The sequence below is a fragment of the Hydrogenophaga sp. T66 genome, assembly GCF_057219855.1.
Genome location: NZ_JBXVVX010000004.1, coordinates 1 through 54,527, shown reverse-complemented (window position 1 = coordinate 54,527; position 54,527 = coordinate 1). Strand labels below are relative to the sequence as shown.

General features: G+C 72.1%; 53 protein-coding genes and 3 tRNA genes (1 of these 56 running past the window's edge). 28 read left to right on the top strand and 28 right to left on the bottom strand.

Annotated elements, in window-relative coordinates:
- Positions 1–816, top strand: the 3' portion of a protein-coding gene (locus AC2D80_RS13985; RefSeq protein ID WP_484633645.1) for a c-type cytochrome. 465 nt of this gene lie to the left of the window's left edge; only the last 816 of its 1,281 coding nucleotides appear in the window; the start codon falls outside the window, past its left edge; its stop codon occupies positions 814–816.
- Here the strand turns inward: AC2D80_RS13985 and AC2D80_RS13980 are convergent.
- The 10 genes from AC2D80_RS13980 to AC2D80_RS13935 all read right to left on the bottom strand — a co-directional run bounded on the left by AC2D80_RS13980 (position 785) and on the right by AC2D80_RS13935 (position 11,632).
- Entirely contained in the window at positions 785–1,864 is a 1,080-nt protein-coding gene (locus tag AC2D80_RS13980) for an acyltransferase family protein (RefSeq protein ID WP_484633644.1), read from the bottom strand. The two genes, AC2D80_RS13985 and AC2D80_RS13980, sit on opposite strands and share 32 nt — an antisense overlap.
- 117 nt (positions 1,865–1,981) lie before the next feature.
- Positions 1,982–3,568 (bottom strand): gamma-glutamyltransferase family protein, encoded by a 1,587-nt coding sequence (locus AC2D80_RS13975; RefSeq protein ID WP_484633643.1) that lies wholly within the window; start codon positions 3,566–3,568, stop codon positions 1,982–1,984.
- A 40-nt stretch (positions 3,569–3,608) separates the two neighbouring features.
- Positions 3,609–4,442: a sulfite exporter TauE/SafE family protein gene (locus AC2D80_RS13970; protein WP_484633642.1), complete on the bottom strand. Its 834-nt coding sequence runs from the start codon at positions 4,440–4,442 to the stop codon at positions 3,609–3,611.
- Positions 4,443–4,446: 4 nt separating this feature from the next.
- On the bottom strand, positions 4,447–5,772 hold the full coding sequence (locus AC2D80_RS13965; protein WP_484633641.1) for a TRAP transporter large permease: 1,326 nt from the start codon (positions 5,770–5,772) through the stop codon (positions 4,447–4,449).
- Positions 5,765–6,292 (bottom strand): TRAP transporter small permease subunit, encoded by a 528-nt coding sequence (locus tag AC2D80_RS13960; protein WP_484633640.1) that lies wholly within the window; start codon positions 6,290–6,292, stop codon positions 5,765–5,767. Before AC2D80_RS13960 ends, AC2D80_RS13965 begins: the two co-directional genes overlap by 8 nt.
- Positions 6,293–6,305: 13 nt before the next feature.
- Positions 6,306–7,385 carry a TRAP transporter substrate-binding protein gene (locus AC2D80_RS13955; protein WP_484633639.1) on the bottom strand — a complete coding sequence of 360 codons (1,080 nt, stop codon included), beginning with the start codon at positions 7,383–7,385 and terminating at the stop codon, positions 6,306–6,308.
- Positions 7,386–7,752: 367 nt separating this feature from the next.
- Positions 7,753–8,253: an Lrp/AsnC family transcriptional regulator gene (locus AC2D80_RS13950; protein ID WP_484633638.1), complete on the bottom strand. Its 501-nt coding sequence runs from the start codon at positions 8,251–8,253 to the stop codon at positions 7,753–7,755.
- Between the two features lie 34 nt (positions 8,254–8,287).
- Positions 8,288–8,602: a hypothetical protein gene (locus AC2D80_RS13945; protein ID WP_484633637.1), complete on the bottom strand. Its 315-nt coding sequence runs from the start codon at positions 8,600–8,602 to the stop codon at positions 8,288–8,290.
- Between the two features lie 77 nt (positions 8,603–8,679).
- A complete protein-coding gene (locus tag AC2D80_RS13940) occupies positions 8,680–10,896 on the bottom strand; it encodes a malate synthase G (protein ID WP_484633636.1) in 2,217 nt (738 codons plus the stop codon).
- A gap of 40 nt (positions 10,897–10,936) precedes the next feature.
- On the bottom strand, positions 10,937–11,632 hold the full coding sequence (locus AC2D80_RS13935; RefSeq protein ID WP_484633635.1) for a haloacid dehalogenase type II: 696 nt from the start codon (positions 11,630–11,632) through the stop codon (positions 10,937–10,939).
- A gap of 105 nt (positions 11,633–11,737) precedes the next feature.
- Between AC2D80_RS13935 and AC2D80_RS13930 the strand changes: the two genes are divergently transcribed.
- On the top strand, positions 11,738–12,997 hold the full coding sequence (locus AC2D80_RS13930) for a CaiB/BaiF CoA transferase family protein (RefSeq protein WP_484633634.1): 1,260 nt from the start codon (positions 11,738–11,740) through the stop codon (positions 12,995–12,997).
- A gap of 13 nt (positions 12,998–13,010) precedes the next feature.
- Positions 13,011–13,937, top strand: coding sequence for a LysR family transcriptional regulator (locus AC2D80_RS13925; RefSeq protein ID WP_484633633.1), 927 nt, complete (start codon positions 13,011–13,013; stop codon positions 13,935–13,937).
- Between the two features lie 10 nt (positions 13,938–13,947).
- Here the strand turns inward: AC2D80_RS13925 and AC2D80_RS13920 are convergent, their stop codons facing one another.
- The 3 genes from AC2D80_RS13920 to AC2D80_RS13910 are packed head-to-tail and all read right to left on the bottom strand — an operon-like array spanning position 13,948 to position 17,087.
- Positions 13,948–14,721: a nitrilase-related carbon-nitrogen hydrolase gene (locus tag AC2D80_RS13920; protein ID WP_484633632.1), complete on the bottom strand. Its 774-nt coding sequence runs from the start codon at positions 14,719–14,721 to the stop codon at positions 13,948–13,950.
- A 28-nt stretch (positions 14,722–14,749) separates the two neighbouring features.
- The gene (locus AC2D80_RS13915; protein WP_484633631.1) at positions 14,750–16,411 is read right to left on the bottom strand and encodes a flavin monoamine oxidase family protein; all 1,662 of its coding nucleotides are present in this window, start codon (positions 16,409–16,411) and stop codon (positions 14,750–14,752) included.
- A gap of 16 nt (positions 16,412–16,427) precedes the next feature.
- A complete protein-coding gene (locus AC2D80_RS13910; protein ID WP_484633630.1) occupies positions 16,428–17,087 on the bottom strand; it encodes a LysE/ArgO family amino acid transporter in 660 nt (219 codons plus the stop codon).
- A 128-nt stretch (positions 17,088–17,215) separates the two neighbouring features.
- Here AC2D80_RS13910 and AC2D80_RS13905 point away from each other — a divergent pair, with 128 nt between their 5' ends.
- The 11 genes from AC2D80_RS13905 (at position 17,216) to AC2D80_RS13855 (ending at position 28,557) form a co-directional block, all read left to right on the top strand.
- Positions 17,216–18,136, top strand: a complete 921-nt coding sequence (locus AC2D80_RS13905; protein WP_484633629.1) for an HTH-type transcriptional regulator ArgP — start codon at positions 17,216–17,218, stop codon at positions 18,134–18,136.
- 11 nt (positions 18,137–18,147) lie between these two features.
- Entirely contained in the window at positions 18,148–19,821 is a 1,674-nt protein-coding gene (gene argS, locus AC2D80_RS13900) for an arginine--tRNA ligase (protein ID WP_484633628.1), read from the top strand.
- A gap of 14 nt (positions 19,822–19,835) precedes the next feature.
- Positions 19,836–20,495: an SPOR domain-containing protein gene (locus tag AC2D80_RS13895; RefSeq protein ID WP_484633627.1), complete on the top strand. Its 660-nt coding sequence runs from the start codon at positions 19,836–19,838 to the stop codon at positions 20,493–20,495.
- A gap of 63 nt (positions 20,496–20,558) precedes the next feature.
- On the top strand, positions 20,559–21,188 hold the full coding sequence (locus tag AC2D80_RS13890) for a thiol:disulfide interchange protein DsbA/DsbL (RefSeq protein ID WP_484633626.1): 630 nt from the start codon (positions 20,559–20,561) through the stop codon (positions 21,186–21,188).
- A gap of 103 nt (positions 21,189–21,291) precedes the next feature.
- The gene (gene lptA / locus AC2D80_RS13885; RefSeq protein WP_484633625.1) at positions 21,292–21,951 is read left to right on the top strand and encodes a lipopolysaccharide transport periplasmic protein LptA; all 660 of its coding nucleotides are present in this window, start codon (positions 21,292–21,294) and stop codon (positions 21,949–21,951) included.
- A complete protein-coding gene (gene lptB, locus AC2D80_RS13880) occupies positions 21,948–22,742 on the top strand; it encodes an LPS export ABC transporter ATP-binding protein (RefSeq protein ID WP_484633624.1) in 795 nt (264 codons plus the stop codon). Before lptA ends, lptB begins: the two co-directional genes overlap by 4 nt.
- Positions 22,743–22,845: 103 nt before the next feature.
- A complete protein-coding gene (locus tag AC2D80_RS13875; protein WP_484633623.1) occupies positions 22,846–24,411 on the top strand; it encodes an RNA polymerase factor sigma-54 in 1,566 nt (521 codons plus the stop codon).
- A gap of 47 nt (positions 24,412–24,458) precedes the next feature.
- Positions 24,459–25,757 carry a THUMP domain-containing class I SAM-dependent RNA methyltransferase gene (locus AC2D80_RS13870; RefSeq protein ID WP_484633622.1) on the top strand — a complete coding sequence of 433 codons (1,299 nt, stop codon included), beginning with the start codon at positions 24,459–24,461 and terminating at the stop codon, positions 25,755–25,757.
- Between the two features lie 7 nt (positions 25,758–25,764).
- On the top strand, positions 25,765–26,208 hold the full coding sequence (locus AC2D80_RS13865; protein ID WP_484633621.1) for a putative toxin-antitoxin system toxin component, PIN family: 444 nt from the start codon (positions 25,765–25,767) through the stop codon (positions 26,206–26,208).
- On the top strand, positions 26,169–27,212 hold the full coding sequence (locus AC2D80_RS13860; protein WP_484633620.1) for a toxin-antitoxin system YwqK family antitoxin: 1,044 nt from the start codon (positions 26,169–26,171) through the stop codon (positions 27,210–27,212). Before AC2D80_RS13865 ends, AC2D80_RS13860 begins: the two co-directional genes overlap by 40 nt.
- A gap of 109 nt (positions 27,213–27,321) precedes the next feature.
- The gene (locus tag AC2D80_RS13855; RefSeq protein ID WP_484633619.1) at positions 27,322–28,557 is read left to right on the top strand and encodes a BLUF domain-containing protein; all 1,236 of its coding nucleotides are present in this window, start codon (positions 27,322–27,324) and stop codon (positions 28,555–28,557) included.
- On the opposite strand, the gene AC2D80_RS13850 is transcribed toward AC2D80_RS13855, so the two are convergent.
- A complete protein-coding gene (locus AC2D80_RS13850) occupies positions 28,546–30,168 on the bottom strand; it encodes an FMN-binding glutamate synthase family protein (protein WP_484633618.1) in 1,623 nt (540 codons plus the stop codon). The genes AC2D80_RS13855 and AC2D80_RS13850 overlap by 12 nt on opposite strands.
- 121 nt (positions 30,169–30,289) lie before the next feature.
- On the opposite strand from AC2D80_RS13850, the gene AC2D80_RS13845 reads away from it, so the two are divergent.
- Positions 30,290–31,102 carry a UPF0149 family protein gene (locus AC2D80_RS13845; RefSeq protein ID WP_484633617.1) on the top strand — a complete coding sequence of 271 codons (813 nt, stop codon included), beginning with the start codon at positions 30,290–30,292 and terminating at the stop codon, positions 31,100–31,102.
- Positions 31,103–31,311: 209 nt separating this feature from the next.
- Here the strand turns inward: AC2D80_RS13845 and AC2D80_RS13840 are convergent, their stop codons facing one another.
- From AC2D80_RS13840 to AC2D80_RS13805, 8 genes are all read right to left on the bottom strand, one after another.
- Positions 31,312–31,974 carry a glutathione S-transferase family protein gene (locus tag AC2D80_RS13840; RefSeq protein WP_484633616.1) on the bottom strand — a complete coding sequence of 221 codons (663 nt, stop codon included), beginning with the start codon at positions 31,972–31,974 and terminating at the stop codon, positions 31,312–31,314.
- Positions 31,971–32,951: an alpha/beta fold hydrolase gene (locus tag AC2D80_RS13835; protein WP_484633615.1), complete on the bottom strand. Its 981-nt coding sequence runs from the start codon at positions 32,949–32,951 to the stop codon at positions 31,971–31,973. The genes AC2D80_RS13840 and AC2D80_RS13835 overlap by 4 nt, the downstream gene beginning before the upstream one ends.
- 86 nt (positions 32,952–33,037) lie before the next feature.
- Positions 33,038–33,607, bottom strand: coding sequence for a hypothetical protein (locus AC2D80_RS13830; RefSeq protein WP_484633614.1), 570 nt, complete (start codon positions 33,605–33,607; stop codon positions 33,038–33,040).
- A 132-nt stretch (positions 33,608–33,739) separates the two neighbouring features.
- On the bottom strand, positions 33,740–34,453 hold the full coding sequence (locus AC2D80_RS13825) for a response regulator transcription factor (RefSeq protein WP_484633613.1): 714 nt from the start codon (positions 34,451–34,453) through the stop codon (positions 33,740–33,742).
- Entirely contained in the window at positions 34,434–35,873 is a 1,440-nt protein-coding gene (locus tag AC2D80_RS13820) for a sensor histidine kinase (RefSeq protein WP_484633612.1), read from the bottom strand. The genes AC2D80_RS13825 and AC2D80_RS13820 overlap by 20 nt, the downstream gene beginning before the upstream one ends.
- 44 nt (positions 35,874–35,917) lie before the next feature.
- Complete coding sequence (locus tag AC2D80_RS13815) at positions 35,918–37,066, bottom strand: DNA alkylation repair protein (RefSeq protein ID WP_484633611.1); 1,149 nt, start codon at positions 37,064–37,066, stop codon at positions 35,918–35,920.
- Positions 37,059–37,613 (bottom strand): CinA family protein, encoded by a 555-nt coding sequence (locus tag AC2D80_RS13810; RefSeq protein WP_484633610.1) that lies wholly within the window; start codon positions 37,611–37,613, stop codon positions 37,059–37,061. The genes AC2D80_RS13815 and AC2D80_RS13810 overlap by 8 nt, the downstream gene beginning before the upstream one ends.
- An 11-nt stretch (positions 37,614–37,624) precedes the next feature.
- Positions 37,625–38,143: a phosphatidylglycerophosphatase A family protein gene (locus AC2D80_RS13805; protein WP_484633609.1), complete on the bottom strand. Its 519-nt coding sequence runs from the start codon at positions 38,141–38,143 to the stop codon at positions 37,625–37,627.
- 51 nt (positions 38,144–38,194) lie between these two features.
- Between AC2D80_RS13805 and AC2D80_RS13800 the strand changes: the two genes are divergently transcribed.
- Positions 38,195–39,754 carry a hypothetical protein gene (locus AC2D80_RS13800; protein ID WP_484633608.1) on the top strand — a complete coding sequence of 520 codons (1,560 nt, stop codon included), beginning with the start codon at positions 38,195–38,197 and terminating at the stop codon, positions 39,752–39,754.
- Positions 39,755–39,782: 28 nt separating this feature from the next.
- Here AC2D80_RS13800 and AC2D80_RS13795 read toward each other — a convergent pair whose 3' ends face one another.
- From AC2D80_RS13795 to apaG, 5 genes are all read right to left on the bottom strand, one after another.
- Entirely contained in the window at positions 39,783–40,730 is a 948-nt protein-coding gene (locus AC2D80_RS13795; RefSeq protein ID WP_484633607.1) for a S8 family serine peptidase, read from the bottom strand.
- Positions 40,731–40,757: 27 nt separating this feature from the next.
- Complete coding sequence (locus AC2D80_RS13790; RefSeq protein ID WP_484633606.1) at positions 40,758–41,390, bottom strand: hypothetical protein; 633 nt, start codon at positions 41,388–41,390, stop codon at positions 40,758–40,760.
- Between the two features lie 147 nt (positions 41,391–41,537).
- Positions 41,538–42,503, bottom strand: a complete 966-nt coding sequence (gene thiL, locus AC2D80_RS13785; protein ID WP_484633605.1) for a thiamine-phosphate kinase — start codon at positions 42,501–42,503, stop codon at positions 41,538–41,540.
- A 2-nt stretch (positions 42,504–42,505) separates the two neighbouring features.
- On the bottom strand, positions 42,506–44,500 hold the full coding sequence (locus tag AC2D80_RS13780; protein ID WP_484633604.1) for a site-specific recombinase: 1,995 nt from the start codon (positions 44,498–44,500) through the stop codon (positions 42,506–42,508).
- 51 nt (positions 44,501–44,551) lie between these two features.
- A complete protein-coding gene (gene apaG, locus AC2D80_RS13775; protein WP_484633603.1) occupies positions 44,552–44,950 on the bottom strand; it encodes a Co2+/Mg2+ efflux protein ApaG in 399 nt (132 codons plus the stop codon).
- A gap of 129 nt (positions 44,951–45,079) precedes the next feature.
- Here apaG and rpe point away from each other — a divergent pair, with 129 nt between their 5' ends.
- Together rpe and gph are read left to right on the top strand one after the other, a co-directional pair.
- A complete protein-coding gene (gene rpe, locus AC2D80_RS13770; protein ID WP_484633602.1) occupies positions 45,080–45,766 on the top strand; it encodes a ribulose-phosphate 3-epimerase in 687 nt (228 codons plus the stop codon).
- Complete coding sequence (gene gph, locus AC2D80_RS13765; RefSeq protein WP_484633601.1) at positions 45,766–46,467, top strand: phosphoglycolate phosphatase; 702 nt, start codon at positions 45,766–45,768, stop codon at positions 46,465–46,467. Before rpe ends, gph begins: the two co-directional genes overlap by 1 nt.
- Here gph and AC2D80_RS13760 read toward each other — a convergent pair.
- Entirely contained in the window at positions 46,441–47,046 is a 606-nt protein-coding gene (locus tag AC2D80_RS13760; RefSeq protein ID WP_484633600.1) for a chalcone isomerase family protein, read from the bottom strand. The two genes, gph and AC2D80_RS13760, sit on opposite strands and share 27 nt — an antisense overlap.
- 430 nt (positions 47,047–47,476) lie before the next feature.
- On the opposite strand from AC2D80_RS13760, the gene trpE reads away from it, so the two are divergent.
- From trpE to AC2D80_RS13710, 10 genes are all read left to right on the top strand, one after another.
- Positions 47,477–48,976 carry an anthranilate synthase component I gene (gene trpE / locus AC2D80_RS13755; protein ID WP_484633599.1) on the top strand — a complete coding sequence of 500 codons (1,500 nt, stop codon included), beginning with the start codon at positions 47,477–47,479 and terminating at the stop codon, positions 48,974–48,976.
- Between the two features lie 104 nt (positions 48,977–49,080).
- Entirely contained in the window at positions 49,081–49,653 is a 573-nt protein-coding gene (locus AC2D80_RS13750; protein ID WP_484633598.1) for an anthranilate synthase component II, read from the top strand.
- Between the two features lie 62 nt (positions 49,654–49,715).
- On the top strand, positions 49,716–50,780 hold the full coding sequence (ltaE, locus tag AC2D80_RS13745; protein ID WP_484633726.1) for a low-specificity L-threonine aldolase: 1,065 nt from the start codon (positions 49,716–49,718) through the stop codon (positions 50,778–50,780).
- An 8-nt stretch (positions 50,781–50,788) separates the two neighbouring features.
- Complete coding sequence (locus AC2D80_RS13740) at positions 50,789–51,436, top strand: LysE family translocator (protein ID WP_484633597.1); 648 nt, start codon at positions 50,789–50,791, stop codon at positions 51,434–51,436.
- Positions 51,437–51,453: 17 nt separating this feature from the next.
- The gene (gene trpD / locus AC2D80_RS13735) at positions 51,454–52,497 is read left to right on the top strand and encodes an anthranilate phosphoribosyltransferase (protein ID WP_484633596.1); all 1,044 of its coding nucleotides are present in this window, start codon (positions 51,454–51,456) and stop codon (positions 52,495–52,497) included.
- Positions 52,498–52,517: 20 nt separating this feature from the next.
- A complete protein-coding gene (gene trpC, locus AC2D80_RS13730) occupies positions 52,518–53,318 on the top strand; it encodes an indole-3-glycerol phosphate synthase TrpC (protein WP_484633595.1) in 801 nt (266 codons plus the stop codon).
- 3 nt (positions 53,319–53,321) lie between these two features.
- Complete coding sequence (locus AC2D80_RS13725) at positions 53,322–54,026, top strand: uracil-DNA glycosylase (RefSeq protein WP_484633594.1); 705 nt, start codon at positions 53,322–53,324, stop codon at positions 54,024–54,026.
- A gap of 92 nt (positions 54,027–54,118) precedes the next feature.
- Positions 54,119–54,204: transfer RNA gene (locus AC2D80_RS13720), tRNA-Tyr, on the top strand.
- 26 nt (positions 54,205–54,230) lie between these two features.
- Positions 54,231–54,304, top strand: a tRNA-Gly gene (locus tag AC2D80_RS13715).
- Between the two features lie 61 nt (positions 54,305–54,365).
- Positions 54,366–54,440, top strand: a tRNA-Thr gene (locus AC2D80_RS13710).
- Positions 54,441–54,527 lie beyond the last annotated feature (87 nt).

Sequence of the window (54,527 nt, the reverse complement as noted above, 5' to 3'; positions counted from 1 at the left end):
GTGACGCGGGCGCCCGCGCCCCACGCGCTGCGCTTTCCCTACAACACCCAGACCGCGCTGGCGCTGTGGCGGGCGGTGTATTTCGAGCCGGGCGAGTATGTGCCCGACCCCGCGCAGAGCCCCGCGTGGAACCGCGGCGCCTACCTGGTCACGGGTGTCGCGCACTGCGCCGCCTGCCACGCCGAGCGCAGCGCGCTGGGCGGCAGCGCCATCGACCGGTTCGACGGCGGGCTCATGCCCGACGGCCGCTGGTGGGCGCCCTCGCTGCACGACGCGGGCGAGGGCGGCGTGGCCGGCTGGTCGCCCGACGACACGGTGGCCCTGCTGCGCGACGGCCGCAACCGCCACGCCAGCGTGCTCGGCCCGATGGCCGCGGTGGTGAAAGACGGCACCCAGCACCTGCCCGAGGCCGACCTGCGCGCCATGGCCACCTACCTGCACAGCCTGCCCGCCCGGCCGGTGGACCGCCCGGCGTTCGAGCCCGCCGAAGACCGCCTGCTGACCCGCGGCGCGCGGCTGTATGAGCAGCATTGCGCGCAATGCCACGGCGACGCCGGCGAAGGCGCGGCGGGCATTTACCCGGCGCTGGCCGGCCACCGCGCGGTCACCCAGACCTCGCCGGTCAACACCATCCAGGCCATCCTCAGCGGCGGTTTCACCCCCGCCACCGCCGCCCACCCGCGGCCCTTCGGCATGCCGCCGTACCGCAGCGCGCTGACCGACGACGAGGTGGCTGCGGTCGCGAGTTTTGTGCGTCAGTCGTGGGGCAACCGCGCCGGCGCCGTCAGCGCGCTGGACGTGGCGCGGGCCCGCTGAGCCGCGGCGCGCGCATCCAGCGGTCCAGTGGCCGCTCCACGGCGCGGTAGAAGAAGGCGCCCGCCACGTTGCAGGCCAGCCAGGCCAGCAACACGCCGCCGGTCTGCACCCACGGGTCGGCCGGGGCGAAGCGCGCGAAGGCCGCGTTGACCACCAGCGCGATGGGGAAGTTCAGCAGGAACACCGCGTACGAGATGCGCGCGGCGTAGGCCACCGCTGCGTGGCGCGCCCAGGCGTGCAGCACCGGCGTGTGGACCGAGGCGGCCAGCAGCAGCGCGGTGGTCAGCGCCAGGGCGATGCGCTCGCGGAAGTCGATCGCCAGCGCGCCCACCGCGAGCAGCGCCAGCGCGACCAGCCAGCGCCGGCCGGCGGGGCCGGCGGCCGGGCGGGTGCACCACCAGGCCATCGCACCCAGGCCATAGGCGCCAAAGAAATACAGCGCCCAGACGTCCCAGTCGCTGTCGCGGTTGAAGTGCCACAGCGAGGCCACCGCGACCGCCGCGACCAGCGCCCGCGCGGACAGCCGCGCCGCGCGCGCCAGCCACAGCAGGCCCAGCAGCAGCGCGAAGAGCTGCAGGTCGATGGCCACGTACCACGCGCCCGCCGTGAGGGATTCCACGTCCAGCAGGGAGTGCAGGAGCAGGGCATGGGCCACCAGCTGCCACGCGCCGGGCGGCGGCGGGATGGAGTCGTGGTCCATCCAGCGCTCGGCCAGCGCGCTGCAGCCGATCGCCACCGCCAGCGCAGCCGCGAACGGCAACGCCAGCCGCAGGTAGCGCTGCCACAGCAACCGCGCCGGCGGCGTCGCGAGCAGCACGCCGTCTGGCGCGAGGCTGCGCGCCGCCAGGAAGCCCGCCACGACGAGAAACACCTGCACGGCCATGCGCGCGTCGGCGCTGAACCAGCGCACGAGGTCGGGCGCGAGCGCCATCGTGGCGTCGGACATGGGGCCATAGAAGGCCAGGTGGTGCAGCACGATGGCCTGGCAGGCCACGGCCTTCAGGCCGTCGATCAGGGGCAGCGGGCTGCCGGCGGTGGAGTGGGGCACGGGCGGGACGCGGCGCGGGCCGCGGATGTAGGCAAAGCCCGCGATTGTCCCGGAAGACGCGCGCCGCTGCCCCGCCCGGGTTCCACGGGCGTGGGCCGGCGGGCCCGGCGGCCCGGATCAGACCGCCGCGACCGCGCCGTCGCTGCGCGGGTCGGCCGCGCCTTCGATCACGCCGTTGGGGTGGCGCAGCAGGGCGCCGGCATGGCCCATGGTGTCGCTGTAGGCCTCGGGCAGGCGTTCCACCGCGTGGCCCGCGTCGCGCAGGGCTTGCACGAGCGCCGGGTCGAACCGGCTTTCCAGCTTGAGCGTGGTGCTCACGTCGCCCCAGGTGCGGCCAAGCAGCCAGCGCGGCGCCGTCACGGCCTGCTGCAGGGTCTGGCCGAAGCGCGCGTAGCGGGTGAACACGGCGGCCTGGGTCTGGGGCTGGCCTTCGCCACCCATGGTGCCCAGCGGCATCACGCGACCGTCGTCGAACAGCGCCAGCGAGGGGTTGAGCGTGTGGAACGGCTTCATGCCCGGCGCCAGGGTGTTCAGCGCGGCGGGGTCGAGCGAGAAGCTGGTGCCGCGGTTCTGCCAGCACACGCCGGTGTCGCCCACCACGGTGCCCGAACCGAACTCCCAGTACACGCTCTGGATGAAGCTGACCGCGCGGCCCTGAGCGTCGATCACGCCCATCCAGATCGTGTCGCCGGGTTTCGTGGGCTCGGGCCAGGGCAGGGCGCGGGCGGGGTCGATGTCGGCGGCGAGTTCATCGAGCGTGGCGGGGATGAGGAAACCGCGCGGGTCGGCCGGGGCGCGCTGCGGATCGGTCACCACGCGCTCGCGCACGCGGAAGGCGCGCTTGGTGGCTTCCACCAGGCCGTGCACATGGGCGAAGCCTTCGCCCTCGGTGACCCCGAGCCGCTCGAACAGGCCCAGGATCATCAGCGTGGACAGGCCCTGCGTGGGCGGCGGCAGGTTGTAGACGGTGCTGTCCGCCAGCCGCACCGACAGCGGCTCCACGAAGCGCGCGCGGTAGGCGGCGAGGTCGCTGGTGCGCAGCGGGCTGCCCACGCGCGCCAGGCCGGCGCCCAGGCGCTCGGCCAGCTCACCGCGGTAGAAGTCGTCCAGCCCGCGCTCGGCCAGCTGGGTGAGCGTGCGGCCCAGCGCGGGCTGGCGCAGCACCTCGCCCGGACGCGGCGGTCGGCCGTCGATGAGGTACGTGGACGCGAAGCCCGGAGCGTCCTTCAGGCCGTCGAGTTTCTGGGCGGTGAGGGCGGCCTGGCTGGTCGTGACCACGATGCCGTCGGTGGCGTGGCGGATGGCGTCGCCGAGCAGGCGGGTCAGCGGCAGGCGGCCGCCCCAGCCGGCCGAGACCTCCAGCGCGCGCTGCCAGCCGCCGATCGTGCCGGCCACGGTGAGGGCGGCGGTGGCGCCGCGGGCGGGGATGGCGGTCTGGCCGGCGTAGAAAGCGGGGGTGGCGAGCGCGGCGGCCGGGCCGCAGGCCTCGATGGCCACCGGCGGCTGGCCGGGCTCGTGGATCAGCCAGAAGCCGTCGCCGCCGATGGCGTTCATGTGCGGGTAGACGACCGCGATGGTGGAGGCGGCAGCCACCATGGCTTCCACCGCGTTGCCGCCCTCGCGCAGCACGTCGCGGGCGGCCTGGGCGGCCAGGTGGTGGGGGGCCACGGCCATGCCGCCGAGGGACTTCAGGGTGTGGATCAAGACAGGTCTCCGGAGTGGTGTGGTGTCGCCGCCGCGGGGCTCAGGCCAGCCCGGCGAACATGCGCAGCGCGGTCAGCGCGAGGAACAGGGCGAACACCTGGCGCAGGCGCCGGGCGTTGATGCGGTGCGCCAGCGCGGCGCCCCAGCCGGTGGACACCATTGTCGCGGGCACGATGAGCGCGAAGCCGAGCAGGTTGACGTAACCCACACTCAGCGGGGGGCGTTGCGGCACATCGAGCCCGTTGACCACGAAGGCCAGCGCGCCTGGCACGCTGATCACCAGCCCGAGCAGCGCGCCGGTGCCCACGGCGGTGTGCATCGGCACGCGCAGCCCGCTGAGCAGCGGCACCGAAAGCGTGCCGCCGCCGATGCCCATGAGCGTGGACAGACCGCCGATGCCGCCGCCAAGCAGCGCGGTGCCCGCCGGGCCGGGCAGGCCGTCGGCCCACGCGGTGCCGTCGCGGCGCAGCGCCATGTTCAGCGCCACCGCCATCGCCACGGTGGCGAACACCGCTGTGAGCCACGGCCCGGCCAGGAAGCGGCTGGCCACCGCGCCCACCGCCACGCCCACCACCACGCCGGGCAGCAGGCGGCGGATCAGCGCCATGTCCAGGCTGCCGCGGCGGCGGTGCGCGCGGCTGGAGATGATGGAGGTGGGCACGATGGTGGCCAGCGAGGTGCCCACCGCCACGTGCATGCGCACCGACTCGTCGATGCCCAGCAGCGTGAACAGGTGGTAGAGCACCGGCACGATCACGATGCCGCCACCGACCCCGAGCAGGCCGGCCAGCGCCCCGGCGATCAGCCCGGTGGCCGCCAGCGCCGCGGCCAGCGCCAGCAGCCAGGGCAGGCCTTGTTGGGTGAGGAGTTCCATCGCGTCACCAGCCGATCGCCTTGGGCAGCCACAGCGCGATCTGCGGGAACAGGAACACCAGCAACAAGGCGAACAGCTGCAGCGCGATGAACGGAACCACCCCTTTGTAGATGTCCTTGATGTTCACCTCGGGCGGCGCCACGCCCTTCAGGTAGAACAGCGCCCAGCCGAACGGCGGCGTCAGGAAGCTGGTCTGCAGGTTCACCGTGATCAGCATGGCCAGCCAGATCGGGTCCACGCCCAGATTCAGCAGGATCGGCAGGAACAGCGGCACCGCGATGTAGCTGATTTCGATCCACTCGATGAAGAAGCCGAGCACGAAGATCATCAACATCATGAACCAGATGGCTGTGTTCACGCCGCCGGGCAGCGCCTCGAACATCGCCGCGATCAGCTCCTCACCCTGCAGCCCGCGGAAGGACAGCGCAAACACCTGCGCCAGCATCAGGATGAACATCATCACCGCGGTGATCTTGCTGGTCTCCAGCGCCGTGTCCTTCAGCGTCTTCCAGGTGAAGCGGCCGGACAGCGCGGTGATCAGCACCGCCCCCACCGCGCCCATGCTGGCCGCCTCGGTCGGGGCGGCCACACCGCCCACGATCGAGCCCAGCACCGCCACCACCAGCAGCACCGGCGGCACCAGCACCTTGAAGAAACGCACCCACAGCTCGCGGCGCGACACCGCGTCGCGCTCGGCCGCGGGCAGCGGCGGCATCGACGCCGGCCGCAGCCAGCCCATGATGAGCAGGTACACGATGTAGATGCCCGCCAGCAGCAGGCCGGGGCCGACTGCGGCGGCGAACAGCGTGCCGACCGACTGCTGCATGATGTCCGACAGCAGGATCAGGATCAGGCTGGGCGGGATGATCTGGCCGAGCGTCCCGGAGGCGCAGATCACGCCGCAGGACACGCTCTTGTCGTAACCGCGGCGGATCAGCGTGGGCAGCGTCAGCAGGCCCAGCGTGATGATGGTGGCGCCGACGATGCCGGTGGTCGCGCCCATCAACACGCCGAACAGCACGATGCCGATCGCCATGCCGCCCTTCACGCCGCCGGCCAGGTGGCCCATCACGTCGAGCAGGTCGTCCGCCAGGCGCGACTTCTCCAGCATCACGCCCATGAACACGAACAGCGGGATCGCCATCCACTGGTAGCCGCCGACGATGCCGTACACGCGGGCCGGCAGCAGGTTGAACAGCGTGTCGCCAAAGCCGAGCCAGCCGAACACGAAACCCACGGTGGCGATGCTCACCGCCACCGGGATGCCGATCATCAGCATCACGAAGAAGCCGACCAGCATCAGCACCGCGTAGGTGGAGGGTTCAAACATGGCGGGCCTCCGCGGCGGGGGTGAGCGGGTTGGTCAGCAGGCGGATCAGGTGGGCGATCTGCTGCAGCACGAGCAAGCCGTAGCCCAGCGGGATGAGCGCCTTCACCGCCCAGCGGTAGGGGATGCCGCCGGGGTCGGGTGAGGCCTCGTTGACGCTCCACGACTGCTGCACATAGCCCAGCGAGAGCAGGATGAAGGCCACCGCCACCGCGATCAGCAGCAGGGCCGACACCACATCAACGACCCGCTTGGTGGCGGGCTGGTAGCGGGCGTAGAAGATGTCCACCCGCACGTTGTCGCCGCGCTGCAGCGCGTGGCTCATGCCCAGCAGGATCAGGGCGGCCAGCAGGTGCCACTCCAGCTCCTGCGCCCACACCGAGCCCACGCTCATGGAATAGCGCAGCAGCACGTTGGTGGCCACCAGGCCGATCATCACCAGCGCGATCCAGGCGGTCAGGTTGCCCAGCCGGTCGATGAGTCCTTCAATCAGGGCGGCGAGCCGCCGCAGCGCGTGCACCATGGCTCCCACTCCCTCAGCCGCGGACCTTGAGGTGGTAAGCCTCTTCGCTCACCTCGCTCCAGCGGTCGTACTTGGCCTTGAACGCGAAATAGGAGTCGTGCACCTTCTTGACCAGCGGGTCCTTGATCGACTCGGCCAGCACCTTGTCGGTCTCGGCCTTCAGCGCCTTGATCACGTCATCCGGCAGCGGACGGACCGTCACGCCCTGCTTCTTCAGGTCCTCCATCGCGTCGGAGTTCGCCTTCTGGCACCAGCCCTCGCTGATCACGTTGCAGGCGGCGGCCGCGTTGCTCACGATGGCCTGCAGGTCCTTGGGCAGCTTGTCCCAGGCGGCCTTGTTGATCAGCAGTTCCGACACGGTCGCCGGCTCGTGCCAGCCGGTGGTGTAGTAGAACTTGGCGGCCTTCTGCAGGCCCAGGCGGCGGTCCTGGAAGGGGCCGACGAACTCGGCCGCGTCGATCACGCCGCGCTCCAGCGCCGGGAAGATCTCACCGCCCGGCAGCACCTTCACATCCACGCCCAGGTTGGCGTACACCTTGCCGGCCAGGCCGGGGATGCGCATCTTCAGGCCCTTGAGGTCGGCCACGCTCTTGATTTCCTTCTTGAACCAGCCGGTCATCTGCACGCCGGTGTTGCCGCAGGGCATGGCCACCATGCCGAACGGGGCGTACACCTCGTTCCACAGGTCGATGCCGCCGCCGTCGTAGAACCAGCCGTTCATGCCCTGGAAATTCATCCCGAAGGGCACGGCGGTGAAGTACTGGGCGGCGAAGGTTTTGCCGGTCCAGAAATAGCTGTTGGCGTGGTTCATCTCCACGGTGCCGGCGCGCACCGCGTCAAAGCCCTCGAAGGCCGGGATCAGCTCGCCCGCGCCGAACACCTGAATGTTCAGCCGTCCGTCGCTCATCTCGCGGATGCGGCGGGCCAGGTCGGTGGCGCTGCCCGGGCCGTCCATGTAGAACGGCGCGCCCTTGGGGTAGGCGCTGGTCATCTTCCAGGTGATGCGGCTTTGCGCGCTGACCACGGCGGGGGCGGCCAGCACAGGGGCGGCCACGGCGGCGCGCGACAGGAATTGGCGACGGGCGAGGGTCATGGTGAAACTCCGGGGTGGTGGGTTGAAACGCGGACGGCTGCCATTTGTCAGGCGGCTCGCCACCGCACTTTGCAACCGCTGTGCCACCCCGCGGGGTTTCGGAAGATCATTGATTTGATTGATCTTTTTCCCGAAGACCCGGGTTTGACAGCGCGCCTGTCAGCCCGGCGAGACGCCCGATCTGGGGCGTTGGCCGCTGCGGACCACTGTCGTTTGGACAGACGGCGGCGCGCTGCGTGAACATTTGTTCAGTCGCTGGCGCCGCTTGGCCACTGTGTGCATGCGCACGATGCATCCACGCCGGTCGCGCGTGAACATTCGGTCACCGCGCACCCCGCCGGTGCGGGCGCACCAGCCTGGACGGCGCTCAGAGGCGCGCGCCGCCGCGCCGGTTCTTCACCCGCGTGAGCAGCGTCTTGCAGTCCACCGACAGGATCGCCGGCCGGTTGAAGATGTGCCGGCGCACGAAGCCCTCGAAATCCTCGGGGCTGCGGGTGAGCGCGTGCACGTGCAGGCTGCGCAGGTCGCTCATGATGTACAGGCTCACCACCTCCGGGCAGTCGGCCAGTTCCTGTGCCACCGCCTCGATGTGCGCTGGCGCGACCTGGATGTCCAGGAAGGTGGAGTTCACCTGCCCGAGCTTCTCGGGGTTGATCACCGCCGCGAACAGCTCGATCACGCCGCTGGCCTGCAGCGCCTGCACCCGTGCGCGCGCGTGGGCCCGCGAGATGCCCAGCTGCCGCGCGATGTCGGCGAACGAGGCGCGGCCGTCCTTGACGAGGATGTTGAGCAGCGCGCTGTCGAGCTTGCTCAGCGCGGCCACGCCGGGCTCGGGCGCCGGCTGCGGGGTGGGGGTGGGCTCGGTCATGCCCACCCGGCGAGCAACTCCCGGGCCAGCGCCCTCAGCCCTCGGCGGACCAGGCGTCCACCAGCGCCTCGCCCCAGTCCCAGGGCCCCGTGATCACCAGCACCACCCGCACCCGGCCACCGTCGTCCGGCGCCTCGCTCAGATCGGCGTCCCACGCACCGCCGTCGTCCAGCGGACCGCGCGGGCCCGGCGCCTGCCGCCCCGCATCCTCCAGCGCCGCCTGCGCCTGCGCCCGCACCACCGGCAGCGCGTCCGGCATCACGCTGGCCATCGCCTCCCAGCTGCCGGTGCCGTCGCCGTGGTCGCAGGCGTCGAAGATGAGGTGGTCGAAAGGCGGGGTGGGAGGCATGGTGGATCGTCGTCGGGGTGCAAAAAAGCGGCGCCCCGCAGGGCGCCGCTTGTGCCAGCTTCAGATCGCGGTGGGGCTTACTGGGCCTTCACCTTCAGGCGCCAGGCGTGCAGCAGCGGCTCGGTGTAGCCGCTGGGCTGCTCCTTGCCTTTGAACACCAGGTCCAGCGCGGCCTGGTAGGCCTGGCTGGTGGCGGCGTTGCCGGCCATGGGGCGGTAGAGCTTGTCGCCGGCGTTCTGCTTGTCCACCTTGGCGGCCATGCGCTCGAAGGTGTCGCGCACCTGCTTTTCGCTCACGATGCCGTGGTGCAGCCAGTTGGCGATGTGCTGGCTGCTGATGCGCAGCGTGGCGCGGTCTTCCATCAGGCCGACGTCGTTGATGTCGGGCACCTTGGAGCAACCCACGCCCTGATCGACCCAGCGCACCACGTAGCCCAGGATGCCTTGCACGTTGTTGTCCAGCTCGGCCTGCTTCTCGGCGTCGCTCCAGCTCGGGTTGCTGCTCACCGGCACGGTCAGCAGGCCGGTCAGCAGGTTGTCGCGCTCGGCGGCTTCGTTGACCTGCTCCAGCGCCTTCTGCACGTCGGACACCAGCACCTGGTGGTAGTGCAGCGCGTGCAGGGTGGCGCCGGTGGGCGAGGGCACCCAGGCGGTGTTGGCGCCGGCCTTGGGGTGGACGATTTTCTGCTCCAGCATGGCCTTCATCAGGTCCGGCATGGCCCACATGCCCTTGCCGATCTGCGCCCGTCCGCGCAGGCCGCAGGCCAGGCCGACCAGCACGTTGTTGCGCTCATAGGCCTGAATCCAGGCGCTGGTTTTCATGTCGCCTTTGCGCACCATCGGGCCGGCGAGCATGGCGGTGTGCATCTCGTCGCCGGTGCGGTCGAGGAAGCCGGTGTTGATGAAGGCCACGCGGCTGGCGGCCGCGGCGATGCAGGCCTTGAGGTTGACCGAGGTGCGGCGCTCCTCGTCCATGATGCCCAGCTTGACGGTGCTGTCGGGCAGGCCGAGCAGCTGCTCGACGCGGGTGAACAGCTCGGCGGCAAACGCCACCTCGGCCGGGCCGTGCATCTTCGGCTTGACGATGTAGACCGAGCCTTTGCGCGAGTTGCGGATGGCGTCCTTCTTGGACTTCTTCAGGTCGTGCAGGGCGATGGTGGTGGTGACCACCGCGTCCATGATGCCTTCGGGGATCTCCTTGAGGTCCTTGGCGCCCGGGGCGCCCCACAGGATGGCCGGGTTGGTCATCAGGTGGCCGACGTTGCGCACGAACATCAGCGAACGGCCGTGCAGACGCAGCGTCTTGCCGCCGGCGGTCTGGTACTCGCGGTCGGGGTTCAGGCCACGGGTCAGCACCTGGCCACCCTTCTCGAAGGACTCGGTCAGCGTGCCTTGCAGGATGCCCAGCCAGTTGCGGTAGGCCAGCACCTTGTCCTCGGCGTCCACCGCGGCGACGGAGTCTTCCAGGTCGAGGATGGTGGACAGCGCGGCCTCCACCACCAGGTCACTCACGCCGGCCGCGTCGGTCTTGCCGATCGGGGTGTCGGGGCGGATCTGGATTTCCAGGTGCAGGCCGTGGTGCTTGAGCAGCACGGCGCTGGGCTTCTTGGCCTCGCCCTGCCAGCCGACCAGCTGCGACTTGTCGGCCAGCTTGCTGGTGCCGCCGTCGGCCAGGGCCACGACAAGTTCACCGTCCTTGTTGATCTTGTAGCCGGTGGAGCCGACGTGCGAACCCTTCTTCAGCGGCGCGCAGCGATCCAGCACATGGCGGCAGTACTCGATGACCTTGGCGCCGCGCTTGGGGTTGTAGCCGCCCTTTTTGCCGACTTTCTCGCCACCCTTGTCTTCGCTGATCACGTCGGTGCCGTACAGCGCGTCGTACAGGCTGCCCCAGCGCGCGTTGGCGGCGTTGAGCGCGTAGCGGGCGTTCAGGATCGGCACCACCAGCTGCGGGCCGGCCTGCACGGCCAGTTCGTCGTCGACGTTCTTGGTGGTGGCTTTCACCTTCTTCGGCGTGGGCACGAGGTAGCCGATGGTTTCCAGGAAGGCGCGATAGGCCTTCATGTCCGTCACCGGGCCGGGGTTGGCGCTGTGCCAGGTGTCGAGTTCGGTCTGCAGGCGGTCGCGCTCGGCGAGCAGCGCCGCGTTCTTGGGCGCCAGGTCGCTGACGATGCGGTCAAACCCCTGCCAGAAGGCGGCCTGGTCGACGCCGGTGCCGGGCAGCACCTGCTGGTTGATGAAGTCGTACAGCTCGGTGGCCACGTGCAGGCCGTGGACGGTGGTGCGGGCGGTCATGGTTGCTCCGGTGGGTGGACAAGAAGAACGGGAAGGGAAATCAGAAAAAGGCCAGCGCGTCGCGCAGGCTGCTGCCGGTGCGGGTGGGCTGGGTGTCGAGTTGTTCGAAGGGCAGGTTCTGGCGGTTCACCCAGAGCGTGCGAAAGCCGTACCAGGTGGCGGCGAGGGCGTCCCAGCCGTTGCTGCTGACGAACAGCGTGTGCGCCGGCGCCACGCCGGTGGCCCGCTCGCCCTGCGCGTAGGCCTCGGGGTGGGTCTTGAAGCGGCGCACCGGATCGACGCTGATCACGTGGTCGAGCAGCCCGTCGAGGCCCGCGCTGCGCACCGCGATGCCCAGCATGTCCGGGTCGCCGTTGCTCAGGATGCCGGTGACCACGCCGCGCGCCTTCAGGGCCTGCAGCACCTCGCGGTTTTCCGGGAAGGCCGAGAGGTGACGGTACTGGTTCATCAGCCGCGACGCGCCCTCGGCGTGGGCGGCCCAGTCGGCCCGGGCCGCGGGCACCAGCGCCTCGATGGCGTAGCGCAGCGCGCGTTCGGTCAGGTCCCAGAAGGGGCGGTAGTGGCGGCCGTCGTTGCTGGTCGTCACCAGGCGGGTGTAGTCGATCTGCTTGTCGCGCCAGAGCTGCGCCAGTCGCGCGCCCAGCCCGGGGTAGAGCTGCTCGGCCAGCAGCCCCACGCTGTACACGTCGAACAGCGTGCCATAGGCATCAAACAGGACCGCGCGCGGTTTTTCCATGCCTCGCACTGTATTTCAGACAAATCCATTCATTGATGGCCCCGATCGGCATGGATCCATGACTTTTATGTGTGTAATCGGGGCTTCGTGAGCCCGGAGCCGACCATGCCATCCACCCCATCGCCCACCGACGACCCCCCGGCTTTCGCCGGCCCCGCCCCGGAGCGGGCCGGGGCGCCGCCCGGCCCGCTGGCGGGCGTGCGGGTGGTGGAGTTCAGCCACATGGTCATGGGCCCCACCTGCGGTCTGGTGCTCGGCGACCTGGGCGCCGAGGTCATCAAGGTCGAGCCGCCGGCGGGCGACAACACGCGCCGCCTGCTCGGCGCTGGCGCCGGTTTCTTTCCGCTGTTCAACCGCAACAAGAAAAGCGTGGTGCTGGACCTGCACACCGAGGCCGGCCGCGCCGCGGCCTGGCGCCTGGTGGCCACAGCGGACGTGGTGGTCGAAAACTTCAAGGCCGAGACGCTGCAAAAGCTCGGTCTGGACCCCGAGAGCCTGCGCGCGCGCCACCCGCGCCTGATCACCGTGAGCCACAAAGGCTTCCTGCCCGGGCCATACGAACACCGCACCGCGCTGGACGAGGTGGTGCAGATGATGGGCGGGCTGGCCTACATGACCGGGCGGCCCGGCGACCCGCTGCGCGCGGGCAGCTCGGTCAACGACATCATGGGCGGCGTGTTCGGCGCGGTCGGGGTGCTGGCGGCGCTGCGCCAGCGGGACGTGACCGGCCGCGGCATGGCGGTGCAGAGCGCGCTGTTCGAGAACAACACCTTTCTGGTCGCGCAGCACATGCTGCAGTACGCCGTGACCGGCCAGCCCGCGCGGCCCATGCCCGAGCGCATCTCGCCCTGGGGCATCTACGACGTGTTCCGGGTCGCCGGGGACGAGCAGATCTTCCTCGCGGTGGTGAGCGACACGCAGTGGGCCCTGTTCTGCGACGCCATGGGCTGGGCCGACTGGCGCGACGACCCGCGGCTGGCCGGCAACAACCGCCGCGTCACCGCGCGCGACTGGCTGATCCCCGCGCTGCGCGAGCGCCTGGCCGACCGCCCGGCCGCCGAACTGGCCGCGCTGTTCGAGCGCCACGGCCTGCCCTACGCGCCCATCACCGCGCCCCACCAGCTGCTCGACGACCCGCACCTGCGCGCCACCGGCGGCCTCGTGCCCATCACCCTGCCCGACGGCGCGCGGGCCGGCGAGGTGGTGGCCACCGCGCCGCTGCCCTTCACGCTCGACGGCCATCGCCCGCCGGTGCACAGCCCGCCGCGGCTCGGCGCCGACAGCCTGGCCGTGCTCACCGCGTTGGGCTACACCGCCGACGAGGCCGCCGCCCTGTCGGTCACCGCGCCGCCCGCGGGCGCTTGAGCCGGAGCGCCGCATGGACAAGCTCAAGCAGCTCGAAACCTTCGCGGCCGTCGCCACCCGCGGCAGCCTCACCGCCGCCGCGCGCGCCGAAAACGTGGCGCCGGCCATCATCGGTCGCCGGCTCGACGCGCTCGAAGCCCGGCTGGGCGTGAAACTGCTCGTGCGCACCACGCGGCGCATCAGCCTCACGCACGAAGGCAGCGCGTTTCTCGAAGACTGCCAGCGCCTGCTCACCGACCTGGCCAACGCCGAGGCCAGCGTGAGCGCCGGCGGCGTGAAGGCCAGTGGCCACGTGCGCCTGACCGCGCCCGCCGGCTTCGGCCGGCGCCACGTCGCCCCGCTCGTGCCGCGCTTTCGCGAGCTGCATCCCGAGGTGACGATCTCCCTGAACCTCAGCGACCGCGTCGTGGACGTGGCCGGCGAGGGTTACGACTGCGCGGTGCGCGTCGGCGACCTGCCCGACTCGTCGCTGGTCAGCGTGCGGCTGGCCGACAACCGCCGCCTGTGCGTGGCCGCGCCGCGCTACCTGCAGCGCCACGGCACGCCCCAGACCCCCGCCGACCTCGCCCGCTTCGACTGCCTCACCCTGTCCAGCGACGCATCCCAGACGCGCGGCTGGGCCTTCGCCATGCCGGCCAGCGGCGGCGCCGAGCGCGACATCGTGCACCTGCGCCCCGGCGGCCCGCTGGACTGCAGCGACGGCCAGGTGCTGCACGAATGGTGCCTCGCCGGCCACGGCATCGCCTGGCGCAGCACCTGGGAGGTCGAGGCCGACATCAAGGCCGGGCGGCTGGTCAGCGTGCTCGACGACTACGCCGCACCGCCCAACGGCATCTACGCCCTGTTTCCCCAGCGCAAACACCTGGCCCTGCGCGTGCGCCTGTGGATCGACTACCTCAAGCACGAATACGGCCGGCCGGATTACTGGGCCGGGCGCTGACGGCGGCCGCTCAGGGCGCCAGCACCACCCGCAGCAGCGCTTCGCCGCGGTCGGCGAGGGCGAGGCGATGGCCGCGCGCATCGACCGCGGTGCTCAGGCCGTTGTAGGCGGTGGGGCCTTCGTGGCCGCAGGCGTTGGCGTAGGCGAGGGCGAGGCCGAAGCGCCGCGCGGCCTCGGGCAGCCGCTGGTGCTGCACGTCGTCGAAGCCGGCCATGTTGGCGGTGGGCACCAGCGCCGCGTGGGCGCCGCGCGCGGCGAGGTGGGCTAGCGGCACGTCGTGTTCCACGTCGTAGCAGATCAGGAGGCCGAGTCGCCAGCCGCGCCAGTCGAAGTCCGCGGGCGCGTCCGTGCCCGGGGTGAAACGCTGCGCGTCGGCGTCGCCGAAGAGGTGGATCTTGCGGTGCACGGCGCGCAGGGTGCCGTGTTCGTCGATGGCGGCGGCGCTGTTGAAGGGGCGGGAGGGGCGGACGCCGGCCGGGAGGCCAGGTGGAATTTCGGGCCAGCCGGTGACGATGCCCAGCCGGTGTCGGCGGGCGGTGTCCGCCACTGCGCGCAGCAGCGGGCCGTCGCCCGGTTCGGCGCGGGCGGCGATCGTGGCGGGCTCGATCAGGTAGCCGGTGAGCGCCATTTCGGGGGTGAGCAGCCAGTGCGCTCCGCCGGCGGCGGCTTCGGCGGCCGCGGCGTCCAGGCGCGCCAGCGCCACCGCGGTGCTGTCGGCCCCGTCGGCCGGCGCGGGGTGGGTCGTTTGCCACAGGGCCAGGTGCAGCGGGGCGCGGGTGTCCATGGGGTGGGCGCGAGGGTGATGGGGACGGTCAGTCCGGCAGCGCGATCGGGCCGAGCGCGGGGTAGGCCTCGCAGGGGCCGGGGTTGTCGGGGTGCGCCTGGCCGCCCAGGTGGCGCACGATGCCGGCCACCGCGTTGAGCGCGGTCTGCACCGCGCCCTCGACCCACGCGGGGGTGAAGGACACGTCGTCGCCGGCGAGGAACAGGCCGCGCTCGGCCGGTGGCAGCGCGTCCTGCAGGAAATGGCCGTACATGCGGTGGTTGTAGCGGTAGTGGCCGGGCAGGGCGCCTTTGAAGGCGCCGAGGAAGTGCGGGTCGGCTTCCCACGACACGCTGATCGGGTCGCCGATCACGTGGCGGGCGATGTCCACGTCGGGGTAGATCTTGCGCAGCGCCTCCAGCGCGAGCTGCACGCGCCGCGCCGTGGGGTGGGGCAGCATCTTGAGCGCGTCGCTCATCCAGGCGTAGCTCAGGCAGATCACGCCGGGCTGGTCGGGCCCGTTGTCGAACAGGTAGGTGCCGCGGGTGAGGCGGTCGGTGAGCGTCATGCCCATGACCGGCCACCCGTCGTCGCGCAGGTCGTTCCAGAACGGCCGGTCCACCATCACGAAGGTCTTGGACGACTGCATGTAGCGGGTGCGGTCCAGCGCCATCCACAGCGCCTGCGACAGCAGCGACTCCTCCACCGCGATCTGCGTGGTCAGCAGCCAGCTCTGACAGGTGACCAGCACCGCCGGGTAGCGGCGGGTGGTGCCCAGGGTGTCGGTCACGTCGAGCTGGCCGTCGGCGGCGCGGGCGATGGCCGCCACGCCCGGGCGCGGCGCGCCGCCGTGCAGCGAGGCCAGGCTGGTGCCCGCGCCCCAGTGCACCCGCTCGTCAGCGCCCGGCGCCAGCCGCCACAGGCCCTGCGGCACCTGCTGCACGCCGCCGACCACGAGGTGCTGGTCGTCGTCGCAGCCGGTGAGCACCACGCGCAGGATCTCCAGCATCGAGTTCGGGAAGTCCGAGTCCCAGCCGCCGGTGCCGAAGCCGACCTGGCCGAAGACCTCGCGGTGGCGGAAGGACAGGGCCTGGAAGGCGCTGGACTGGGCGACGAAGTCGTAGAAGGTGCGGTCGTCCCAGCGCGGCACGAGCGCGTTCCACAGCGCTTTCAGGCGCGGCACATCCCGCGCGCGCAGCGCATCCTGCAGGGCGCTGAAGCCCGCCCCCTCTTCGAGCGCGTCGCCCCAGGCCGTGGCCACCTCGCGGAACAGCGGCGGCAGGTCGTCCAGCGTGCGCGCGCGGTGCGTCACGCCGGCGAGGTCCACCACCGTGCAGCCGGCCGCCGGCGTGAGCGGGTTGGGAAAGGGGCGGGTGGCCAGACCCAGCCGGTCGACGTAGTGAAAAAACGCCGTGCCCGAGCGCGGGAAGCGCATGCCGCCGAGCTCGGCCACCGCGCCCGCGCCGCCCTCGAAGGCCTGCGAGCGCAGGCGACCGCCCAGGCGCGAGGCCTCGTACACCACCGGCCGGAGCCCGAGCTTCATCAGCTCGTGCGCGGCGGTCAGGCCGGCCATGCCGGCGCCCACGATGGCCACCTCGGTGCCGTGGCGTTCGCGCGGCAGCACGCCCAGGCCGGCGGGGTGGCGCAGCCAGTCGTCGTGCGCGAAGGGGAAGTCCGGGCCGAAGACGGTGAGGGGTTTCGCGGCGTTCATGGGCAGCACCGGGCGGTCAGGCCAGCGAGGCCAGCAGCCAGGCGGCCGTGCCCCACATCATGAGCGCGACCAGCCCGTCGAGCGCGCGCCACAGGCGCAGCGAGTTGAGCCGCCGGCCCAGCCAGAAGGCCGCGCAGCCCAGCACCAGGAACCACACCAGCGAACCGGTGGCCGCGCCCAGGCCAAAGGCGGTGCCACCCGCGCCGTAGGCCAGCGACGCGCTGCCGATCAGCACCGCCGTGTCGAGCCAGGCGTGGGGGTTGAGCCAGGAAAAAGCCAGGGCCGAGAGCACGGCCTGCCGGCGCGTGACCGGCGCGGCGTGGGCGGCGTGGGCCGTGGAAGGGGTCGCGGGCAGCGGGCCGGGCTGCGACAGCGGCGCGGCCACCGGCGCGCGGAAGCGCTGGAACGCCTGCCAGCCGTACACCGACAGGAACAGCACGCCCGCGCCCACGATGGCGCCGTGCAGCTTGTCCGACAGGCCGCCGAGCTGCGCCAGGCCCAGCACGCCGATGGCGATCAGCGCGATGTCGGCCAGCGCGCAGACCGCCACCGTGAGCCACAGGTGCTGGCGTTGCAGGCCCATGCGCAGCACATGGGCGTTTTGCGGGCCGATGGCCATGATCAGCGACAGGCTCAGCACCAGGCCGGCGGTGAAGGTGGGGAAGGTCAGGGTCATGGTGATGCTCGCGGGACAGAGGGCGCCTGGGTTCAGGCCATGGCGGCATGGTGCCCGTCCCACCGGGTGGATTAAAGCGATTTGACAGAAAATGAAGCTCATCAAGGTTTTCTAAACAAGCAGCACCGATGCTCGACGCCCGCCAACTCGAAGCCCTCGCCGCCGTGGTCGAAACCGGCGGGTTCAGTGCCGCCGCGCGGGCGTTGTCGGTCACGGTGGCGGCGGTGTCGCTGCGCATCAAGTCGCTGGAGGAATCGCTCGGCCAGCGGCTGCTGGTGCGGGGCAAGCGCGTCACCGCCACGCCCGCCGGGCAGGCGCTGCTGGGCCACATCAAGCAGGTGCGGGCGATGGAGACCGACCTGCTCGCCGGCCTGGCCGGCGGGCCGGCGCGCGACGGCGCGGCCTGGCAGAGCCTGAGCGTGGCCATCAACGCCGATTCGGTGGCCAGCTGGTTCCTGCCCGGCGTGGCCGCGCTGCTGCAGCGCCACCGGCTGCTGCTGGAGATCGTGATCGACGACCAGGACCACACCCACGACGCCCTCAAGCGCGGCGACGTGATGGGCTGCGTCACCACCCGCGCCGACGCCATGCGCGGCTGCATTGCCGAGCCGCTGGGCGTCATGCGCTACCGCTGTGTGGCCGCGCCGGCCGTGGTGCAGCGCTGCCGCACGCCGGGCGGCGGCGTGTCGCCGCACCGCCTGCTGGCCCACCCGGCCGTCATCTTCAACCGCAAGGACGCCCTGCAGGACGCCTTCCTCCTGCAGCACTTCGGCCTGCAGCAACCCCACTACCCGCGCCACTTCGCGCCCGCGGTCGACGCCTTTGAGACCGCCATCGAACTCGGCCTGGGCTGGGGCATGGTGCCCGAGCAGCACCTCGCGCACCGCCCCGCGCTGCAGGAACTGCTGCCCGGCGCCACCGTCGACGTGGCGCTGTACTGGCAGCACTGGGCGCACGAGCCTCCCTCGGCGCAGCGGCTGACCGCCGCGGTGAAGGCCGCCGCCGCGCGCCAGCTGCGCGCCCCCGACGCGCCCGGGGCCCCCGCCTAAAATCGCGCCCCATGCTCACCATCAAACAAGACCTGCTCGCCGGCCTGGCCGCCGAGCTGGAGTCCCTCAGCCCCGGCGCGGGCGCGCGCGCCGCCTTCGAATCGCCCAAAGTGGCCGCCCACGGCGACTACGCCGTGACCGCCGCCATGGCGCTGGCCAAGCCCCTGAAGGCCAACCCGCGCGCGCTGGCCGAGCAGTTGCGCACCGCGCTGCTGGCCCGCCCGGCCTACCAGCGGTGGGTGCAAGACATCGAGATCGCCGGCCCGGGCTTCATCAACATCCGCCTCCAGCCCGCCGCCAAGCAGCAGGTGGTGCGCGAGGTGCTTGCCGCCGGCGCGGCTTTCGGCCGCCAGCCGGACCACGGCCAGCGCCTCATGGTCGAGTTCGTGTCGGCCAACCCGACCGGACCGCTGCACGTCGGCCACGGCCGGCAGGCCGCGCTGGGCGACGCGATCTGCAACCTCTACGATACGCAGGGCTGGGCGGTGCACCGCGAGTTCTATTACAACGACGCGGGCGTGCAGATCAACACGCTGGCCACCTCCACCCAGCTGCGCGCCCAGGGCAAGAAGCCCGGCGATCCCGGCTGGCCCGAGGCCGCCTACAACGGCGACTACATCGGCGACATCGCCCGCGACTTCCTCGCCCGGAAAACCGTCAAGGCCGACGACCGCGAGTTCACCGCCAGCGGTGACGCCAACGACCTCGACGGCCTGCGGCAGTTTGCCGTGGCCTACCTGCGCCACGAGCAGGACCTCGACCTGCAGGCCTTTGCGGTGAAGTTCGACCACTATTACCTGGAGTCCAGCCTGTACACCAGCGGGCGCGTCGAGGCGGCGGTCAACCGGCTGATCGCCAACGGCAAGACCTACGAGCAGGACGGCGCGCTGTGGCTGCGCAGCACCGACTACGGCGACGACAAGGACCGCGTGATGCGCAAGTCCGACGGCTCGTACACCTACTTCGTGCCCGACGTGGCCTATCACATCGCCAAGTGGGAGCGCGGCTTCACCAAGGTCATCAACATCCAGGGCACCGACCACCACGGCACGATCGCGCGCGTGCGCGCCGGCCTGCAGGCGGCTGACGTCGGCATTCCCGCCGGCTACCCCGACTACGTGTTGCACACCATGGTGCGCGTCGTGCGCAACGGCGAGGAGGTCAAGATCAGCAAGCGCGCCGGCAGCTACGTCACGCTGCGCGACCTGATCGACTGGACCAGCAAGGACGCGGTGCGTTTCTTCCTGCTCAGCCGCAAGCCCGACACCGAATACACCTTCGACGTCGACCTCGCCGTCCAGCAGAACAACGACAACCCGGTCTACTACGTCCAGTACGCCCACGCCCGCATCTGCTCGGTGCTCGACGCCTGGGGCGGCGACGTGGCGGCCCTGGCCCAGGCCGATCTCGCGCCGCTGGACAGCGCCCCGGCCCAGACGCTCATGCTGCTGCTGGCGCGCTACCCGGCCATGCTCACCGACGCCGCGCGCGACTTCGCGCCGCACGACGTGACCTTCTACCTGCGCGAACTGGCGTCGGCCTACCACAGCTACTACGACGCCGAGCGCATCCTGGTGGACGACGACACGGTCAAGCGCGCGCGGCTGGCGCTCGTCGCGGCCACCGCGCAGGTGCTGCACAATGGCCTGGCCGTGCTGGGCGTGAGCGCCCCGCGCAAGATGTGAGACCGTCGCTCGCCATGAAGAAATCCCCCGCTTCGTCGTCCGCCCGCCGCGCCACCGGCGGCACCCTCATTGGCTTCGTCGCCGGCCTGCTCGTGGGCCTGGGTGCCGCGCTGGCCGTGGCGGTGTACGTGACCAAGGTGCCGGTGCCCTTCGTGGACCGCGGGCTGTCGCGCGACGCCGGCGCCGAGCAGCGCGAGGCCGAGCGCAACAAGGGCTGGAATCCCAACGCGTCGGTCGGCGGACCGGCCCCCGCGCCCGCCGCCCCCGGGGCCGCCACGCCACCGGCCGCCCCGCCCGCCACCGACGCCAAGGCCACCGATCCGAAAGCCCCGGCCGCCAAACCCGCCGACCCGCTGGGCGAACTGATGCAGCAGAAAACCGGCCAGGCGCCGGCCGCCGCCACGCCGCCCACCGCCGCGGCCGGCCCCGGCGCCGATCCCTTCACCTACTTCGTGCAGGCCGGCGCTTTCCGCACCGCCGAGGACGCGGAAACCCAGCGCGCCAAGCTGGCGATGATGGGCATCGACGCGCAGGTCAGCGAGCGCGAGCAGAATGGCCGCACCGTCTACCGCGTGCGCGTCGGACCCTTCACGCAGAAAGCCCTGGCCGAACTCACGCAGGAGCAGCTCACCGGCAACGGCATCGAAGCCGCGCTGGTGCGCGTGCAGCGCTGAGCCGGCGGGAACTTTTCCGCGGCGTCCGCGCCCGAACCCAGTCCTTCCCCGGAGAACCGATCCATGCAACGCCGCGCGTTTTCCCTCTCCCTGATGTCTTTCGGCGCCGCCAGCGCCCTGCCGGCCTTCGCCCAGCGCGTCGCGCCCAAAGAAGGCGTCGATTACCTCAAGCTGGCCAAGCCCGCGCCGGTCCAGGCCCCGCCCAGCCAGATCGAGGTGGTCGAGTTCTTCGCCTACTCCTGTGTGCACTGCTTCAATTTCGAACCGCTGTTCGAGGACTGGAAGTCGAAGCAGCCGCCCAACGTCGCCGTGCGCCGCGTGCCGGTGGCCTTTTCGCCGGCGTTTGTGCCGATGCAAAAGCTCTACTACACGCTGGAGGCGATGGACCAGGTCAAGGCGCTGCACGCCAAGGTCTTTTCCGCCATCCACAACGAACGCCTGCCGCTGACCACGCCCGGTCCGATCATCGACTGGGTGGCCAAGCAGGGCGTGGACCGGGCGAAGTTCACCGAGGTGTTCAACGCCCCGGCCACCGCCACCAAGGCCCAGCAGGCCGCGGCCCTGCAGGACGCCTACGCTGTCGAGGGCACGCCGGCGCTGGGCGTGGCCGGTCGCTTCTACATCGCCGGGCAGGGCCCGCGCACGCTGACCATCGCCAGCGCGCTGATCGCCGAAGCCGGCCGCAAGGGCTGATGCGGCGCCGGCGACCGCCGGCGCAGTCAAACCGCGCCCCGAAACAGGGCGCGCGCCGTCGGGACCGCCGTTACAATGAATGCAAGTTTCGTGCCCTGACGCCATGCCTGCATTCGCCATCCCCACCTTCCGTCGCCTTCGGGTCCTCGGCCTGAACGTCTGCCTGACGGTCTGCCTGGGCGGCGCCAGCACCGCCTGGGCCGAGCGCGCGGACCGCGACAAGCCGCTCAACGCCGAGGCCGACAGCCTGCGCTACGACGACGCCCGCCAGACCAGCGTCTTCACCGGCAACGTCGTCATCACCAAGGGCACCATCCGCATCCGCGGCGCGCAGGTGGAAATCCGCCAGGACGCCCAGGGCAACCAGTTCGGCGTGGTCACGGGCAGCCCAGGCACCTTCCGCCAGAAGCGCGACGGCGTGGACGAGCACATCGAAGGCGAGGCCCGCCGCATCGACTACGACAGCCGCGCCGACACGGTGCGCTTCACCGGCGACGCCGTGCTGCGCCGCTACAAGGGCACGCAGCTCAACGACGAAACCAGCGGCGGCGTGATCGTCTACAACAACGCCACCGACACCTTCACCGTGGACGGCGCCGACCCGGCCCGGCCCACCGCCAGCGGCAGCAGCGCCGCCAGCGGCGGCCGTGTGCGCGCGATGCTCACGCCCGTGCCCAAGCCCGGTGCGGCCCCCGCCGCTCCCCCGGTCGCCACGCCGCCCGCCGCCCTGACCCCCAGCCGCCAGATCGAGGGCCGGCCGTGAGCGCGCCTGAGCGCCCCGCGGCCGCCAAGCCCGGCCGGCCGGCGCCCGTGGTGAGCCGGCTGGAGGCCCGCGGCCTGCAAAAGGCCTACGGCAGCCGCAAGGTGGTCAAGGACGTGTCGCTCGCCGTGTTCAAGGGCGAGGTGGTGGGGCTGCTGGGCCCCAACGGCGCGGGCAAGACCACCTCGTTCTACATGCTGGTGGGACTCCTGCGGGCGGATGGGGGCCAGATCCTGCTCGACGGTCAGGCGATCGAACGCTTCCCGATCCACCGCCGCGCGCGGCTCGGCGTGGGCTACCTCCCGCAGGAGGCATCGATCTTCCGCAAGCTCAGCGTCGCCGACAACGTGCGTGCGGTGCTGGAGTTGCAGGAAGACGACCAGGGCCGGCCGCTGTCGGGCGAGGCGATCGCCCGCCGGCTCGACGAACTGCTCAAGGACCTTCACGTCGACCACCTGCGTGACGCGCCGGCCCCGGCGCTGTCCGGCGGCGAGCGCCGCCGGGTGGAGATCGCGCGCGCCCTGGCCACCAACCCCCGATTCATCCTGCTCGACGAGCCCTTCGCCGGCATCGACCCGATCGCGGTCATCGAGATCCAGCGCATCATCGGTTTCCTGAAGTCGCGCGGCATTGGCGTGCTGATCACCGACCACAACGTGCGCGAGACCCTGGGCATCTGCGACCGCGCCTACATCATCAACGACGGTCACGTGCTCACCAGCGGCACGCCGGCGGAGATCGTCGAAAACGCCGACGTGCGCCGGGTCTATCTCGGCGAGCACTTCCGCATGTGATCATGGCCTTCCCCGCGCGCCAGTCCCTTCACGCCGTCGCCCTCCGCGGGCGCGCGTGCTTGCACGGGGCGGCCCGGCGGGGCGGCCCACGGTCGGGCGCGCGATGAAGCAGGGACTGTCGCTGCGTGTCTCGCAGCACCTCGCCCTCACCCCGCAGCTGCAGCAGTCGATCCGGCTGCTCCAACTCTCGACGCTGGAGATGGCGCAGGAAGTCGAGCAGATGCTCGACGACAACCCTTTTCTGGAGCGGGCCGACGACAGCGTCGAGCGCGAGGAGTTCGGCGTCACCCAGACCGACGCCCCCGTCAGTGGCGGTGAGCAGCTCAGCGAGGCCGGCGTGTCGGTCTCCGAGGGCGCCGAGGCGCCCGACACCGACGCGCTGGAAGCCCGGCTCGACGGGGCCGCGCCGGTGGAGGAAAACTGGGACGGCGATGGCACCGTCGACCTCGCGCCCAACGACAGCGAGTGGGGCGGCGATGCGCCGCCGCGCGGCGCGGGTGGCGACGACGACGACACCGCCAGCGCCACCGAGCTGGCCCGCGCCCAACGCTCGCTCACCGATCACCTGCACGAGCAGGCGCGTTGCCTGCGCCTGAACGACCGCGACCGCGCGGCCCTGGTGCTGCTGATCGAATCGCTCAACGAGGACGGTTACCTCGCCGACCCGCTGGACGAACTCGGCGAAGCGCTGCTGCGCCTGGAAGGCCGGCCGCCCGAGCAGGACGCGCTGGACGACGCCCAGCAGCGCCTGCAGCTCGCGTTGTCGCTGCTGCAGCACATGGACCCGCCCGGTGTGGGCGCGCGCAGCCTCGGCGAGTGCCTGCGGCTGCAGATCCTGGAGCTGCGCAACACGCCGGCCGCACGCGCCGCGCTGGCCATCGTGGCGCAACCGCTGGAACTCATCGCCAAGCGCGATGTGCGCCGTCTGGCCCAGGCCTGCGGTGCCGACGACGAGACGGTGCGGGCCGCGCTGGCGCTGATCGCCGGGCTGGAGCCCAAGCCCGGGCGCCGGTTTGTCGATGTGGAGCGCCACATCGTGGTCCCCGATGTGATCGTGGCGCGGGCTGGCCGGGGCTTCAAGGTCATGCTCAACCCCGACGTGATGCCGCGCCTGCGGGTGCACGACGTGTATGCCAACGCGTTGCGCCAGAACCGCGGCGGGCGCGACGGTGGCGAAGGCGGTCACGCCGCCATGCAACAGCGCCTGCAGGAGGCGCGCTGGTTCATCAAGAACATCCAGCAGCGCTTTGACACCATCCTGCGCGTGAGCAGCGCCATCGTCGAGCGGCAGCGCAACTTCTTCATGCACGGCGAGCTGGCCATGCGCCCGCTGGTGCTGCGCGAAATCGCCGACGAGCTGGGCCTGCACGAATCCACCATCAGCCGCGTGACCACCGCCAAATACATGGCCACGCCCTTCGGCACCTACGAGCTGAAGTACTTCTTCGGCTCCTCGCTCGGGACCGAGACCGGTGGCAACGCGTCCAGCACCGCCGTGCGCGCGCTGATCAAGCAGTTCATCGCCGCCGAAGACGCGGCCAAGCCGCTGTCCGACAACCAGCTTTCCGACCTGCTCAAGGAACAGGGCATCGAGTGCGCGCGTCGCACCGTGGCCAAGTACCGCGAGGCGCTGCGGATCGCGCCCGCCAACCTGCGCAAGTCGCTCTGACCGAACCCGCGGCCCGCGCTGTGCGGGCCGTCTACCCACCGACCGCCGTGAACGCCCTGCACTTGTTTCTCCCCTGCGCCGCCGGCGTTGAAGACCTGCTCGCCGATGAGGTGCGCGACATCCTGGGCGCTGAGGGCGTGCAGCGGGTGCGGGGGGGCGTGGCGCTGACCGCCAGCTGGCGCGATGCGATGCGGCTGAACCTGCACAGCCGTCTCGCCGTGCGCGTGCTGGTGCAACTCGCCCACGGCCCGTACCGCAGCGAACGCGACCTGTACGACGCCGCTGCGGCGGTGGCCTGGGAGATCTGGTTCACGCCCGCGCAGACGATCAAGGTCGAGATCACCGCCCAGCACAGCCCGCTCAAAAGCCTGAACTTCGCCGCGCTGACCATCAAGGACGCGGTGTGCGACCGCTTCCGCGAGCGGCGCGGCGAGCGGCCCAGCGTGGAGACTCGCTGGCCCGACGTGCGGATCTACACCCACCTGACGGCCGAGACGGTGACGCTGTACATCGACACCTCCGGCGAACCGCTGTTCAAGCGCGGCTGGCGCGAGGACAAGGGCGATGCGCCGCTGAAGGAGACGCTGGCCGCGGCCATGATCGCGGCCACCGGCTGGGACGGCGCCGTGCCCTTGTACGACCCCTGTTGCGGCAGCGGCACGGTGGTCATCGAGGCGGCGCAGCGGGCGCTGCGCATTGCGCCCGGCCTGGGCCGGCGCTTCGGCTTCGAGAAGCTGCTGCCCTTCCAGGCCCACGTGTGGGCGGCGCTGCGCGAAGAAGCCCGTGCGGCCGAACGCCCGCATCCGGCCGGCTCGCCGCCCCTGGCCCACGGCAGCGACGTGTCGTTCCGCATGGTCGACTTTGCCCAGCGCAACGCCGAGCGCGCCGGCGTCGCCCACGCGATCGAGCTGCGCGGCGGCGACGCGCTGCAGCGCCTGCCCCCCAGCGCGACACCCGGCGTGCTGCTGCTCAACCCGCCGTATGGCGAACGCATCGCGGCCGCCGGCGTGGCCGGGCAGAACGCCGCCGAGCGGGCGCGCGGCCGCGAGCCCGGCCGCGCCCCGCGCACCTTCACGGTCGGTGCCCGGCCCGACGCCGGCGCCCGCGAATCGGCCCAGACCGCCGACGGCGACGATGCCAGCGCCTTTTTTGAGCGCCTCGCCACCCACTGGAAGAGCCACTACGCCGGCTGGACCGCCTGGGTGCTCACGCCCGACCTGAAGCTGCCCGGACGCATGCGTTTCAAGGAGTCGCGGCGCGTGCCCCTGTGGAACGGGCCGATCGAGTGCCGGCTGTTCCGCTTCGACCTGGTGGCGCGCGCTCCGCGCGCGCCCGGCGCGACGTGACAACGACATGACCGCGCCGGCGCTCGTCATCGACACCAATGTCGCGCTGGACGTGCTGGTGTTTGACGACCCGGCGACCGCGCCGCTGAAGGCCGCGCTCGACCATGGCCGCGCGCGCTGGCTGGCCACGACGTCCATGCGCAGCGAGCTCGCGCGCGTGCTGGCGTATCCGGCCGTGGTGCGGCGCCTGGGCGCCGACCCGGCGTCGGCGACCGCGGTGTTGGCGCGCTTCGACGCGCTGACCACGCTTGTCCCCACGGCGGACAAGGCGCCGTACACGTGCAAGGATGCCGACGATCAAGTGTTCATCGACCTGGCCGTGGCCCACCGGGCTGCGCTGCTGAGCAAGGACGCGGCCGTGTTGTGCATGGCGCGCCGGCTCGCCCGGCTGGGCGTTCTGGTGGGTTCCCGATGGTCCGAATCGATGTCGTCCGTGCCGCCGTCGCCCTGAGCGCGGCCCTCCTGTCTGGCCTGGCCGCCGCGGCCGACCCGGCGCCGCGTTGCGTGCCGCTGGACAACGCCGGCGCGCAGCGCTGCACCCTGCCCGACGGCAGCCGCGAGGAGTTCCGCCTCGACCGCGAGGGCCGGCGCGACGGCATCGCCCGCGCGTTTGACCCCGCCGGCACCCTGCGCAGCGAGCTCACCCTGGAAAGCGGCACGCCGGTCGGCCCGCAGCGCCTGTACGACGAGGCTGGCCGCTTGCAGCGCCTGAGCTTCGTCACCGCCTCGCGGGTGCAGGTGCTGCTGGGCTACTGGCCGGACGGCACCCTCAGCGAACTGCGTTGTGCGCCCGTGAGCCTGCTGCCGCAGGACCGTGAGCCCTGCGGCCACGGCGGACCCGCGCGCGACGTCAGCCTGTTCAAGGCGCCGGGCAAGCCCGGCACGACGGTGCGCTACCGCGACGGCGTGCTGGTGTGGCTGGCCGTGCTCAACGAGGCGGGTCAGCGGGTGCGCAGCGAGGCCTTCGTGCAGCAGCCCGGTCAGCCCGACAAGCGCATCAAGCGGGTGTACTACCCGGGCGGGGCCTTGCGATCCGAAACCGAGCTGATCGAGCGGCCGGCCAGCGCTTACGAGGGTCGCGAAGGCGTGGGCCGGGAGTGGGCGGAGAGCGGACAACTGACGCAGGAGGTGGTGTGGGCCCGCGGGCGCGAGCAGCGCGTGCGTCAGTGGTACCTCAACGGCCAGCTCAAGCTCGAGCAGCGCATCACCCGCAGCGGCCGCCACGAAGAGCGCGTGACCCAGAGCTACTGGGACAACGGCAAACCCGCTGCCGTGAACCGGGAGCGCGATGGGCGCCTGAGCGGCCTGCAGCGCTACTTCAGCGAGGCCGGCGTGAAGCGCCGGGAAGACCAGCACGGCGAGCGCGGTGAATTGCTGCGCCGCAAGGAGTTTGACGAGCGCGGCCGGATCACCCTGGACGAGCGCTTCGACGGCGATCCCACGCGCCGCAGCTGAACGCCGCTGCCGCGCCCCGCGGGTGGGCAAAGTCCCTCATCGCGTGACGCGGGGGACTTGCGGGCGGCGGCATTCTCCGGACAATCGCGGCTTCGACAGGAGGGACGACATGATCCAAGCCGCCAGCGCCGGGGCCGAGCCTCTGGCGCAACTCGTCTATCGCAGCGCGGCGGTCGGTCGTCCCACGGCCGGAGACCTGGACCACTTGCTGGCCCAGGCGCGCGAGCGCAACGCCGCCGAAGACCTCACCGGCCTGCTGGTGTACGACCAGGGGCGCTTCGTCCAATGGCTCGAAGGCCCGAACACCGGCATCGACCGGGTGTGGCAATCGATCCGCCGCGACCCGCGGCACACCGAGGTCGAGCGCCTGCACACGCCCTGGCACCCGCACCGCCTGTTCCCGAACTGGCAGATGCAGTTCGGCGTCGCCGCGGGGCCGCAGGGCCATCCCGAAGGCTTGCCGATGGCCGGCATGGCCCTGCGCGGTCTGCGCACCGCCAGCGACACCGCCGCCGACTTCATGGACAGCGTGGCCGTCTGGCGCGCCCTGCCGCCGACCGGGCAGATGGTGGCGGCACTCACCTCGCCCGACGACGAACCCGCCTCGCGGCTCACGGACCAGGTGCTGCGGCTGGAGCCTTCGGTGACCGCGCTGGGCCTGCACGTGCTCAGCCCGCTCGCCCAGGCGCTGGGCGACGCCTGGCGCGACGACCGGTGCGACACCACCGCCCTGCTGATCGCGCAGGGCCGGCTGCAGGTGCTGATGCGCTCGGCCATCGCCGCGCGTCCCCGCGCGCCGCGTCTGAACGACCACCGCGCGCTGGTCACCGTGTTGCCCGGCGAGACCCACCTCGCCGGACTGACCTTCGCCAGCGTGGCGCTGGACGCCATCGGCTGGTCGGTGGAGTGCGGCTTCCCGCGCACCACCGCCGAGCTGGAGCGGCTGGTGAGCGAGGAGGCCTTTGATGTGTTGCACATCGCGCTGAGCGACTCGTTCACGCGCGACGAGAAGCTCGGCCAGCTCGCCGCGACGATCCGCGCCGCGCGCCGTGCCTCGCGCGTGCCGCAGATGCAGGTGCTGGTGAGCGGGCGGGCGTTCGCGGAGACGCCCGGTCTGGCGGTGGTGGTCGGCGCCGACGGCGATGGCCTGGCGCAGGGCAGCGAGGCAGCCGACATCGAGTCGATGCTGTCGTGGGCGCGCATCCGCAGCGGCTCCTCGGCCATGATGGTCGCGCAGGCCATGATCAACGGTGTGGCGCTGGCCGTGCAGCGCAAGAAGTTCGGTCTGCCGGACGAGCCGCCCGACGGGCCCGCGGCCAAGCCGCCCGCTCCCTCAGGCGAGTGAAAAGCGGTCCGGCCGCGCGCGGTCCCACCAGGTAGTGAACACCGGGTGCAGGTCGGGCGTGGCGCCGTGCAGCAAGGCGCCGGCCGGCACCGTGGGCAGCAGGTTGGCCAGCAGCCGCACCTCGTTGCCGCTCACCCGGCGCACCACGTGTTGCGCGCTGATCTCGCCGGGGTGCTCCAGGCCCGCGGCCTGCACGAGTTCCTGCAAGGCCTTGAGCGTGTTCTGGTGGAACTGGAACACCCGCGTGGCTTTGTCCGGCACCACCAGCGCCTGCTGACGCACCGGGTCTTGCGTGGTCACGCCGGTCGGGCACTGGCCGGTGTGGCAGGTTTGTGCCTGGATGCAGCCCAGCGCGAACATGAAGCCGCGCGCGCTGTTGCACCAGTCCGCGCCGATCGCCATCGCGCGGGCGATGTCGAACGCACTGACGATCTTGCCCGACGCGCCGAGGCGGATGCGATCGCGCAGGTTCACGCCGATGAGCGTGTTGTGCACCAGCCGCAGGCCCTCCTGCAGCGGCGCGCCCACGTGGTCGGTGAATTCCAGGGGTGCCGCGCCGGTGCCGCCTTCGGCGCCATCGACGACGATGAAATCGGGCGTGATGCCGCTCTCCTGCATGGCGCGCACGATCGCAAACCATTCCCACGGATGGCCGATGCACAGCTTGAAGCCCACCGGCTTGCCGCCCGAGAGCTCGCGCAGCCGGGCGAGAAAAGCCATCATCTCCAGCGGCGTGGCAAACGCGCTGTGCGCGGCGGGCGACACGCAGTCCTGCCCCGGCGCCACCCCACGCGCCGCCGCAATCTCGGCGGTGACCTTCGGCCCGGGCAACACGCCGCCGTGGCCCGGCTTGGCGCCCTGGCTGAGCTTGAGCTCGATCATCTTCACCTGGGCGTCCCGCGCGTTGGCCACGAAGCGCTCTTCGCTGAAGCGGCCCTCGCCGTCACGGCAGCCGAAGTAGCCCGAGCCGATCTCCCAGATCAGGTCGCCGCCGTGCACCCGGTGCCAGGCCGAGATCGAGCCCTCGCCGGTGTCGTGGGCGAAGCGCCCGCGCGCCGCGCCGGCGTTGAGCGCCTGGATGGCGTTGGCCGACAGGGCGCCGAAGCTCATCGCCGAGATGTTGAACACGCTCGCGTCGTAGGGCTGCGCGCAGGCGGGGCCGCCGATGGTGAGCCGGAAATCGTGGGATGGCAGCGTCGTCGGCGCGATCGAGTGGTTGATCCACTCGTGGCCCAGCCGGTGCACGTCGACCTGCGTGCCGAAGGGGCGCTTGTCGGTTTCGCCCTTGGCCCGCGCATAGACCAGGCTGCGCTGGCTGCGCGAAAACGGCGTGGCCTCGTTGTCGCTCTCCAGGAAGTACTGGCGCAGTTCGGGCCGGATGGTCTCCAGCATGAAGCGCAGGTGCCCGATCACCGGGTAGTTGCGCAGGACCGCACGGCGCGTCTGCCGCAGGTCGTATGCGCCCAGCGCGCTCAGACCCGCGAACACCAGAAAGGCCAGACCGCCCACCCCGAAACCCACCCACGCGAACAGGCTGAGCAGCGCACCCACCACACACAGGGCCAGCGCGGTGTAGCGCACCGGATAGATCGCGTTCAGGCGGTCAAGCATGGCAGGCACCCCGGGTAATACACTCGCGGCCATCTTACGCCCGGGGGTGTCCTGCCTGCCGTGGATTCCCCGCGCGGCGCTCGCCCGGCGCCCCGTTTTCCCTGCTTTTTTGGCCCGACCCATGACCTCCGTCACACCCGACCCCACCGCCGGCACGCCCCTGTCCCCCGACGACTACGACGCGCTGGACGCCATCCTCGATGAGCTGCGCACGCGCGACGACGAGGTGCCCGCCTGGGAGTTTTGCGAAGGCGCCCTGGCCGCGCTGGTCTGCACGCGCCGCCCGGTCCCTGTCGCCGAGTGGCTGCCGGTCGTGTTGGGCACGGCCGCGCTGCCCACGCTGCCGCAGACCGAGGGGACCCACTTTCCCAACACCGAGACCTACGAGCGCTTCCTCGCGCTCTGGGCCCGGCGTGAGGCCGACGTGCGCGCCGCGCTGCAAGCCCCGGTGGAGAGCCTCGAAGACGAACGCAGCTACCACCCCGAGCTGATGGATGTGCGTGGCGCGATCGCCGCCCTCCCCGAGGCCGAGCGCCCCGACACCGGCGGCGAGGCCTTGCCGGCTTACGGGCAGGTGTGGGCGTTGGGCTTCCTCTTCGTCGTGGAAAACTGGCCCGAAGAATGGGCGCCGCCGCGCGACAAGGAAACCGCCGCCTGGATCGACGAAGCGCTCGACCGGATGGTGGCGGTCACCGAGGACGACACCGACCCGCCCACGGTGAACCTCTACGCCGAAGAGGGGCCGCCGAGCGTGAGCGACGAGCGCCTCAACGACGTGGGCTCGGCGATCTGGGCGGTCTATGACCTGCACCAGATCTGGACCAGCCTCGGCCCCCGCGCCGCCCCGGTGCGTCAGACCGCCCAGCCCGGCCGCAACGACCCCTGCCCCTGCGGCAGCGGCCAGAAATACAAAAAATGCCACGGCGCCGGCTGACACGCCCCGCCCCGCGCAGCGGCGGAGCGTGGGGGGCTCTGTCTTCGGCGCCGGGCCCCCTTAGCCGAATCAGCCCCCGAGGGGCTGAGCCCCGCGGCTCCTGGCCTGCCTGCGCAGGTCAGGACGGGGCGAAGAGGCGCTGACTCTGGCAGCGCCGCGGCCTGCAAGGCCTCGCGACCCGCGCAGCGGCGGAGCGTGGGGGCCTCAGTTCAATCCACCATCGAATACGGCCCGCCGCGCTCGATGGCGCGCTGGTAGGCCGGTCGGGCGTGGATGCGCCGCAGCCAGTCGGTGAGGCGGGGGCGGCGCGCGTCGAGGCCGGCGCGGGCGGCGGCGGCTTCGAGCGGAAAGCTCATCTGCACGTCCGCGGCGCTGAAGGCGTCGCCGGCGAACCAGTCGCGGTCGCGCAGCTCGGCCTCCAGGAAGTCGAGGTGGCGCTGCAGGTTGGGCGTGATGAAGCGGGCCTTCACCGTGGCCGAGATCGCCTTGGCCACCGGGCGCACGATCAGTGGCGCCTTCTCCACCTGGTCAAACACCAGCTTGAGCAGCAGCGGCGGCATCAGCGAGCCTTCGGCGTAGTGCAGGAAATAGCGGTAGCGCAGGGCCTCGGGGGTGCCGGCGGCCGGGCGCAGGTGCGGGCCGTGTCGCTCGACCAGGGTTTCGAGGATGGCGCCCGACTCGGCGAGCACAAGGTCGCCGTCCACCACCACCGGCGATTTGCCGAGCGGGTGCACGCGCTGCAGCTCGGGCGGCGCGAGCAGGGTTTTGGGGTCGCGCTGGTGGTGGACGATCTCGTAGGGCTGTTCAAGCTCTTCGAGCAGCCACAGCACACGCTGCGAGCGCGACTGGTTGAGGTGGTGGACCAGGATCATGGCGCGGGCTCCGGCGGGTCGGGGGTGAAAAAGGCGCGCAGCGCGGCGGCGGTGTCGGCCGGGCGCTCTTCGGGGATGAAGTGGCCCGCGTCCAGGGCGTGGCCGCTCACGCGGGCGGCGCACTGCGCCTGCCACAACGCCAGTGGGTCAAAGAAGCGGTGGACCACGCCGCGCGCGCCCCACAGCACCAGCGTGTCGCAGGCGATGCGCTCGCCGCGGGCGCGGCTCTCACGGTCGTGTTCGAGGTCGATGCCGGCGCTGGCCCGGTAGTCCTCGCAGGCGCTGTGGATCGCGGCCGGTCGCTCGAAGGCGCGCTCGTAGGCGGCCAGCGCCGCGGGCTCGACGTGGGCCAGCCCGGCCGCGCCCCAGCCGCCGAGCTTGGCGTGCAGGTAAGCGCGCGCAGCGCCGCCGATCATGGTCTCGGGCAGCGGGGCGGGCTGGATGAGGTGGAACCAGTGGTAGTAGGCGCGGGCGAACGCGAGGTCGGTGCGCGCGTACATGTCCAGCGTGGGGGCGATGTCGATCACGGCCAGGCGGGCCACGCGCCCGGGGTGGTCCAGCGCGAGGCGGTGCGCGACGCGACCGCCGCGGTCGTGGCCGACGAGGCCCACCGGGGCGGTGATGCCGAGCGCGTCGAGCGCGTGCACCACGTCCAGCGCCATCGCGCGCTTGCTGGCCTGCGCGTGCTCGGGCTCGTCGGGGGGCGCGGGGGAGTCGCCGTAGCCGCGCAGGTCGGGCAGCACCAGGCGGAACGTGTCGGCCAGCGCGAGGGCCACGCGCCGCCACAGGACGTGGGTCTGCGGAAAGCCGTGCAGCAGCACCAGCACCGGCCCGTCGGCGCGCCCGCCGTGGCAGACCGCGGTGTGGCCGCCGGGCGCCGGCACCCGGGTGCGCGCGAAGCCGGGCCACCCATCGGCCGGATCGTGGTCGGCGGGGTGCGCGGCGGGCGGTGCGGGCGGGGTAGGAGGGGCGGCCATGGCACGGGGCGGCGGTGGAGCGCCCCGTGGTGTACCACAGCCGGGGGGTTGACCGGATGCCGGGACGCGGGCCCCGGCGGTCAGGCTCAGCGCGACTGGTAGGGCAGCGAGCTGTGGTGCAGCACGATGCGCAGCTGCCCGTTGTCGTCCTTGCGGAAGGCCCAGGTCTTGTCGACGGTGGTCACCTGGCCGGCCTTGTCGGTGATGCGCACATTGCCCATGGTGGTGGCCATGTCGCCGTTGATCAGGATGGCGGCGTTCTGCACCTCGACCGCGCGCCAGCCTTTGAGGGCAAAGCCGCTGTCCTTGGGGAAGGCCGGGTCGCCGCCCACGAAGTAGGCCAGCGCGCCGGCCCGGGTGGTGCGGAAGGTCTGCGGCGCTTCGGTCAGCGTGGGCTTGAACAGCACCGGGCCGGCGTTGTAGCCGTAGGCGGTGTCGAGCACGCGCTCGGCCAGCGCTTTGGCGGCCGCGGGGCCCTGGCGCTCGTGGGTGGTGGCGATCTGCACCAGCGCCTCGCCCCAGGCTTTCTGGGCGGCCAGGACCTCGGCCTCGGTGATGTTGGTGTTGAGCACCGGGGCCTTGGCCGCGGCCAGGCCGGTGGTGGCGGCGAGCAGGGCGAAGGCGGCGGTCTGGCGCAGGGTGGGCAGGCGGGTCATGGTGGGCTCCTGGTGGGGTTGCGGGAATGCAGGGATTGCACCCGCCGGGCCTGAACCGCCGCTGTGCGGCCGCCGCCGCGCGGCATGAACCGCGCATGAACGCCAGATGACAGCGCGACCGCGCGCGCCGCCTCAGGGGGTCGCTGGCGCTTCCAGCCGGTAGCCCAGACCGCGCACGGTGTGGATCAGCGCGCGGGGGTGGCCGTCGTCGATCTTGCTGCGCAGGCGGCGGATATACACATCCACCACGTTGGTCAGGGGGTCCTGGTGTTCGCCCCACACCGTGGCCAGGATGCGCTCGCGGCTGAACAGGCGGCCGGGGTGCGTCATCAGCAATTCCAGCAGCGCCAGTTCGCGGGCGGTGAGCGTCAGCGGCCGCTCGCCCCGCCGCGCCTGCATGCGTTCGCGGTCGAGCTCCAGGTCGTCCACCACGAGACGGCGCCCGCGCACCGGGCCGAGCGCCGGGCCGCGGCGGCCCAGGGCCTCCAGCCGCGCGAGCAGTTCTTCAAACGCGAAGGGCTTGACGAGGTAGTCGTCCGCGCCGCGGCGCAGCCCGCCCACGCGGTCCTCGGTGTCGCCGAGCGCGCTGAGCATGAGCACCGGCAGCGACACGCCCTCGGCCCGCAGCGTCTCGCACAGGGCCAGGCCGCTCATGTCGGGCAGCATCACGTCGAGCACGATGACCGCCGGCGCGCCGTCGGCGGCGGCGTCGCGCGCCAGCGCGCGCGCGGCCCGCAGCCCCTCGTCGCCCCGCCGGGCGAGGGTCACGTGGTAGCCCTCGGCGCGCAGGCCACGCTCCAGAAAATCCGCCACGCGGGCGTCGTCTTCAACGATCAGCAGGCGCATCGTCATCGTCCTCCAACGGGGGCAGGGTCAGGGTGGCGCGGGTGCCGGCGCCGGGCGCGCTGCCCAGGTCGAGCGAGCCGCCGTGGGCCAGCGCGATGTCGCGCGCCAGCGGCAGGCCCAGGCCGCTGCCCTCGGGCCGCCGCTCGCGCGCCGCGGCGCCGCGGAAGCGCCGTTCGAACACGTGGGGCAGCTCGTCGGCGCCAATGCCCACGCCGGTGTCGTCGATCACCACCCGCCACAGACCCGGCGGGCGGCTGGCGCTGATCCGCACCCGGCCGCCGGCGGGCGTGTAGTGCACCGCGTTGTCGAGCAGCACCATGAACAGCTGCCGCAGGCGTTGCGCGTCGGCGCGCAGGACCACGGGCTCGTGGTCGCCGTCCGTGTCGATGGTCACGCCGCGCGCCGCGGCCAGCGCGCGGGCCTGGTCGATGGCGGCGCGCAGCACGGCGCTGCCGTCGGTGCGCGCGGGCCGCAGGCCGAGCCGGTCGGTGTCGCTGCGGGCCACGGCCAGCAGGTCGTCGATCACGTGGCCCAGGTGGCCGGCGGCCTCCACGATGCGCGCCAGCGCCGCGCGGTAGTCCTCGGTCGCGCGCGGCCCGCCGCGCAGCGCGATCTCCGCTTCGCCGCGGATGGCGGTGGTGGGGGTGCGCAACTCGTGGCTCACGTCCGCCAGCAGGCGCTGGCGTCGCGCGTCCAGCGCCTGCAGGCGGGTCAGCGCGTCCTGCAGTTCGGCGGTCCGCGCATCGACCAGCGCGCTCAGTCGTTCCCGCGCGCTGGCTTCGTCGGCCCGGCGCTGTTGCAGTTCGCCGGCCAGGGCGTTGACGCGCCGGGCCAGGCGGGCGAATTCGTCGTCGCCGCCGGCCGGGATGCGGTGCGACAGGTCGCCGGCCTGCAGCGCGGTGGCGCCGTCGCTGAGTTGCTCCAGCGGGCGGCGCAGCGCGCGCGAAAAGTGCACCGCCAGCAGCGCCGCGGCCAGCGCCAGCGTGAGGGTGGCGCCCAGCGCCAGGCCGCGGACCAGGCGCAGCGAATCGTCGGCGGCGCGGCGCTTGTCGGCCACGGCGGCCCGCTCGCGGACCAGGCTGTCGTCGAGCAGCGGGCGCAGCGGGCGGCCGTCCGCCAACGCGGCGCGCAGGGCGGTGATGGCCTCCTCCCGGGCCCGGGTCAGTTCGCCGCCGGCCGCGCCGGGCTCGATCGCCCGCGCGGCGGTGACCCGCGCGGCCAGCCGGTCGAGTTCGGCGCTGTCGAGCCCGTCGGCCGGCCAGCGCTTGAGGGCCTGAAAGGCCAGCAGGATGTCGCTGGCCACGCGGCCGCGCTCGACCTGTCGCGCGGCGGTGTCGATCGCCCACCAGGCCACCGCGCCCTGCACGAGCGCCATCAGGGCGATCAGGCCCCAGGCCCAAAGGAGTCGGCGTTGAAACATGGTGCCCGGTGGAGTGGCCCGCGGCGCGGCGGTTCCCGGCGGGCTCAGGAATCCGCGGCCAGCAGCACGAACGGTGCCTCGGCCACGACCGTGCCATTGACCTGCAGCGCCACGCGGTGTTCGCCGGGATAGAGCCGGCGTGTGCTGACCTCCCGCAGCGCATGCACGCGCACCCGCTGCTCGACCTCGCCGGCGGCCAGGTCGAGCGTCCAGCCCTTGAAGACCTTGGGCGAGGTGCCGCCGCGGGCGCGCTGGTGGTGCACCACGAGGTCGACCACGGCCCGGGTGGCGCGGTGCGCGCGCAGGCGGGCGGTGATCGTGAGCGCGCCGCCGATGGGCACGGCCGCGCGGTCCAGCGCGAGGCTGGCCTCACCGTCGAAGCCGGGCGTGAGGCCCCAGGCGCGCAGCGTGGCCGGGTGGCCGGCCTTGATCAGGCCGCGGCTGGCGTGGCGCAGCAAGGCCTCGCGCGCCGGGCTGGCGCCGGGGCGGTGGCGCGCCACCCACTCGGCCACGCGCGCGGGGTGGTCCTTGGCGATGTCGTTGAGGTGGTTGGCGACGCTGCGCCGCACGTAGGCGCTGGCATCGTCCTGCAGGGCCGCCAGCAGCGGCAGCGCGGGCGTCGGGTCGGCGATGGCGGCCTGCAGGCGCAGACCCCAGGGCAGGCGCGGCCGGCTGCCTTCGCTCACCAGGCGGCGCACGTGGGCGCTGTCGTCGTCCACCCAGCGCCGCAGCACCGGCCACACCGCCTCGGGCGCGTGGGCGAGGAAGGGCCGGATGGCGAACTCGGCGGTGAAGCGCTGGGTGATGGCGTGCAGGCCCGCCAGGGCGCGCGGCACGTCGTGCGCGCCGGCGCGCACCACCCACTCACCCACGCCCCACAGCGCCCAGCCGGCGATGCCATCGGGGTGCAGCCCGTCCTGCAGGCCGACCGGCTCGCCCTGCGCGTCCAGCGGGAGCGGCGGGGCCAGCGCGTCGCACACCACGCCCAGCGCCCGGTCGAACGCCGGGGGCAGGGTGGCTTGCAGCGCGTCGGCCAGGCGGTGGGCGCGTGCCTTGAATTCCAGCGCGTCCAGACCGTCGGTGGCCAGGGCGGTGAAGCGCGCGGCGTCGAAGGCGGGCCAGGCGCGGTGCAGGTGGTGCGCGGTGTGGGCCACGCGCGCCGGGTTGATCAGCAGTTTGAACGCCTCAGCCACCGCCGGACCCCGGCAGGCGCGTCAGCAGCCCGGCCAGCGCGTGGGCCGTGGCGGCGCGGCGCACGGCGGCGCGGTCGCCGGGGAACTGGCAGCGCTCGGTGTGGCTGCCGGCGGGCGTGGCCCAGCCGAACCAGACCGTGCCCACCGGTTTGGTCGCGCTGCCGCCGCCCGGGCCGGCCACGCCGGTGACGGACAGCGCCACCGCCACGCCGGCCCGGGCGCGCGCGCCCTCGGCCATGGCGCGGGCCACGGGCTCGCTCACCGCGCCGTGGGCCTCGATGAGCGCGGCCGGCACGCCGAGCAGCTCGGTCTTGGCGTCGTTGGAGTAGGTCACGAAGCCACGCTCGAACCAGTCGCTGGAGCCGGCGCGGTCGGTGCAGGCAGCGGCGATCAGCCCGCCGGTGCAGCTCTCGGCGGTGGCCACGCGCCAGGCGCGCGCGCGCAGGCTGGCGTCGAGCGCGGCGACGAGCGCGGCGACGGGTGCGGCGGCGTCGGGGGCCTCCGGGGCCTCCGGGGCCGCGGGCGTGTGGGGTTCGGTGGGACGCATGGCGGCGGCGCTCAGAAACGCCAGATGGCGATCACCAGCAGCGTGCACAGCGCGGCGGCGAGGTCGTCGAGCAGGATGCCGAAGCCGCCGCGGGGGCCAAAGCCTTTGAAGCTTCGGTCGGCCCAGGCCATGGGGCCGATCTTGACGGCGTCAAACAGGCGGAACAGCGCAAAGGCCACGATCTGCGCCAGCAGCCCGGCCGGCATGATCAGCCAGAGCACGATCCAGAAGGCGACGATCTCGTCCCAGACGATGTGGCCCGAGTCGGCGATCGCCATGTGCCGGGCGGTCACGGTGCAGGCCCACCAGCCCACGGCGAGGGCCACCAGAATGAGGGCGGCCCAGCCGAGCGGGCTGAGCAGCGGCTGCAGCAGGAGAAACGCGACCCAGCCCCAGAGGGTGCCGGCGGTACCGGGGGCGCGCCGCGCGAGCCCGGCGCCGGCGCCCAGCGCGATGAAGTGCGCAGGGTGGGCGAACAGGAAGCGCGCGTCCGGGCGCAGCACGGGGGTGGAGGGTATCGCGTCGGCCATCGGCGAATTATCGGCGGCGGGGCAGCCCGTCCGGGCGGCGCAGGAGGGTCCATGGAACAGGCCAGCGGGGCGGCGCTCAGCGCCATCGTGATCGGGGTGGTGTTGTCCGCGGGCGTGGCGGCGCTGCTGGTGGCGGCCTACCGCCGCCGCTTGCTCGCGCTCATGGCGGGCAGCGCGTCGGCCGGCGGCCATGAGGTGGCGCTGGAGGGGCCTGGCGCGTGGCCGACCCGCGCCCCGGTGGCCCCCGACGCGGCGGCCCAGCGCGCGGCCGAGCGGCGCGTGGGGGCGGTGATCGCGCTGACCGGGGCGCTGGTGGCGCTGTCGCAGGCGGTGCTGGCCCTGGCCTTGGTGTATCCCGAGGGTGGGCTCACGCCGGCGCGGGCGGCGGTGCTGGGGCTGGTCTATGCGTGGCCGACCGTGCTGACCTGGGGCCTGTGGCGGCGCTGGTCGTGGGCGCGCACCTGGGCGGCGGTGGGCGTGTACCTGCTGGGTGTGCTGGCGGTGGTGCTGTGGCGCTCGGTGGTGCCGCAACCGCTGGCCACCGCGGGCTGGCTCGCGGGGCTGGTGGTGTTGCCGGTGGCGGTGACGGCGCTCATCGGCGCGAGCGGCCGGCTGCGGGCGGCGGCGCCCTATGTGTTGCCGTTTGGACTGGCCCTGGCCGGCGCGAGCACGCTGGCGCTGGGCGCATTGGCGGCGCAGGTGCAGTCACCGCCGGCGTGGATGGTCGCGGCGGTGGAGGCGGTGGGCGCCTGGCCGGCGATCGCGCTGGTGGCGCTGGCGCCGTGGCTGGCCGTGCTGCCGCTGGCCTGGTGGGGCGCGCGGGCGCTGGCCCGGGCCTACGCGGCCCAGCGCTTTTCCGACCTCACGTACCAGACCGCCGCGTGGTGGGCGGTGGTGCTGGTGGCCAGCGCGCTGCCGGCCTGGGAGGGGCGCGGTGCGGTGGGCTGGGTGGTGGCCGTGCCCTGGGTCTGGGTGCTGGTGGTGCCGTGGCTGGCGCGCGGCTGGGTCCGGCCGCGTGGCCCGGCGCCCACGCTGCTGGTGCTGCGGGTGTTTCAGCGCGACGCGGCGGTGGGGGCCTTGTTCGACCGGGTGGTGGAGCGGTGGCGAGTCCACGGGCCGGTGGTGTTGATCGCCGGCACCGACCTGCTGGGCCGCACGCTCGATCCGGACGACTTGTTCACCTTCCTCGATCGCCGCCTGGCCGGCCGCTTCCTGCACGACGCCGGCGGCGTGCGCGACTGGCTGGCCGCGCTGCCCGCCGCGCCAGACCCGGACGGGCGCTACCGCGTGAGCGAGGCCCACGGCACCGACGCCAGCTGGCGGCTGGTGCTGGCCGGTCTGGTGGCGCGCAGCGACGCGGTGCTGATGGACCTGCGCGGCTTCGAGGCTCGCCACGCGGGCTGCCGCCACGAGCTGCGCGTGCTCGCCGCCGCAGCGGGGCCGTTGCGGGTCACGGTGCTGGTGGACGCGCACACCGACCGCGCCACCGCCGCGGCCGACACGGCGGGCGCGCCGGCGGGGCGCTTCGTGTGGCTCGACACGCCCCGGCTGGACGGGGCGGCGGTGGCGCGCACGCTGGGCGCCGTGATGCGGGCGTCGACGGCCGGCTGATCGCGGGCGTTCGCGCGACGCCGGTGCGTCAGCGGATCGCCTGCGGCGCCAGCGCGCGCGACAGGCTCGCCTCGCCGCGGCCGTGCAGCGTGGCGCGGTAGCCGGCGATCGTGTCCTGGCGGGCGGTGTTGAGCAGCTGGTTGGTGATCTGGGTGGGCGTGGCCGAGGTGAACTTGCTGCCCAGCACCGCGGCGTAGCCGCTGACGATGGGCGCGGCGAAGGACGTGCCGTACAGGCCGGTGGCCTGACCGGTCACACCCACCACCAGGAACTGGCGCTGCAGCGTGGCGTCGCTGCCCGGCGTATTTGAGTAACTGGCCAGTGACGCGCGGGCGGTGGTGGAGCCATGGGTGTTGAGCGCGCCCACGTAAATCGTGGACGCCGTGCCGCGCAGCGCAAGGTTGAGGTAGTCCGTCTGCCCCTGGCGGTTCGCGCCGGTCAGCGCGGTGCCGTCGTTGCCCGCGGCCTTCACCACCACCGCCTGCCCCTGGCGGGCGTAGCCAATGATGCTGTTCTCCTGGGCACTCCAGCGGATCTGGCTGGCCTGGTAACCCGCGCGGGCCATCATGCCGTAGCTCAGGTTGAGCACGTTGAGCCCGCGCTGCAGCGACACCGCGCTGCCGCTGGCGAAGTCGTGGCGGCGCACCGTGGCCAGCGGCGCAACCATGCCGGCCTCCATCGCGGTCCATTCGCCATGGCGCAGGCGCTGGGTGGTCGTGCCGAGCCGGCCGGTCGAGGTGGAGGCGCTGCGGAAGTCGTCCACGACGGTGATGGTGGTGCCCTGGCCGCGCCAGCCCTGGCGCCACGCCGCGCCCACGTCGCTGTGCATCCAGGCAGGCGTGGCGGCGTTCAGCAGGCTCGCCTCGGCGTCGAGACCGGCGCCGGTGTCTTGGGCGTGCGCGGGGAGCGCTGCGCATGTGGTGAAGGCCAGGGCCAGGAGCGCGCTGGGGCGGCGGGCGGGGCGGGTGGTGTTCATGGTGGGCCTTGGTGGGGGTGAAAAGGATCAGAAGGCGTGGGACCAGCGCAGCGCGATCCGCGTGCGCCCGCCGGGTTTTTCGTTCAGCAGGTAATCCAGCGTCTGGGCGGGCGGCAGCTCGCTCGCGGCGAGCCGGCAGTTGACCGCCTGCACGCCGCCGATGTCGCCGTAGTCGGCCGTGCAGGCGCGCTCGCGCAAGCGGCCGCCGAGGACGGTGGTGACCTGCACCGACCAGCGGGTGCGCGGGCCCTGTTCGCCGATGAGCAGCAGGCCGAGCCGCAGGCTGGGGTCGATGCGGTACTTCTCGCCGCGCTCGCCGGTGGACACGCCCCAGATCAGTCCCAGGTGCGGGCGCAGGGGCGTGAGAAACGACACCTCGGTGTCGGTCCAGGCGGGGCGATACCAGCGGCCGAAGTCGACCCAGCCGCCGCCGGCGAGCTCAAAGCCCTGGCGGCTGATGTCGCGCACCCGGGCCGAGGCGGCGGTGCCTTGCTGCAGCCCGATCACCTGGGTGCGGTGGGCCTCGGCCGGCACCAGCGCGGGCCAACCGGCCAGCGCGCCGCCGCCCGGCGCGGCGAGCAGCGCGGCCAACGCCCACGGCACGGCGCGCCGCGCGCGCAGCGCGGGGCGTCCGGGGACATGGAAGCGGGGTGGCGTCATGGCTCGGCGGGCGTGTGTGCGCGCTCGATCGGCGCGCCACCCGGTGGGCTTGAGGCCGTCGGCGCCACCACCCGCCCGCGGCGAGAGATTTGCCACACCCGCGCCGCCGGCGGCGGACGAACGGTCAGGCCGGTCGCGCGCCGCGCGTCAGCCGAAGTGGTCGAAGCCGCGCGCGACCAGCGGCTCCCGGGCGCCACCGACGGCAAGCAGCCACAGCCCGGCGTCCGCCTCGATCCGCCCGATGCGGGTCACCGGCGTGCCGCTGCGCAGGCCGGCGGCCTGCACGGCCTCGCGGGCGGCCGGATCGGCGGTGAACAGCAGCTCGTAGTCGTCGCCGCCGGCGAGCAGGCAGGCGCGACGCGAGGCGGCGTCGAGGCCCGCCAGCGCGGGCGCGACCGGCAGGGCCGTTTCGTCAATGACCGCGCCCACGCCGCTGGCCGCGAGGATGTGGCCGAGGTCGCCGGCCAGGCCATCGCTCACGTCCAGCGCCGCGCGCGCCACGCCGGCCAGCGCGCGCCCGAGCCCCACGCGCGGCGTCGGCCGGTCCATGCGAGCGGCCACGGTGCCGAGCGCGTCGCGCGCGCCGCGCGCCCAGGCTTCGTCGCGGCGGATCGCCAGCGCCAGCCGGGCCTCGCCGGTGCGGCCGCTGAGCCACAGGTCGTCGCCCGGGCGGGCCGCGTCGCGCCGCAGGGCCTGGCCGGGCTCGACCTCGCCCATCACGGTCAGCGACAGGGTGAGCGGACCGCGCGTGGTGTCGCCGCCGATCAGCGGGCAAGCGTGGGCGTCGGCCAGCGCGAACAGGCCGCGCGCGAACGCGCCGAGCCAAGCCTCGTCCACCGCCGGCAGGGCCAGGGCGAGGGTCACCCCCAACGGCCGTGCGCCCATGGCGGCGAGGTCGCTCAGGTTCACGGCCAGCGCCTTGTGGCCCAGGGCCTCGGGCTCGGCGCCCGCGAAGAAGTGGCGACCCTCGACCAGCATGTCGGTGGAGATGGCGAGCTGGTGGCCGGGGCTCGGTTGCAGCAACGCCGCGTCGTCGCCCACGCCGAGCACCACCGCGCCGCCCGCCGGGGCGGGTCGGGTGAAGTGGCGGCGGATCAGGTCGAACTCACCCATGCTCAGGCCGCCGGGCGGGAGGTATCCGGCGCCGCGTCGGGCGGCGGCATGAGGAAACTCGCCGGCGCGCGGCGCAGGCGCTGGCGAATGGCCGCGCGGATCAGCCCGCGGTTGCCGGGGCTGATGGCCTGCGCCTGAAGCGCCAGCCGGAAGGCGAGGTAGAAGCTCACGGTCAGGTTGATCGGCCCCACCACCAGCACACCGGCCACCGCCCACCAGAACGCCGGTTCGCGCAGGACTTCCCAGCCCAGCGCGAAACCGGCGGCGCTGACCTGACCGGCCGACAAGGTGACATGGCGCACGTCCAGCCCCAGGCCAAAAAACTGGGCGAAGGCCGGCGTGAGGCCGAGCATGAAGCCCAGTGAGACGTTGGCGGCCAGGCCGGACACGTTGCGCCGCATGAAGGCCGCCCAGCGCGCGGCGCGCTCGCGTCCCAGCAGGCCGGTCCAGCGCGGGTTGTGGGCCATGGCCGAGTCGAGTCTGTGGAAGACGAACCAGTTCTCGATCCAGCCGGCGATGATGCTGGAGGCAAACAGCAGCACGCCGGTGAAGGCCGCGAACAGGGCGGTTGGGCCGAGCAGGTTCAGGCCCTCCAGCGTGTGGCGGGCCTTTTCCTCGCCGATCATGGCGGTGCCGGTGGTGATGTGCAGCACCGCGCTGATCAGCAGCACCACCGGAATCACCAGCCCGATGTTGCCCAGGATGGCCGCGATCTGGGAGCGGAACAGGTGCGCGACCTCGTCCACGAAACGCTCGACCGCGCCGTCGGCCTTGATGTCGCGCAGCTTGGCCACCATCGCCGGGGCGGTCACGGCCGGCTGCTTGGTGGCCACCGTGAGGTGCAGCAGCATGATCAGCACGAAGGACGTGGCGTAGTTCAGGCCGGCCGCGAAGCCGCCCCAGAACGCCGACAGGCCCACGCCGGCGAGCGCGAACTTGACCCACGTGGTCAGACCCAGCACGGCGCCACCGCCCGCGGCTTTGCCAAGCATGTCGCGGTACTCGCTGGCGTTGCGGGTGATGTAGTGCTCGCCGCTTTCGGCGCTGCGCTCGGCCACCTTCGCGGCGGTGAGGTGCGCGCTGCTGGCCACCAGGGCGCGCAGGCTGCGGTTGTCGCGCCCGACCTGCGCCAGGTCGGCGAGCAAGCCCGCCGTGGCGCGTTCCGGTTCGGCGCTGTGCAGGCAGTCCAGCAGTTGCTTGATGCGCACGATGCGCTCGCGCAGCTGGCGCAGGCGGAAGACGATGCCCACGGACACGCCGTGCTGGTCGAGGTGGGCGTACACCGTGTAGGCCGCGTGGCGGCAGGCGTCGAGCCGATCGATCAGCCGCTGGGCGGCGGCCCGCGCGGTTGCGCTGCGCACGCCGTCGGCCGCGGCCGCGGCGCGGAAGGCCTCGAAATCCACCGGCAGCTGATGGAACGCCCGCTCGGCCGCCGCCTGCGGCGACAGGCGCACGCGGATCTCGCTGGCAAAGCCGGTGGCGCTGACCTGGCTGACACAGAAGGTCAGCGCGTCCATCAGTTCGCCCTGCCAGCGTGCGGCGTCGGTCTCGGTCAGCAACACCGCGGACAGCCGTTGCAGCGTGGCGCGGTCGAGCGCCTTGATCCAGTGCGCGTCCGCGTCGCTGGGCAGCAGCAGGCCGAACAGCTCGGCCAGGTCGGTGGTCTCCGGCGTGCCGGGCAGCAGCTTGCGCCGCAGCCGATGACCGAACTCGCTGAGAAACGCGGTGCGCGGGGCGAAACCGTGGTCGGCCAGCAGCGGCGTGACGTCCACCGTCTCGCTGAACCGCTGCCACCAGACCCGCCAGCGCGCCAGCGCGGCCGGATCGTCGGCGAGCGTGTCGAGCGCCAGGCGCACGCGCGCCACCGCCGCGCTCGCGTCGCGCTCCTTCTCGCGCTCGGTGCCGCGCACCCAGCGCAACAGCTCGATCAGCCACAGGTGGCGTTGCGCCAACGGCGCGTCGGCGTCCATCGACGCCAGCAAGGTCGTCAGGCTCATGCGTTCACGGAATGGGGCGCGCCGCGGCGCGCCGGGTTGCTGGACAGCGGCTCAGTGGAGCACGCGCGCGATGACATCGCCACCGGCGCCATCGGCGCGCAGCGCAAAAGCCGCGACCGGCGCCTCGAAGCGCTCGCCGTCTTCGGCCACGCAGAAGAAGCTGCCGCGCATGCTGCCGGTCGGCGTGGCCAGCCGGGTGCCGCTGGTGTACTGGAACGACTCGCCCGGCCGCAGCAGCGGCTGGTGGCCCACCACGCCCAGGCCCTTGACCTCGTCGGTGTGGCCGCGCGCGTCGTCGATGATCCAGTGCCGCGCGATCAGCTGCGCCGTCACCTCGCCGGTGTTGGTGATGGTGATCGTGTAGGCGAACGCGTACTGGTCTTCCTCGGGCGCGGATTGCTCGCTCAGGTACTGCGGCTCGGCCTCGACGGTGAACAGGTATTTCGGCATGGGCGGCATGTTAACGCGGGCCTGCAAACCGCCGGAAGCCCTGCGAAAATGCGGGCTTCGCGCCGGCTTGACCCCCCGCGGCGCCCCACCGCCGCGGCGGTCGCCCGCGCACCGCCCCTGGAAATTCCCATGCCCTCAGACACCACCTTCCGCATCGCGCCGTCCATCCTCTCTGCCGATTTCGCCCGCCTGGGTGAGGAGGTCCGCACCGTCGTGGCCGCGGGCGCCGACTGGATCCATTTCGACGTGATGGACAACCACTACGTGCCCAACCTGACCTTCGGGCCGATGGTCTGCCAGGCGCTCAAGCCCCACGCGAAGAAGCCCGACGGCACGCCGGTGCCGATCGACGTGCACCTGATGGTCCAGCCGGTGGACGCGCTCGCGCAGGCGTTCGCCGACGCTGGCGCCGACCTCATCAGCTTCCACCCCGACGCCAGCACCCACGTGCACCGCAGCGTGCAGGCCATCAAGGCCCGCGGGCTCAAGGCCGGCCTCACCTTCAACCCCGCGGCCCCGCTGGATGTGCTGGACTGGCTGATCGATGACATCGACCTCATCCTCATCATGAGCGTGAACCCCGGCTTCGGCGGCCAGGGCTTCATCGACTCGGCGCTGCGCAAGATCGAGCTGGCCCGCCGCCGCATCGAGGCCAGCGGCCGCGACATCCGGCTGGAGGTGGATGGTGGCATCAAGCCGGACAACATCCGCCGCGTGGCCGACGCCGGCGCCGACACCTTCGTGGCCGGCAGTGCCATCTTCGGCAAGCCCGATTACCGCGCCGTGATCGACCAGATGCGCGCGGCGCTGCGGTGATGGCGACCCGCCCTGAAGAGGCGGCTGCCGCGCAGCGGTGGAGCGTGGGGGCCTTGATCATCGACCTCGACGGCACGATGGTCGACACGCTGGGCGACTTCGACGTGGCGCTCAATGCCACGCTGGCCGACCTCGGCCGCCCGCCGGTTGCGCGCGCCGACATCGAGCGCATGGTGGGCAAGGGTTCGGCCCACCTGATCCGCAGCGCCCTGCGCCACGGCGGCCTCGACGACAGCGGCGCCGCGGCGCTCCAGGACGCCGCCTGGGCGCGCTACCAGGCGCACTACCGCGCGTGCAATGGCGCCCACAGCGCGGTGTACCCCGGCGTGCTGGACGGCCTTCAGGTGCTGCGCGCCCGTGGCTTGCCGCTGGCCTGCCTCACCAACAAGCCGCGCGATTTCGCGCTGCCGCTGCTGCGCGCGAAGGGACTCGACGGCCACTTCGCCCACGTGTTTGGCGGCGACAGCTTCGAGCGCACCAAGCCCGACCCGCTGCCCGTCCGGCGCACCTGCGAAGCGCTCGGCGTGGCGCCGGCGGAGGTGCTGGTGGTGGGCGATTCGCAGAACGACGCGCTCGCCGCGCGCGGGGCCGGGTGTCGCGTGGCGCTGGTGCGCTACGGCTACAACCACGGCGAGCCGATCGAGCGCGCGCCGCACGACGCGCTGCTCGACTCTTTAGCGGCTCTGGACCGGCTGCTTTGACTTGCCCAGCAGGGCGTCCTTGAGCAGGTTGTCGGCCGGCTTGGGCCCCAGCCAAATGCGCATGAGCGCGTTGAAGAACTCGGGCTCCTTGAACGGCTGGCCCTCGACCTGGCCCTTGATGGTGAGCACCGTGCCCGTGCCCGGCACCCAGTCGATGATGAACGTCTCGCCGGCCAGCAGCTTCTTGTGTTTGCTGAATACCTCGCTCATGCGCAGCACGCCCGGAATCAGCTTGACGAACTCGCCGCGCTCCATGTTGTCTTCCATGCCGCGCGAAAACAGCTTGCCCAGTTCGCCGGAATCGATGTCGCGCAGCATCGTGATGGTCATGCGCTTGGGGCCGGGTGCGCCGAGCACACCGTCGGTGGTGTCGGCCTTCTGGGTGAGGTAGAGGCCAGCCGTGTAGACCTGAAAGATGGCCTTGAAGCGCACGCCCGCGCCGTTGAGCACCAGCGGGCTGCCCGCCACCGTGATGCGCTGGTCGAGTTTGACGCCGGCCACGTCGGTCACGTTGGCGTGGGCGGGGAGGGTCAGCAGGGTAGCCAGCGCGAGTGCGCCGGCGAGGGCCAGTCGTTTCATCGGAAATCCTGCGGTGGGAGGGTGGTGCGCTGCACAAGAATCGAACGGTCGTTCGCTGCGCGGGATTCTCCCGGCGCGCGGCCCGGGCCACACAGCGGGTTGATCCCTAAAACCAAAGCATGCGGGCGCTGGGGTCGTCCACGCGGTGTTCACCCGGTGTCGCCGCCCCCGCGCCGGGCCTTGGCGGGGCGTGCGCTTTGCTATAGTGCGGCCACCATGTCCCGTCTGAGCACGATCCCCCGCAGTGAGCTGCCGCGCCGCCCCGGCCGGGGAGCCTGGCCCTGGCGCAAGCCAGCGTAACGTGCCCCACCCCCTCCGGGAGGCCCCGGCCCCGCGCCGACGAGCCGCCTCCCCGCCGCGCGGTGATTCCCGCCGCTCCCCAGGACCCGACGCCCCGGCCCCATGACCGCCGGGCGCTGAAAGACGGAACATGATCACGGAACTCGAATTCAAGAGCCTGGCCCAGCAGGGCTACAACCGCATCCCGTTGATGCTCGAGGCCTTTGCCGACCTCGAAACCCCCCTCTCGCTCTACCTCAAACTGGCCCACGGCCGCGGCGACGGTGCCCACAGTTTTCTGCTGGAGTCCGTGGTCGGCGGCGAGCGCTTCGGGCGCTACAGCTTCATCGGCCTGCCCGCCCGCACCCTGCTGCGGGCCCGCGGCTTCGGCGATGCGGCGGTGACCGAAGTGGTGCGCGACGGCGAAGTCATCGAAACCGCGGGCGGCAACCCGCTGGACTTCATCGCGGCCTACCAGCAGCGCTTTCGCGTCGCGCTGCGGCCCGGGCTGCCGCGGTTCTGCGGCGGACTGGCCGGTTACTTCGGCTACGACGCGGTGCGCTACGTCGAGAAGAAGCTCGAAGCCAGTTGCCCGCCCGACACGCTGGGCTGCCCCGACATCCTGCTGCTGCAGTGCGAAGAGCTGGCGGTCATCGACAACCTGTCCGGCAAGCTCTACCTCATCGTCTACGCCGACCCCGGCCAGCCCGAGGCCTACAGCGCCGCCAAGAAGCGTCTGCGCGAACTCAAGGAATCCCTCAAATACTCGGTGAGCGCCCCGCAGGTGAAAGCCACGCAGCCGCACCCCGCCGAGCGCGGCTTCGCCAAGGCCGATTACCTGGCCGCTGTCGAGCGCGCCAAGGAACTGATCGCCGCAGGCGATTTCATGCAGGTGCAGGTCGGTCAGCGCATCAGCAAGCGGTACACCGAATCGCCGCTCTCGCTGTACCGCGCGCTGCGCTCGCTCAACCCGTCGCCGTACATGTATTACTACCATTTCGGCGATTTCCACGTGGTCGGGGCGAGTCCGGAGATTCTGGTGCGCCAGGAGCGCACCGACGAAGGCACCAAGGTCACGATCCGTCCCCTGGCCGGCACCCGCCCGCGCGGCGCCACGCCCGAGAAGGACAAGGCCGCCGAGCTCGAGCTGGTCAACGACCCGAAGGAGCGCGCGGAACACGTGATGCTGATTGATCTGGCGCGCAACGACATCGGCCGCATCGCGCAGATCGGCAGCGTCAAGGTCACCGAGGCGTTTGTCGTCGAGCGCTACAGCCACGTGATGCACATCGTGAGCAACGTGGAAGGCCTGTTGCACGAAGGCATGACCAACATGGATGTGCTCAAGGCCACCTTCCCCGCCGGGACGCTCACCGGCGCGCCCAAGGTCCACGCCATGGAACTGATCGATCAGCTCGAACCGGTCAAGCGCGGCATCTACGGGGGGGCCTGCGGCTACCTCAGCTACGCCGGCGACATGGACCTGGCCATCGCCATCCGCACCGCCATCGTCAAGGACCAGACGCTGCACGTGCAGGCCGCGGCCGGCGTGGTGGCCGACTCGGTGCCCGAGATGGAATGGCGGGAGACCGAACACAAGGCGCGCGCGCTGCTGCGCGCGGCCGAACTGGTGGAGGAGGGGCTGGAATGAGTCTCAACAGACTGAACGACGCCGGGCCGCCCCAAGGCGTTCAAGCCCCCTCGGGGGGCAGCGACCCACGCGCAGCGGGGGAGCGTGGGGGCCCGCGTGTCCTCATGGTGGACAACTACGACTCGTTCACCTTCAACATCGTCCAGTACCTCGGCGAGCTCGGCGCGCGGGTGACTGTGGTTCGCAACGACGAGGTGGGCGTGGACGAGCTGCAGCGCCGCTTCGAGGCCGGCGAAATCGACCGGCTCGTCATCTCGCCCGGTCCGTGCTCGCCCGCCGAGGCCGGCATCTCGGTCCCGGCCATCCGCCATTTCGCCGGCAAGCTGCCCATCCTGGGCGTGTGTCTGGGGCACCAGAGCATCGGCGCGGCCCTGGGCGGCACCATCGTGCGCGCCCAGCAGCTCATGCACGGCAAGACCAGCGAGATCACGACGACCCAGCGCGGCGTGTTCGCGGGGCTGCCGGCGCGATTCACCGTCAACCGCTACCACTCGCTGGCCATCCGCCGCAGCGATTGCCCGGCGGAACTCGAGGTCACGGCCTGGACCGACGACGGCGAGATCATGGGCGTGAAGCACAAGACGCTGGCCATCGAAGGGGTGCAGTTCCACCCGGAAAGCATCCTCACCGAACACGGCCACGCCATGCTCAAGAACTTCCTGGAGCAAACGCCGTGAGCCCATCCCCCGCCGATTCGCGCCCCGGCGGCGCGGCGTCCCCGGTGGGCTTTGGGACCGGCGTGGTGGACCTGCGCAGCGACACCGTGACGCAGCCCACGGCGGCGATGCGCGAGGCGATGTTTGCCGCGCCACTGGGCGACGATGTGTTCGGCGACGATCCGTCGGTGAATGCGCTGCAGGACAAGATCGCCGCGATCACCGGCAAGCCGGCCGCGCTCTTCATGGCCAGCGGCACGCAGAGCAACCTGTGCGCGATCATGGCCCACTGCGCCCGGGGCGACGAATACCTGGTCGGCCAACTGGCCCACACCTACCGCTATGAAGGCGGCGGTGCGGCGGTGCTGGGCAGCATTCAGCCACAGCCGCTGCCTCAGGACGCGCAGGGCCGCCTGAGTGCGGCCGACGTGCGAGCGGCCATCAAGCCCGACGACCCGCACTTCGCGCGCACCCGCCTGCTCTGCCTGGAAAACACCTGGAACGGCCACCCCATGCCGGCGGCCTACCTCGACGAGCTCACCACGCTCGCGCGGCAGCATGGCCTGGCCACTCACCTCGACGGCGCCCGCGTGTTCAATGCCGCCGTGGCCGACGCCGGACCAGGCGGCGATACGTTCGCCGCCTTGCGTGCGATCACCGACCGCTTTGACAGCGTGTCTGTCTGCTTCAGCAAGGGGCTGGGCGCCCCGGTGGGCTCGGCCCTGTGCGGCTCCCACGCGCTCGTGGCCTCGGCCCGGCGCTGGCGCAAGATGCTGGGCGGCGGGTTGCGCCAATCGGGGTTGCTGGCCGCCGCCGCGTCGCACGCGTTGGAGCACCATGTGCACCGGCTGGCCGACGACCACGCCCTGGCCCAGCGGCTGGCCGAGGGCCTGAGCGGACTGCCGGGGCTGCGCGTGCGCTCGGCCGCCACCAACATCGTGTTTCTCGACGTCGATGACGACCGCGGCCCGGCGTTGCTGGCGCACCTGCGCACCCGCGGCGTGCTGGCCACCGGCCTGATCGGGCTGCGCTTCGTCACCCACCTCGGCGTGGACGCCGCCGGCATCGACCGGGCGATCGCTGCGGTGCGCGAGTTCGCCACGCAGCCTGCCGATGCGCCGGTGCCGGCATCCACCGGCGTGTACTGAGCATTTCCATGCCCGACGCTTCCCAGCTCCTGCTGTTCATGGCTGCCGGCTGGCTGCTCAACCTCACGCCCGGGCCGGACGTGCTGTGCATCGTCAGCACCTCGCTGCGCCACGGTGCCCGCGCCGGGGCGGTGGCGGCGCTGGGCATCTTCGCCGGCTGCTTCGTGCACGTGGCGATCGCCACCGTGGGGCTGGGTGCGTTGCTGGCCACCTCGGCCACCGCCTTCACGGCGTTGAAATGGATCGGGGCAGCCTACCTGCTCGTCATGGGCGTTCGGCTGCTGCGCGCACCCGCCCCGGCGCCGGGCCAGACGCCGCCCGCGGCCTTCGAGCCGGCTCCACTGGGGCGCGTGTTCCGCAACGGCTTCCTCACGAACGTGCTCAACCCCAAGGTCGCGTTGTTTTTCCTGGCCTTTCTGCCCCAGTTCATCGACCCGGCCACGCCGAACAAGACCATCGCCTTCTTGCTGCTGGGGCTGATCTTCAGCATCAACGCGCTGCCGGTGACGCTGGGCTACGCCGCGCTGGCCGCCTGGGCCGCGCCACGCCTGCAGCGCGCCATGACGGCGCTCGACCGTGTGGCTGGTGCGCTGTTCATCGGCTTCGGCCTGCGCCTGGCCTTCACCGACGCCCCGGCCGCCACCCCTGCCCCCTGACCGACGGAGACACCGCCATGCCCCACAGCCACAAGATCACCCCGCAGGAAGCCCTGCAGCGCACGATCGAGCACCGCGAGATCTTTCACGACGAGATGCTGCATCTCATGCGCCTGATCATGGGCGGCGAGATGTCGCCGGTGATGATGGCTGCGCTGATCACCGGCCTGCGCGTGAAGAAAGAGACCATCGGCGAGATCACCGCGGCCGCGCAGGTGATGCGCGAGTTCTCGACCAAGGTCCATGTGGCGGACAAGACCCACCTGGTCGACATCGTGGGCACCGGTGGCGACGGCTCGCACACCTTCAACATCTCGACCTGCAGCATGTTCGTCGCCGCCGCCGCTGGCGCGCGCGTGAGCAAACACGGGGGGCGCAGCGTCTCCAGCAAGAGCGGCAGCGCCGATGTGCTCGAAAGCCTGGGCGTCAACATCAACCTCACGCCCGACCAGATCGCCCGCTGCATCGAGCAGGTCGGTGTGGGCTTCATGTTCGCGCCCAACCACCACCCGGCGATGAAGAACGTGGCGCCCGTGCGCAAGGAGCTGGGCATCAAGACCATCTTCAACATCCTGGGCCCGCTGACCAACCCGGCCAGCGCGCCCAACATCCTCATGGGCGTGTTTCACCCCGATCTGGTCGGCATCCAGGTGCGTGCGCTGCAGCGGCTCGGCGCCGAGCACGCGGTCGTGGTCTACGGCCGCGACGGCATGGACGAAGTGTCCCTGGGCGCCGCGACCCTGGTCGGCGAGCTGCGCGATGGCGAAATCCTCGAGTACGAGATCCACCCCGAGGACTTCGGCCTGACCATGGCCAGCAACCGCGCCTTGCGCGTGGACACGCCCGAGGCCTCGCGCGCCATGCTGCTGGGCGTGCTCGACGGCCGAGACGATCCAGCCCTCAAGGCCGCCAGCGATATCGTGAGCCTCAACGCGGGCGTCGCGCTGTACGCCGCCAACGTGGTGCCCGACATGGCCGCGGGCGTGGCCCGCGCCCGCGAAGCACTGCGCTCCGGCGCCGCGCGCGCCAAGCTTGACCAGCTCAAGGCCTTTGCCGCCTGAGCGCTGCCCCGGAGTTCCCGATGAGCGACATCCTCAACCGCATCGTGGCGGTCAAACACGCAGAAGTGGCCGCCGCACGCGGTCGCAAATCCCTCGCCGCGGTCCGCGCCGACGCCGAGAGCCGGGTGCTGACGCGCGACTTCGAGGCCGCGTTGCGCCGCAAGATGGCCGCCGGGCAGGCGGCGGTGATCGCCGAGGTCAAAAAAGCCAGTCCGAGCAAAGGCGTGCTGCGCGAGGAATTCATTCCCGCCGACATTGCCCAGAGCTATGCCGAAGGCGACGGGGCGGTGAGTGCCGCCTGCCTGTCGGTGCTCACCGACCGCTCGTTCTTCCAGGGCAGCGCCGATTACCTCAAGCAGGCGCGCGCGAGTTGCGACCTGCCCGTGCTGCGCAAGGACTTCATGGTCGATCCGTACCAGGTGTACGAAGCCCGAGCCATGGGCGCCGACGCCATTCTGCTCATCGCCGCCTGCCTGGACGACGCGCAGATGGCTGACCTGGAGGCCATCGCGCGCGACCTGCACATGGCTGTGTTGGTGGAGGTGCACGACGGCGCCGAGCTCGACCGCGCGCTGCGCCTGAAGACGCCGCTGGTGGGCATCAACAACCGCAACCTGCGCACCTTTGACGTTTCGCTGCAGACCACCCTCGACCTGCTGCCTCGGGTGCCGGCCGACCGCCTGCTCATCACCGAGTCGGGCATCCTGGCCCGCGACGACGTGCGCCGGATGCGCGACGCCGGCGTGCATGCGTTCCTCGTGGGCGAAGCCTTCATGCGCGCGCCCGAACCCGGGCTGGCGCTGGCCGAATTGTTCGCCTGAGCGGTGTTTGCCGATCAGCGCCTGACCACCGTCGCTCCGGACGCCTGGCCCGTGGCGGCTGGATGGGCTCCGGTGCTGCGCGACTTCTGGGCTGGCGCCGCGGGCGTTGGCCTGCTCGACTTCTTGAAGGGGCGGCTGGCTGCCGGTGCCACGGTCTATCCGCCCGAGCCGCTGCGCGCGCTGCGCCTCACGCCGCCCGAGGCCGTGCGGGTGGTCATCCTCGGACAGGACCCCTATCACGGGCCGGGTCAGGCCGAAGGCCTGGCGTTTTCGGTGGCCCCGGGCGTGGCACCGCCGCCGAGCTTGCGCAACATCTTCGCGGAACGCCAGCGCGACCTCGCGCTGGCGCCGCCGTCTCACGGTTCACTGGCTGCCTGGGCGGCGCAAGGCGTGCTGCTGCTCAACACCTGCCTGACCGTCGAGGACGGCCAGCCCGCGAGTCACGCCAACCACGGTTGGGAAGCGCTCACTGACGCCGTGATGGCTCATTGCGCGGACCGTGGAGCGCCCAAGGCCTTCTTGCTGTGGGGTGCTCACGCCCAGCGCAAGGCCCCGCGGTTGGACGTGCGGCGTCACCTGCTGCTCACCGCCAACCACCCGTCTCCGCTGTCGGCACGGCGCGGACCCGCGCCGTTCCTCGGCTGTGGCCATTTCAGCGCCGTCAACCGGTGGCTCGTGGCGAACGGGGACGCGCCGATCGACTGGTGAGCGCTGTCCGGCGGGCCTTGGCGATCACCGCCGGCTTTTCAGGTCACTGGCGCGCCGTCAAAAAAGCGTGGCATAATGACGGGCTTCGCGACGGAGGGGTGCCCGAGTGGCTAAAGGGGGCAGACTGTAAATCTGTTGGCTTACGCCTACGCTGGTTCGAATCCAGCCTCCTCCACCAGCGATCGATGTGACATGCCAGCCCGGGCGGGAGTAGTTCAATGGTAGAACCCCAGCCTTCCAAGCTGATGACGCGGGTTCGATTCCCGTCTCCCGCTCCATGTGGCACCGGTCGGCGCGATGAAGTTTTGAGATGGTGAGGGCCCGAGGGTCTTGACCAATGCCCATGTGGCTCAGTGGTAGAGCACTCCCTTGGTAAGGGAGAGGTCGCGGGTCCGATTCCCGCCATGGGCACCACCCCTTTTTCTGTGTTTCGCCAAACTCGACTTTTGGAGCTGACCAAATGGCAAAAGAGAAATTCGAGCGGACCAAGCCGCACGTCAA

Bases quoted from the DNA above. Each gene is read 5' to 3' on its own strand.
- AC2D80_RS13740 (WP_484633597.1), top strand. From the start codon at position 50,789: ATGCCCGACGCTTCCCAGCTCCTGCTGTTCATGGCTGCCGGCTGGCTG.
- AC2D80_RS13950 (WP_484633638.1), bottom strand. From the start codon at position 8,253: ATGACCGAGCCCACCCCCACCCCGCAGCCGGCGCCCGAGCCCGGCGTG.
- AC2D80_RS13780 (WP_484633604.1), bottom strand. From the start codon at position 44,500: ATGAGCCTGACGACCTTGCTGGCGTCGATGGACGCCGACGCGCCGTTG.
- AC2D80_RS13860 (WP_484633620.1), top strand. From the start codon at position 26,169: ATGGTCCGAATCGATGTCGTCCGTGCCGCCGTCGCCCTGAGCGCGGCC.
- AC2D80_RS13830 (WP_484633614.1), bottom strand. From the start codon at position 33,607: ATGACCCGCCTGCCCACCCTGCGCCAGACCGCCGCCTTCGCCCTGCTC.
- AC2D80_RS13750 (WP_484633598.1), top strand. From the start codon at position 49,081: ATGGTGGACAACTACGACTCGTTCACCTTCAACATCGTCCAGTACCTC.
- AC2D80_RS13820 (WP_484633612.1), bottom strand. From the start codon at position 35,873: ATGTTTCAACGCCGACTCCTTTGGGCCTGGGGCCTGATCGCCCTGATG.
- AC2D80_RS13970 (WP_484633642.1), bottom strand. From the start codon at position 4,442: ATGGAACTCCTCACCCAACAAGGCCTGCCCTGGCTGCTGGCGCTGGCC.
- thiL (WP_484633605.1), bottom strand. From the start codon at position 42,503: ATGGGTGAGTTCGACCTGATCCGCCGCCACTTCACCCGACCCGCCCCG.
- AC2D80_RS13905 (WP_484633629.1), top strand. From the start codon at position 17,216: ATGCTCGACGCCCGCCAACTCGAAGCCCTCGCCGCCGTGGTCGAAACC.
- AC2D80_RS13895 (WP_484633627.1), top strand. From the start codon at position 19,836: ATGAAGAAATCCCCCGCTTCGTCGTCCGCCCGCCGCGCCACCGGCGGC.
- gph (WP_484633601.1), top strand. From the start codon at position 45,766: ATGGCGACCCGCCCTGAAGAGGCGGCTGCCGCGCAGCGGTGGAGCGTG.
- AC2D80_RS13955 (WP_484633639.1), bottom strand. From the start codon at position 7,385: ATGACCCTCGCCCGTCGCCAATTCCTGTCGCGCGCCGCCGTGGCCGCC.
- AC2D80_RS13935 (WP_484633635.1), bottom strand. From the start codon at position 11,632: ATGGAAAAACCGCGCGCGGTCCTGTTTGATGCCTATGGCACGCTGTTC.
- AC2D80_RS13790 (WP_484633606.1), bottom strand. From the start codon at position 41,390: ATGACGCCACCCCGCTTCCATGTCCCCGGACGCCCCGCGCTGCGCGCG.
- AC2D80_RS13920 (WP_484633632.1), bottom strand. From the start codon at position 14,721: ATGGACACCCGCGCCCCGCTGCACCTGGCCCTGTGGCAAACGACCCAC.
- AC2D80_RS13810 (WP_484633610.1), bottom strand. From the start codon at position 37,613: ATGCGTCCCACCGAACCCCACACGCCCGCGGCCCCGGAGGCCCCGGAG.
- trpD (WP_484633596.1), top strand. From the start codon at position 51,454: ATGCCCCACAGCCACAAGATCACCCCGCAGGAAGCCCTGCAGCGCACG.
- AC2D80_RS13960 (WP_484633640.1), bottom strand. From the start codon at position 6,292: ATGGTGCACGCGCTGCGGCGGCTCGCCGCCCTGATTGAAGGACTCATC.
- AC2D80_RS13930 (WP_484633634.1), top strand. From the start codon at position 11,738: ATGCCATCCACCCCATCGCCCACCGACGACCCCCCGGCTTTCGCCGGC.
- AC2D80_RS13850 (WP_484633618.1), bottom strand. From the start codon at position 30,168: ATGCTTGACCGCCTGAACGCGATCTATCCGGTGCGCTACACCGCGCTG.
- AC2D80_RS13805 (WP_484633609.1), bottom strand. From the start codon at position 38,143: ATGGCCGACGCGATACCCTCCACCCCCGTGCTGCGCCCGGACGCGCGC.
- lptA (WP_484633625.1), top strand. From the start codon at position 21,292: ATGCCTGCATTCGCCATCCCCACCTTCCGTCGCCTTCGGGTCCTCGGC.
- trpE (WP_484633599.1), top strand. From the start codon at position 47,477: ATGATCACGGAACTCGAATTCAAGAGCCTGGCCCAGCAGGGCTACAAC.
- AC2D80_RS13865 (WP_484633621.1), top strand. From the start codon at position 25,765: ATGACCGCGCCGGCGCTCGTCATCGACACCAATGTCGCGCTGGACGTG.
- AC2D80_RS13800 (WP_484633608.1), top strand. From the start codon at position 38,195: ATGGAACAGGCCAGCGGGGCGGCGCTCAGCGCCATCGTGATCGGGGTG.
- AC2D80_RS13945 (WP_484633637.1), bottom strand. From the start codon at position 8,602: ATGCCTCCCACCCCGCCTTTCGACCACCTCATCTTCGACGCCTGCGAC.
- argS (WP_484633628.1), top strand. From the start codon at position 18,148: ATGCTCACCATCAAACAAGACCTGCTCGCCGGCCTGGCCGCCGAGCTG.
- AC2D80_RS13840 (WP_484633616.1), bottom strand. From the start codon at position 31,974: ATGATCCTGGTCCACCACCTCAACCAGTCGCGCTCGCAGCGTGTGCTG.
- AC2D80_RS13890 (WP_484633626.1), top strand. From the start codon at position 20,559: ATGCAACGCCGCGCGTTTTCCCTCTCCCTGATGTCTTTCGGCGCCGCC.
- AC2D80_RS13845 (WP_484633617.1), top strand. From the start codon at position 30,290: ATGACCTCCGTCACACCCGACCCCACCGCCGGCACGCCCCTGTCCCCC.
- AC2D80_RS13825 (WP_484633613.1), bottom strand. From the start codon at position 34,453: ATGCGCCTGCTGATCGTTGAAGACGACGCCCGCGTGGCGGATTTTCTG.
- AC2D80_RS13915 (WP_484633631.1), bottom strand. From the start codon at position 16,411: ATGAACGCCGCGAAACCCCTCACCGTCTTCGGCCCGGACTTCCCCTTC.
- AC2D80_RS13835 (WP_484633615.1), bottom strand. From the start codon at position 32,951: ATGGCCGCCCCTCCTACCCCGCCCGCACCGCCCGCCGCGCACCCCGCC.
- AC2D80_RS13940 (WP_484633636.1), bottom strand. From the start codon at position 10,896: ATGACCGCCCGCACCACCGTCCACGGCCTGCACGTGGCCACCGAGCTG.
- AC2D80_RS13910 (WP_484633630.1), bottom strand. From the start codon at position 17,087: ATGACCCTGACCTTCCCCACCTTCACCGCCGGCCTGGTGCTGAGCCTG.
- AC2D80_RS13855 (WP_484633619.1), top strand. From the start codon at position 27,322: ATGATCCAAGCCGCCAGCGCCGGGGCCGAGCCTCTGGCGCAACTCGTC.
- apaG (WP_484633603.1), bottom strand. From the start codon at position 44,950: ATGCCGAAATACCTGTTCACCGTCGAGGCCGAGCCGCAGTACCTGAGC.
- AC2D80_RS13875 (WP_484633623.1), top strand. From the start codon at position 22,846: ATGAAGCAGGGACTGTCGCTGCGTGTCTCGCAGCACCTCGCCCTCACC.
- rpe (WP_484633602.1), top strand. From the start codon at position 45,080: ATGCCCTCAGACACCACCTTCCGCATCGCGCCGTCCATCCTCTCTGCC.
- AC2D80_RS13965 (WP_484633641.1), bottom strand. From the start codon at position 5,772: ATGTTTGAACCCTCCACCTACGCGGTGCTGATGCTGGTCGGCTTCTTC.
- AC2D80_RS13925 (WP_484633633.1), top strand. From the start codon at position 13,011: ATGGACAAGCTCAAGCAGCTCGAAACCTTCGCGGCCGTCGCCACCCGC.
- trpC (WP_484633595.1), top strand. From the start codon at position 52,518: ATGAGCGACATCCTCAACCGCATCGTGGCGGTCAAACACGCAGAAGTG.
- AC2D80_RS13760 (WP_484633600.1), bottom strand. From the start codon at position 47,046: ATGAAACGACTGGCCCTCGCCGGCGCACTCGCGCTGGCTACCCTGCTG.
- AC2D80_RS13795 (WP_484633607.1), bottom strand. From the start codon at position 40,730: ATGAACACCACCCGCCCCGCCCGCCGCCCCAGCGCGCTCCTGGCCCTG.